Annotated in this window: 51 protein-coding genes, 1 tRNA gene and 1 pseudogene (2 of these 53 running past the window's edge); 22 read left to right on the top strand and 31 right to left on the bottom strand. The window is 72.2% G+C overall.

Going from position 1 to position 56819, the window contains the following annotated elements:
• Window positions 1–415, top strand: partial view of a DUF5937 family protein gene (locus ACFYW5_RS12780; protein ID WP_389416951.1) — the end only. It extends 692 nt beyond the left edge of the window; only the last 415 of its 1107 coding nucleotides appear in the window; the start codon falls outside the window, past its left edge; it ends in the stop codon at window positions 413–415.
• A gap of 10 nt (window positions 416–425) precedes the next feature.
• On the opposite strand, the gene ACFYW5_RS12775 is transcribed toward ACFYW5_RS12780, so the two are convergent.
• Both ACFYW5_RS12775 and ACFYW5_RS12770 read right to left on the bottom strand, forming a co-directional pair.
• The gene (locus ACFYW5_RS12775; RefSeq protein WP_389416950.1) at window positions 426–1097 is read right to left on the bottom strand and encodes a response regulator; all 672 of its coding nucleotides are present in this window, start codon (window positions 1095–1097) and stop codon (window positions 426–428) included.
• Window positions 1098–1160: 63 nt separating this feature from the next.
• Window positions 1161–2363 carry a sensor histidine kinase gene (locus ACFYW5_RS12770; RefSeq protein ID WP_389416949.1) on the bottom strand — a complete coding sequence of 401 codons (1203 nt, stop codon included), beginning with the start codon at window positions 2361–2363 and terminating at the stop codon, window positions 1161–1163.
• A gap of 118 nt (window positions 2364–2481) precedes the next feature.
• On the opposite strand from ACFYW5_RS12770, the gene ACFYW5_RS12765 reads away from it, so the two are divergent.
• Complete coding sequence (locus tag ACFYW5_RS12765; protein ID WP_389416948.1) at window positions 2482–3582, top strand: SAM-dependent methyltransferase; 1101 nt, start codon at window positions 2482–2484, stop codon at window positions 3580–3582.
• Here the strand turns inward: ACFYW5_RS12765 and ACFYW5_RS12760 are convergent.
• Complete coding sequence (locus ACFYW5_RS12760) at window positions 3547–4695, bottom strand: NADH-quinone oxidoreductase subunit D (protein ID WP_389416947.1); 1149 nt, start codon at window positions 4693–4695, stop codon at window positions 3547–3549. The two genes, ACFYW5_RS12765 and ACFYW5_RS12760, sit on opposite strands and share 36 nt — an antisense overlap.
• A gap of 31 nt (window positions 4696–4726) precedes the next feature.
• On the opposite strand from ACFYW5_RS12760, the gene ACFYW5_RS12755 reads away from it, so the two are divergent.
• Together ACFYW5_RS12755 and ACFYW5_RS12750 are read left to right on the top strand one after the other, a co-directional pair.
• Window positions 4727–5254 (top strand): PH domain-containing protein, encoded by a 528-nt coding sequence (locus ACFYW5_RS12755; RefSeq protein WP_389416946.1) that lies wholly within the window; start codon window positions 4727–4729, stop codon window positions 5252–5254.
• A complete protein-coding gene (locus ACFYW5_RS12750) occupies window positions 5251–6600 on the top strand; it encodes a PH domain-containing protein (protein ID WP_389416945.1) in 1350 nt (449 codons plus the stop codon). Before ACFYW5_RS12755 ends, ACFYW5_RS12750 begins: the two co-directional genes overlap by 4 nt.
• A 38-nt stretch (window positions 6601–6638) precedes the next feature.
• Here the strand turns inward: ACFYW5_RS12750 and ACFYW5_RS12745 are convergent, their stop codons facing one another.
• Window positions 6639–8150 carry a hypothetical protein gene (locus tag ACFYW5_RS12745; RefSeq protein ID WP_389416944.1) on the bottom strand — a complete coding sequence of 504 codons (1512 nt, stop codon included), beginning with the start codon at window positions 8148–8150 and terminating at the stop codon, window positions 6639–6641.
• A gap of 197 nt (window positions 8151–8347) precedes the next feature.
• Here ACFYW5_RS12745 and ACFYW5_RS12740 point away from each other — a divergent pair.
• The 6 genes and pseudogenes from ACFYW5_RS12740 to ACFYW5_RS12715 form a co-directional block, all read left to right on the top strand.
• A pseudogene (locus ACFYW5_RS12740) lies at window positions 8348–9547 on the top strand (phosphatidylglycerol lysyltransferase domain-containing protein); the annotation flags it as partial.
• 137 nt (window positions 9548–9684) lie between these two features.
• A complete protein-coding gene (gene folP / locus ACFYW5_RS12735) occupies window positions 9685–10611 on the top strand; it encodes a dihydropteroate synthase (protein WP_389416943.1) in 927 nt (308 codons plus the stop codon).
• A complete protein-coding gene (locus ACFYW5_RS12730) occupies window positions 10608–11111 on the top strand; it encodes a nuclear transport factor 2 family protein (protein ID WP_389416942.1) in 504 nt (167 codons plus the stop codon). The genes folP and ACFYW5_RS12730 overlap by 4 nt, the downstream gene beginning before the upstream one ends.
• Before the next feature lie 247 nt (window positions 11112–11358).
• A complete protein-coding gene (gene folB / locus ACFYW5_RS12725) occupies window positions 11359–11718 on the top strand; it encodes a dihydroneopterin aldolase (RefSeq protein WP_389416941.1) in 360 nt (119 codons plus the stop codon).
• Complete coding sequence (gene folK, locus ACFYW5_RS12720) at window positions 11715–12326, top strand: 2-amino-4-hydroxy-6-hydroxymethyldihydropteridine diphosphokinase (RefSeq protein ID WP_389416940.1); 612 nt, start codon at window positions 11715–11717, stop codon at window positions 12324–12326. Before folB ends, folK begins: the two co-directional genes overlap by 4 nt.
• 57 nt (window positions 12327–12383) lie before the next feature.
• Complete coding sequence (locus ACFYW5_RS12715; protein ID WP_389416939.1) at window positions 12384–12872, top strand: DUF3180 domain-containing protein; 489 nt, start codon at window positions 12384–12386, stop codon at window positions 12870–12872.
• Between the two features lie 12 nt (window positions 12873–12884).
• Here ACFYW5_RS12715 and folE read toward each other — a convergent pair whose 3' ends face one another.
• The 6 genes from folE to dacB all read right to left on the bottom strand — a co-directional run bounded on the left by folE (window position 12885) and on the right by dacB (window position 20488).
• A complete protein-coding gene (gene folE / locus ACFYW5_RS12710) occupies window positions 12885–13490 on the bottom strand; it encodes a GTP cyclohydrolase I FolE (RefSeq protein WP_389416938.1) in 606 nt (201 codons plus the stop codon).
• A 139-nt stretch (window positions 13491–13629) separates the two neighbouring features.
• Window positions 13630–15663 carry an ATP-dependent zinc metalloprotease FtsH gene (ftsH, locus tag ACFYW5_RS12705; protein WP_389416937.1) on the bottom strand — a complete coding sequence of 678 codons (2034 nt, stop codon included), beginning with the start codon at window positions 15661–15663 and terminating at the stop codon, window positions 13630–13632.
• A 218-nt stretch (window positions 15664–15881) separates the two neighbouring features.
• Window positions 15882–16442 carry a hypoxanthine phosphoribosyltransferase gene (gene hpt, locus ACFYW5_RS12700; RefSeq protein WP_389417015.1) on the bottom strand — a complete coding sequence of 187 codons (561 nt, stop codon included), beginning with the start codon at window positions 16440–16442 and terminating at the stop codon, window positions 15882–15884.
• Window positions 16443–16493: 51 nt separating this feature from the next.
• The gene (gene tilS, locus ACFYW5_RS12695) at window positions 16494–17519 is read right to left on the bottom strand and encodes a tRNA lysidine(34) synthetase TilS (protein ID WP_389416936.1); all 1026 of its coding nucleotides are present in this window, start codon (window positions 17517–17519) and stop codon (window positions 16494–16496) included.
• Between the two features lie 193 nt (window positions 17520–17712).
• Window positions 17713–18843, bottom strand: coding sequence for a zinc-dependent metalloprotease (locus tag ACFYW5_RS12690; RefSeq protein ID WP_389416935.1), 1131 nt, complete (start codon window positions 18841–18843; stop codon window positions 17713–17715).
• 67 nt (window positions 18844–18910) lie between these two features.
• A complete protein-coding gene (dacB, locus tag ACFYW5_RS12685) occupies window positions 18911–20488 on the bottom strand; it encodes a D-alanyl-D-alanine carboxypeptidase/D-alanyl-D-alanine-endopeptidase (RefSeq protein WP_389416934.1) in 1578 nt (525 codons plus the stop codon).
• A 79-nt stretch (window positions 20489–20567) separates the two neighbouring features.
• On the opposite strand from dacB, the gene ACFYW5_RS12680 reads away from it, so the two are divergent.
• Window positions 20568–21059, top strand: coding sequence for an inorganic diphosphatase (locus tag ACFYW5_RS12680; RefSeq protein WP_030599677.1), 492 nt, complete (start codon window positions 20568–20570; stop codon window positions 21057–21059).
• 106 nt (window positions 21060–21165) lie between these two features.
• Entirely contained in the window at window positions 21166–22833 is a 1668-nt protein-coding gene (locus tag ACFYW5_RS12675) for a threonine/serine exporter ThrE family protein (RefSeq protein ID WP_389416933.1), read from the top strand.
• Window positions 22834–22867: 34 nt separating this feature from the next.
• Here the strand turns inward: ACFYW5_RS12675 and ACFYW5_RS12670 are convergent, their stop codons facing one another.
• Entirely contained in the window at window positions 22868–23716 is an 849-nt protein-coding gene (locus ACFYW5_RS12670) for a DedA family protein (RefSeq protein WP_389416932.1), read from the bottom strand.
• A gap of 148 nt (window positions 23717–23864) precedes the next feature.
• On the opposite strand from ACFYW5_RS12670, the gene ACFYW5_RS12665 reads away from it, so the two are divergent.
• Entirely contained in the window at window positions 23865–24230 is a 366-nt protein-coding gene (locus tag ACFYW5_RS12665; RefSeq protein ID WP_389416931.1) for a YbjQ family protein, read from the top strand.
• 20 nt (window positions 24231–24250) lie between these two features.
• Here the strand turns inward: ACFYW5_RS12665 and ACFYW5_RS12660 are convergent, their stop codons facing one another.
• Window positions 24251–25021, bottom strand: a complete 771-nt coding sequence (locus ACFYW5_RS12660) for a MerR family transcriptional regulator (RefSeq protein WP_389416930.1) — start codon at window positions 25019–25021, stop codon at window positions 24251–24253.
• A 111-nt stretch (window positions 25022–25132) separates the two neighbouring features.
• Here ACFYW5_RS12660 and ACFYW5_RS12655 point away from each other — a divergent pair, with 111 nt between their 5' ends.
• Together ACFYW5_RS12655 and ACFYW5_RS12650 are read left to right on the top strand one after the other, a co-directional pair.
• A complete protein-coding gene (locus tag ACFYW5_RS12655; protein ID WP_389416929.1) occupies window positions 25133–26416 on the top strand; it encodes an ion channel protein in 1284 nt (427 codons plus the stop codon).
• 26 nt (window positions 26417–26442) lie between these two features.
• Complete coding sequence (locus tag ACFYW5_RS12650; protein WP_389416928.1) at window positions 26443–27837, top strand: glutamate decarboxylase; 1395 nt, start codon at window positions 26443–26445, stop codon at window positions 27835–27837.
• Window positions 27838–27874: 37 nt separating this feature from the next.
• On the opposite strand, the gene ACFYW5_RS12645 is transcribed toward ACFYW5_RS12650, so the two are convergent.
• The 6 genes from ACFYW5_RS12645 to ACFYW5_RS12620 all read right to left on the bottom strand — a co-directional run bounded on the left by ACFYW5_RS12645 (window position 27875) and on the right by ACFYW5_RS12620 (window position 33357).
• Entirely contained in the window at window positions 27875–28630 is a 756-nt protein-coding gene (locus tag ACFYW5_RS12645) for an ABC transporter permease (protein ID WP_389416927.1), read from the bottom strand.
• Window positions 28627–29580 carry an ATP-binding cassette domain-containing protein gene (locus ACFYW5_RS12640; RefSeq protein ID WP_389416926.1) on the bottom strand — a complete coding sequence of 318 codons (954 nt, stop codon included), beginning with the start codon at window positions 29578–29580 and terminating at the stop codon, window positions 28627–28629. The genes ACFYW5_RS12645 and ACFYW5_RS12640 overlap by 4 nt, the downstream gene beginning before the upstream one ends.
• 74 nt (window positions 29581–29654) lie before the next feature.
• Window positions 29655–30296, bottom strand: coding sequence for a PadR family transcriptional regulator (locus ACFYW5_RS12635; RefSeq protein ID WP_389416925.1), 642 nt, complete (start codon window positions 30294–30296; stop codon window positions 29655–29657).
• A gap of 18 nt (window positions 30297–30314) precedes the next feature.
• On the bottom strand, window positions 30315–30851 hold the full coding sequence (locus ACFYW5_RS12630) for a DinB family protein (protein ID WP_389416924.1): 537 nt from the start codon (window positions 30849–30851) through the stop codon (window positions 30315–30317).
• A 138-nt stretch (window positions 30852–30989) separates the two neighbouring features.
• Complete coding sequence (locus tag ACFYW5_RS12625) at window positions 30990–32450, bottom strand: aldehyde dehydrogenase family protein (RefSeq protein WP_389416923.1); 1461 nt, start codon at window positions 32448–32450, stop codon at window positions 30990–30992.
• Between the two features lie 82 nt (window positions 32451–32532).
• On the bottom strand, window positions 32533–33357 hold the full coding sequence (locus ACFYW5_RS12620; RefSeq protein ID WP_389417014.1) for a helix-turn-helix domain-containing protein: 825 nt from the start codon (window positions 33355–33357) through the stop codon (window positions 32533–32535).
• 353 nt (window positions 33358–33710) lie between these two features.
• On the opposite strand from ACFYW5_RS12620, the gene ACFYW5_RS12615 reads away from it, so the two are divergent.
• On the top strand, window positions 33711–34205 hold the full coding sequence (locus ACFYW5_RS12615) for an ATP-binding protein (RefSeq protein ID WP_389416922.1): 495 nt from the start codon (window positions 33711–33713) through the stop codon (window positions 34203–34205).
• Between the two features lie 109 nt (window positions 34206–34314).
• Here ACFYW5_RS12615 and ACFYW5_RS12610 read toward each other — a convergent pair whose 3' ends face one another.
• From ACFYW5_RS12610 to rpmG, 5 genes are all read right to left on the bottom strand, one after another.
• Window positions 34315–34584, bottom strand: a complete 270-nt coding sequence (locus ACFYW5_RS12610) for a DUF397 domain-containing protein (protein WP_389416921.1) — start codon at window positions 34582–34584, stop codon at window positions 34315–34317.
• A gap of 617 nt (window positions 34585–35201) precedes the next feature.
• Entirely contained in the window at window positions 35202–35435 is a 234-nt protein-coding gene (gene rpsR / locus ACFYW5_RS12605) for a 30S ribosomal protein S18 (RefSeq protein ID WP_389416920.1), read from the bottom strand.
• A 6-nt stretch (window positions 35436–35441) separates the two neighbouring features.
• Window positions 35442–36566 (bottom strand): CobW family GTP-binding protein, encoded by a 1125-nt coding sequence (locus ACFYW5_RS12600; protein ID WP_389416919.1) that lies wholly within the window; start codon window positions 36564–36566, stop codon window positions 35442–35444.
• Window positions 36566–36814 (bottom strand): type B 50S ribosomal protein L31, encoded by a 249-nt coding sequence (locus tag ACFYW5_RS12595; RefSeq protein WP_389416918.1) that lies wholly within the window; start codon window positions 36812–36814, stop codon window positions 36566–36568. The genes ACFYW5_RS12600 and ACFYW5_RS12595 overlap by 1 nt, the downstream gene beginning before the upstream one ends.
• A gap of 4 nt (window positions 36815–36818) precedes the next feature.
• The gene (gene rpmG, locus ACFYW5_RS12590) at window positions 36819–36983 is read right to left on the bottom strand and encodes a 50S ribosomal protein L33 (protein ID WP_030361075.1); all 165 of its coding nucleotides are present in this window, start codon (window positions 36981–36983) and stop codon (window positions 36819–36821) included.
• 62 nt (window positions 36984–37045) lie between these two features.
• On the opposite strand from rpmG, the gene rpmB reads away from it, so the two are divergent.
• The 4 genes from rpmB (at window position 37046) to ACFYW5_RS12570 (ending at window position 38902) form a co-directional block, all read left to right on the top strand.
• Entirely contained in the window at window positions 37046–37282 is a 237-nt protein-coding gene (gene rpmB / locus ACFYW5_RS12585) for a 50S ribosomal protein L28 (protein ID WP_389416917.1), read from the top strand.
• A 34-nt stretch (window positions 37283–37316) separates the two neighbouring features.
• The gene (gene rpsN / locus ACFYW5_RS12580; RefSeq protein WP_389416916.1) at window positions 37317–37622 is read left to right on the top strand and encodes a 30S ribosomal protein S14; all 306 of its coding nucleotides are present in this window, start codon (window positions 37317–37319) and stop codon (window positions 37620–37622) included.
• A gap of 121 nt (window positions 37623–37743) precedes the next feature.
• Window positions 37744–38199 carry a hypothetical protein gene (locus tag ACFYW5_RS12575; RefSeq protein WP_389417013.1) on the top strand — a complete coding sequence of 152 codons (456 nt, stop codon included), beginning with the start codon at window positions 37744–37746 and terminating at the stop codon, window positions 38197–38199.
• A 181-nt stretch (window positions 38200–38380) separates the two neighbouring features.
• Window positions 38381–38902, top strand: coding sequence for a DUF4232 domain-containing protein (locus ACFYW5_RS12570; RefSeq protein ID WP_389416915.1), 522 nt, complete (start codon window positions 38381–38383; stop codon window positions 38900–38902).
• 2 nt (window positions 38903–38904) lie between these two features.
• Here the strand turns inward: ACFYW5_RS12570 and ACFYW5_RS12565 are convergent, their stop codons facing one another.
• Window positions 38905–39987, bottom strand: coding sequence for a DUF2786 domain-containing protein (locus ACFYW5_RS12565; protein WP_389417012.1), 1083 nt, complete (start codon window positions 39985–39987; stop codon window positions 38905–38907).
• Window positions 39988–40128: 141 nt separating this feature from the next.
• Between ACFYW5_RS12565 and ACFYW5_RS12560 the strand changes: the two genes are divergently transcribed.
• Together ACFYW5_RS12560 and ACFYW5_RS12555 are read left to right on the top strand one after the other, a co-directional pair.
• The gene (locus tag ACFYW5_RS12560) at window positions 40129–40761 is read left to right on the top strand and encodes a LysE family translocator (RefSeq protein ID WP_389416914.1); all 633 of its coding nucleotides are present in this window, start codon (window positions 40129–40131) and stop codon (window positions 40759–40761) included.
• 39 nt (window positions 40762–40800) lie between these two features.
• Window positions 40801–42486, top strand: a complete 1686-nt coding sequence (locus tag ACFYW5_RS12555; RefSeq protein WP_389416913.1) for a bifunctional 3'-5' exonuclease/DNA polymerase — start codon at window positions 40801–40803, stop codon at window positions 42484–42486.
• Window positions 42487–42508: 22 nt separating this feature from the next.
• Here the strand turns inward: ACFYW5_RS12555 and ACFYW5_RS12550 are convergent, their stop codons facing one another.
• From ACFYW5_RS12550 to ACFYW5_RS12520, 7 genes are all read right to left on the bottom strand, one after another.
• Window positions 42509–45847: a BTAD domain-containing putative transcriptional regulator gene (locus ACFYW5_RS12550; protein WP_389416912.1), complete on the bottom strand. Its 3339-nt coding sequence runs from the start codon at window positions 45845–45847 to the stop codon at window positions 42509–42511.
• Window positions 45848–46319: 472 nt separating this feature from the next.
• Window positions 46320–46396, bottom strand: a tRNA-Thr gene (locus ACFYW5_RS12545).
• A 107-nt stretch (window positions 46397–46503) separates the two neighbouring features.
• Entirely contained in the window at window positions 46504–48123 is a 1620-nt protein-coding gene (locus ACFYW5_RS12540) for an alpha/beta hydrolase (RefSeq protein ID WP_389416911.1), read from the bottom strand.
• A 175-nt stretch (window positions 48124–48298) separates the two neighbouring features.
• Complete coding sequence (locus ACFYW5_RS12535) at window positions 48299–49504, bottom strand: DNA polymerase III subunit delta' (protein WP_389416910.1); 1206 nt, start codon at window positions 49502–49504, stop codon at window positions 48299–48301.
• Between the two features lie 408 nt (window positions 49505–49912).
• Window positions 49913–53428 carry a dTMP kinase gene (gene tmk, locus ACFYW5_RS12530; protein ID WP_389416909.1) on the bottom strand — a complete coding sequence of 1172 codons (3516 nt, stop codon included), beginning with the start codon at window positions 53426–53428 and terminating at the stop codon, window positions 49913–49915.
• Between the two features lie 128 nt (window positions 53429–53556).
• Window positions 53557–56397, bottom strand: a complete 2841-nt coding sequence (gene topA, locus ACFYW5_RS12525; protein ID WP_389416908.1) for a type I DNA topoisomerase — start codon at window positions 56395–56397, stop codon at window positions 53557–53559.
• A gap of 260 nt (window positions 56398–56657) precedes the next feature.
• Window positions 56658–56819, bottom strand: partial view of a hypothetical protein gene (locus tag ACFYW5_RS12520; RefSeq protein WP_389416907.1) — the 3' portion only. Its footprint extends 36 nt past the window's final position; the window shows 162 of its 198 coding nt (coding positions 37–198); its start codon lies off the right edge, out of view; it ends in the stop codon at window positions 56658–56660.

Here is a 56819-nt window from a genome sequence, read left to right as displayed (position 1 = left end):
CCAGGGCCACACCGTCATCCGTGACCGCAGCCTGCTGCTGGTGCCGACGAGCCTGGGCTGGCCGCATCTGATGGTGCTGCACCGGCACGGCTGGCAGCCGGTCCTGCACTACCCGGTCGGCTCCCCCGAGCTGACCGCCCCGCCCTCGGTCGACCAGCTGGTCCTGCGCATGACCGCGCTGTCCCACCCGGTGCGCATGCAGCTGTGCCGCAACCTCGCCCGCAGCACGTACACCACCAGCGAGCTGGTGCAGATCCACGGCATGACCGCGCCCGAGATATCCCGGCACCTGGGCGTGCTGAAGAAGGCGGGCCTGATCACCACCCGCCGGCGCGGGCGCTACGTCCTGCACCAGCTGGACGTCACGGCGGTCGCCCGGCTGGGCGGGGACCTCCTGGAGGCACTGCTGCGCTGACCGGCGCCGCTCAGCCCTGTCCGCCGGCCCGCACCACTCCCGTCTCGTAGGCCAGGACCACCACCTGCACCCGGTCCCGCAGCCCGAGCTTGGTCAGGATGCGGCCCACGTGCGTCTTGACGGTCGCCTCCGACAGGACCAGCCGGGCCGCGATCTCCCCGTTGGACAGCCCTTGGGCGACCAGCACCATGACCTCGCGCTCCCGGTCGGTGAGCCGGTCCAGCTCCTTGAACTGCGGCTCCTGGCCGGTGCTGGGCAGCATCGGCGCGAAGCGGTCCAGCAGCCGGCGCGTGGTCGAGGGGGCCACCACCGCGTCGCCGCTGTGCACCGCGCGGATGGCGGCGAGCAGTTCCCCGGGCGGCACGTCCTTCAGCATGAAGCCGGAGGCGCCCGCCTTCAGCCCGGAGAAGGCGTACTCGTCGAGGTCGAAGGTGGTCAGGATCAGCACCTTCGGCGGATTCGGGTCCGCGCAGACCCGGCGGGTGGTCTCCACACCGTCCAGCTTTGGCATGCGCACGTCCATCAGCACCACGTCGACCGCGGTCTCCCGCAGCACCTGCAGGGCCTCGACGCCGTCGCCCGCCTCCGCGACGACCTCCATGTCCGGCTGGGCGGCGAGCACCATCCGGAACCCGGTGCGCAGCAGCACCTGGTCATCGACGAGCATTACGCGGATCGTCATCGAGTCCTCTTCCGTGTCCGTGAACGGGGTCGTTACAGGTGTCAACGCAGCACATGACCGGTCTCAGTGCGCCGGTTTGAGCGGCAGCAGGGCACTGATGCGGAATCCTCCGCCGGGGCGGGGGCCCGCGTCCAGGGTGCCCCCCACCATGCCGACCCGCTCTCGCATACCGATCAAACCGTGGCCCTGGCCGTCGGCACCGCCCTCCTCGTACAGCTCGTGCGGGGCGCCCTTGCCGTCGTCCTCGACGAGCAGACCGAGCCCGTCGTCGAAGTAGACCAGCCGCACGCTCGCACCCGCGTTCGGGCCGCCGTGCTTGCGGGTGTTGGTGAGCGCCTCCTGCACGATGCGGTACGCGGTCAGCTCCACCCCGCTCGGCAGCGGGCGCGGGGTGCCCTCGACCTTGAAGTCGACGGGCAGTCCGGAGGTGCGGCACTGCTGGACGAGCTCGTCGATCTGCTCGACGTCGGGCTGCGGGACGTACTCCCCGCCCTCCTCGTGCTCGCCGGTGCGCAGCACGCCCAGCAGGCGGCGCATCTCGGCGAGGGCCTGACGGCCGGTGGAGGAGATCGTCTCCAGCGCCTTCTTCGCCTGGTCGGGGGCGGCGTCGAGGACGTAGGCGGCGCCGTCGGCCTGCACCACCATCACCGAGACGTTGTGCGCGACCACATCGTGCAGCTCGCGCGCGATCCGCGCGCGCTCGGCGGCGACCGCGACCTTGGCCTGCGCCTCGCGCTCCTTCTCGAGCCGGGTCGCGCGCTCCTCGAGCTGCGCGAAGTACGCGCGCCGGGTGCGTATCGAGTCACCGAGCACCCAGGCGAGCGCGAACGGCACCGAGGTGAAGACCATGATCGCGACGGTGCCGAGGGCGCTCGACTCGTTCTCCGGCCAGCGCAACTGCGCCAGGGGGGCCGCGCACAGGCCGACGCCGAGCGCCAGCCTGGAGGCCCAGCGGGCACCGTTCGCGGCCACCGTGTAGGTGATCACCAGCATGGCGAAGTTCGCGGGCATGGTCTCGACGTCCAGCACCAGCTGCGCCACACCGAGCGCGATGGCCAGGACCAGCATCTTCTCCGGCATGCGCCGGCGCAGCGCGATCACCAGGGACAGCAGCAGGGCGATCGGCACGGCGGCGACCGGGTAGTCGACGCGCTCCACTTCCTGCTGCACGACCCCGGACACCACGGTGATCCCGAACAAGAAGACGGCCCAGAAGCCGTCGACCCACGTCGGGTGTCTGCGGAGGAAGTCATAGAGGCGCTGCACGTAACCCAGCGTAGGGAAGCGGGATGTGTGCATGGGTCAACCGGAGGACCGATCCGCGGGAAGCGCGCGTACTCCGCAAGGTGGAGGCCCCGCTCCCCTGTGCCCTTAGCCTGGGCGCGTGACGCGAGACGGTGGCGACGAATGGCTCGGGTGGCGGGCGGCGGCTCAGCGGGCGCTGTACGGGCCGCAGGGCTTCTACCGCAGGCCGGAGGGCCCGGCCGGGCACTTCCGTACGTCCGTGCACGCCTCGCCGCTGTTCGCCGGGGCGGTGGCCCGGTTGCTGTGCCGGGTCGACGAGGCGCTGGGCCGGCCCTCCTCGCTCGACTTCGTGGACATGGCCGCGGGCCGCGGCGAACTGGTCACCGCGGTCCTCGCCGCGCTCCCCTCCGACGTGGCCGCCCGCGCGCGCGGGTACGCCGTCGAACTCGCCGGCCGCCCGCCCGGTCTCGATCACCGGATCGAGTGGCTGCCCAAGCCGCCACAGGGCGTCACGGGCCTGCTGTTCGCCAACGAGTGGCTGGACAACGTGCCCGTCGACATCGCCGAGGTCGACCCCGAGGGCGTACCGCGCACGGTCCTCGTACGGCGCGACGGGACCGAACGGCTCGGCGAGCCGGTCGCCGGTGCGGACGCCGAGTGGCTCGCGCGGTGGTGGCCGCTGCCCCCGGAGGAGGGACTGCGGGCCGAGATCGGGCTGCCCCGGGACGAGGCGTGGGCCGAAGCGGTCAGGACCGTCGAGCGAGGGCTCGCGGTGGCCGTCGACTACGCGCACACGGTCGACGCGCGGCCCCTGTTCGGCACGCTGACCGGGTTCCGGGAGGGGCGGGGGACGGCACCTGTGCCGGACGGGTCCTGCGATGTCACGGCGCATGTGGCGCTGGACGCGTGTGCGCGGGCCGGGGACCGCCCGGGTGGGAGGACGGATGCGCGCGCGGGCGTGAACGAGCACGCACCGGCGCACGAGCTGCCCGGCGCACGCCTCCTCACGCAGCGCGACGCCCTGCGCGCCCTCGGCCTCGAAGCCGCCCGCCCCCCGCTCGCGCTCGCGACGACCCAGCCGACGGCCTACGTACGCGCCCTCGCGGCGGCCGGTGAAGCCGCCGAACTCACCGCACCCGGCGGCCTCGGCGACTTCGGCTGGCTGATCCATCCCGTGGGCATCGCGGACGCGGCCTTGGGCGGCCTACTTGTCGATGTCCCCGACCACGAAGAACAGTGACCCCAGGATCGCCACCATGTCCGCCACCAGGGTGCCCGGCAGCAGCTCCACCAGCGCCTGGATGTTGTTGTACGAGGCCGAGCGGAGCTTGAGCCGGTACGGCGTCTTCTCGCCCTTGCTGACCAGGTAGTAGCCGTTGATGCCGAGCGGGTTCTCGGTCCACGCGTAGGTGTGCCCCTCGGGCGCCTTCAGGACCTTCGGCAGCCGCTGGTTGATCGGGCCGGGCGCCAGCTCCCCGAGCCGGTCGAGGCAGGCGTCGGCGAGATCGAGGGAGTTGTAGGTCTGCTCCAGCAGGCACTCGAACCGGGCGAGGCAGTCGCCCTCCTGGCGGGTGACCACCTTGAGCGTGTCCTGGAGCTCCCCGTAGGCGAGGTAGGGCTCGTCGCGGCGCAGATCGAAGTCCACGCCGGAGGCACGAGCGATCGGCCCGCTCACGCCGTAGGCGTGCACGGCCTCCGGCGCCAGGACGCCCACGCCCCGCGTGCGCCCCCGGAAGATCTCGTTGCCGAGGACCAGATCGTCGAAGCGGTCCATCCGGGAGCGCACATCGGCGACCACGGCACGCGCGCGCGTGGCCCATCCGGCGGGCAGGTCCTCCTTCAGGCCCCCGACCCGGTTGAACATGTAGTGCATGCGCCCGCCGGAGACCTCCTCCATCACGTGCTGGAGCTCCTCGCGCTCCGTGAAGGCGTAGAAGATCGGCGTGATCCCGCCCAGCTCCAGCGGGTACGAACCGAGGAACATCAGGTGGTTGAGCACCCGGTTCAGCTCCGCGAGCAGGGTCCGGGTCCACACCGCCCGCTCGGGCACCTCCATGCCCAGCATGCGCTCCACGGCCAGGACGACGCCCAGCTCGTTGGAGAAGGCCGACAGCCAGTCGTGGCGGTTGGCGAGCATGATGATCTGGCGGTAGTCGCGCGCCTCGAACAGCTTCTCCGCGCCGCGGTGCATATAGCCGATCACCGGCTCGGCGCTGGTGATGCGCTCACCGTCCAGGACGAGCCGCAGGCGCAGCACGCCGTGCGTGGACGGGTGCTGGGGCCCGATGTTGAGCACCATGTCGGTGCTCTCCGCGGCTCCGCCGATACCGACCGTGGTCTGCGTCGTAGGCATGGACACAGTCTCTCCTACGTAGGCTGACCATATGGAGACGGGGAGCCAGGAAAACGCGCCGCATACCGGGCAAACCGGGGCCGCTTCAGCGGAGCACGAGCCGGTGTGGACCGGACTGCCCCCGGGGCTGCTGCGGATGCGGCGGCTGTTGCTGGTGGTGTGGCTGGGCCTGCTGACGGTCGGCCTCGCCGTGCTGCTGGGCCTGCTCGCCGGTCCCGCCTGGGCCGCCTTCGCGCTGCTGCCCCTCGCCGTGGCGGTCTGGGGCTGGGTGATGCTCGGCCACAACTGGCGCTCCTGGCGCTACGCCGAGCGCGCCGACGACCTGCTGATCAGCCGGGGCGTGCTGTGGCGCGAGGAGACCGTCGTGCCGTACGGGCGCATGCAGCTGGTGGAGGTCACCTCCGGGCCCGTCGAGCGGCACTTCGGACTGGCCAGCGTGCAGCTGCACACCGCGGCCGCGGCCACCGACGCGACCATTCCCGGCCTCGACCCCGCCGAGGCGGAACGGCTGCGCGACCGGCTCACCGAGCTGGGCGAGGCCCGATCGGCGGGGCTGTGACGGCCCCGGGCGTCGACGGCGCCGTACGGCGGAAGCCGCCGGTGATCGAGCGGCGGCTGCATCCCGTGACGCCGCTCAGGCGGGCGTGGGCACCGGTGGCCGTGGTCATCGGCTGGGCGGTGCACGATCCCGACCAGACGCAGCGCCAGCTGACCCGGCTGACCACGACGACGCTGCTGCTCGTGATAGCCGTCGCCGTGCCGGCGGCCGCCCTCTACGGCTTCCTCACCTGGTGGTTCACCCACTTCGCGGTGACCGAGAGCGAACTGCGCATCCGCACCGGGCTGGTGTTCCGGCGCAGTGCGCACATCCGGCTCGAGCGCATCCAGGCCATCGACGTCAGCCAGCCGCTCCTCGCGCGCGTGGCGGGCGTCGCCAAGCTCAAACTCGATGTTGTCGGCGCCGACAAGAAGGACGAGCTCGCCTTCCTCGGCGCGCAGGAGGCGCGTGCGCTCCGCGCGGAACTCCTCGCGCGCGCCGCCGGGTTCGCCCCCGAGACGGCGCACGAGGTCGGCGAAGCCCCGGCGCGCGAACTGCTGCGGACGCCCCCGCGTGAGCTCGCGCTCTCCCTGGTGCTGACGGGCGCCACCTGGGGCACCCTGGCCGCCGCCCTCGTCGTACCGCCGGTGCTCTGGCTCGCCACCCACAGCGTGTGGACGGTCCTCGCCACCGCCCTGCCGCTGCTCGGCGCGGCGGGCGCGAGCAGCGTGGGCCGGTTCGTCGCCGAGTACGACTGGACGGTGGCCGACTCCCCCGACGGCCTGCGCATCGACCGGGGCCTGCTGGACCGCGTCCACGAGACGGTGCCGCCGGGGCGTGTGCAGACCGTACGGGTGGTGCGGCCGCTGCTGTGGCGGCGCCGCGGGTGGGTGCGGGTGGAGCTGGACGTGGCGGGGTCCTCGAACTCGGTCCTGGTCCCGGTCGCCCCGCGTGAGGTCGCCGAGGCCGTCATCGCGCGCGTGCTGCCCGGGGTGACCGTGCCGCCGGATTCGGCGCTGTCCCGGCCGCCGCGGCGCGCGCGGTGGTGCGTGCCGGTGTGGTGGCGGGGCTACGGCCTGGTCGTCACCGACTCCGTCTTCGCCGCGCACCAGGGGCTGCTGCGGCGCAGCCTGGCGCTGGTGCCACACGCGAAGGTGCAGAGCGTACGGCTGGCGCAGGGGCCCTGGAAGCGCGCGCTGGGCCTCGCCGACGTCCATGTGGACACCGGGGCCGACAAGACCGTCACGGCCCGCCTGCGGGGCACGGAAGAGGCGGCGGCGCTGCTCGGCGCCCAGGCGGAACGGTCGCGCACGGGGCGGCGGGACGCGCGTCCGGACCGCTGGATGACGGAAGGGGCCGACCGTTAGGCCGACCCCTCGCCCGAGCGCTCCCGCTGCCGGGACCGTCAGGACGCCGCGCTGCGCAGCCCCTGTACGTCGATCTGCTCCGTCTCGTCGTGCGCCGTCAGGTCGATGACCTGGCCGACGCCCCGGGACTCCTCGTCGGCCGGCTTGAACTGCGCCTCGGACTCGGCCTTGTGCAGGGCGAGCGCCTCCTGGCCGACGACGTCGGCGAGGTCCTCGTTCTGCACGTCCTCCAGGCCGGGGGTCGCCTCGCCCTTGTGCGTGCCGAAGAAGTCGAAGCCGCCCTCGACCCTCGGGTGCCGCACGGGCGCCGACGGGACGACGGCCACCGCGGTCGGCGCGACGAAGTGTCCGGCGGGCTGCTGGGCGGGCAGCGCCGGCTTGCCCGGGGTGACGGCGGCCGCGCGCGTGTGCTCCTGCCCGTCGGCCGCCTCGGGCTTCCCCTGCGCCTCGTCCTCCTGCGGGAGCGAACCGGTCTGCGCGGCCCGGTCGTTCGAGGGGCTGCCGCTCTGCGCGGGCACCTCGGCCTGCGCGTCACCGGACTCCTTCACCGGGGCAGCGGGATGCGGCTTCGCGGGGCCGCCGGACGGGGCCGCCGGGGCTTCGGCCTTCGCCGGGGCATCCGTGTTCGGCTTCGCGGGGCCGCCGAACGGGCCCGCCGGGGCTTCGGCCTTCCCCGGACCGCCGTACGGGGCCGGAACTTCGGCCTTCGCCGGGGCGTCCGTGTTCGGCTTCGCGGGGTCGTCGGACGGGCCCGCCAGGGCCTCGGCCTTCACCGGACCGCCGAACGCGACCGGGGCCTCGGCCTTCACCAACCCGTCGGACTCGACCGGCGCTTCGGCCTTCCCCCGACCGTCGCCCTCCGGCTCACCGTCCGCCGTCGAGGCCTTCTCGGTGTCCAGCTTCGCCAGCGCCGCCCGCGCCCGCAGGAACAGGCTCGACCCCTCCGGCGAGAAGACCGCCGGGGTGACCGTCTCGGCCGACTCTGTCCCGCTCCCGGCGACCGGGGCTGCCACGGCCCCCGCCTCCGGCTCGGCGACCGGCTCGACGACCGTCTCGGCGGCCACCGGCGCCGGCGGCAACGCGCGCGCGGGCGCCACCGCTTCTATCTCCAGCAGCCGGCGCCCCTCCAGGGCGCTCGCGCGCTCGGTCTCGGCGGTGGCGTACCGGCGCAGCAGCGCCGCGTGTTCGTTGCGCAGCCCCGCGAGTTCCGCGCGCTTGGCGCGCAGCCGCTGCTCCAGCTTGCCGCGCAGTTCGCGCGACTCCTCGAGGTCGGTCTCCAGTTCGGCGACCCGCTCCTCGAAGCGCCACTCGTCGCTCGCACGCGCGCGTGTCAGATCGGCGACCCGCTTGCCGGCCTGGGTGTCCCAGTGCCGCATGACGACCGCCCCGACGACCGCCGTCATCGCCGCGGCCGCGGCCAGGCCCCGGAGCACCCACGGCTCCGAGAAGACCCAGGGGCCGAGCGCGCAGACGGCTGAGACACCCGCGATGGCCGACGGGGGCAGCAGCCTGTGCAAGGGCGGGGAATGGCGGTGACGTCCACGTGGCATGGCCAGAAACTTACCGCGCGTAGGCGAATCATGGAGCCCCGCCCCGTAAAAACCCAGCCATCCCCAAGCGTTCCCGGAACCGGCTTCGGGGAGGTGAGTGAACCTCCTCCTCCAAGACACCGTCCTAGAGGGCGCAATGTCGCCGGATGCCCGAATCGGCACCGGATCCGAACTCACTCGCAGAACCACGGGACGCGATGCCTGTCAGGACAGTTGAGGAAGTGCCGGGCGGGGTTCTACGGCAACCCGGCCGCGTGCGGCGGCTGCTGCGCGGCCCGCGCCCCGACGCGGTGCCCGCTCTCGTCGGCCGAGCATGCGTCCTCGTCGGCCTCCTGGACATCGCCGCGGGCATCCTCCCGCGCTTACGGCACAGCCGTACGCACCCCCTCGCCGACGTACTGCCCGGCGCGTCCGGACCGTTCGCGGCCGCCCTCTCGCTCAGCGCCGGGGTGCTGTTGCTGCTGCTCGCCCACGGTCTCCGGCTCGGCAAGCGCCACGCCTGGCGGGCCGCGGTGGTCCTACTCCCGGCAGGCGCGGTGGCCCAGTTCGCCTACCGCCCCTCCCCGCTCGGCGCCGTCGTCTCGCTCGTCCTGCTGACCGCCCTGCTGCGCCATCGCGACCGGTTCACGGCCCTGCCCGACCCGCGCAGCCGCTGGCTGGCACTGGCCAACTTCGTCCTGATGGGCGCCGGTTCACTCGCCCTCGGACTCGTCGTCGTCAGCGCCCATCCGCGGAGCCTGACCGGCAACCCGAGCCTGGCCGACCGCATCACCCATGTCCTGTACGGCCTGTGCGGCCTCGACGGCCCGGTCGAGTACCAGGGCAGCACCGCGGGCACGGTCGCCGTCTCCCTGGGCGCCCTCGGCCTGCTCACCGCCGTCACCACGGTGTGTCTCGCCCTGCGCCCCGAACACCCCGGCACCCGGACCACCCAGGAGGACGAGACCCGCCTCAGGGCCCTGGTGGCCCGGCACGGCGGCCCCCTCACGCTCCACCGGGACCACGCCGTCGTCTTCTCCCCCAGCGGCAAGGCCGCGGTCACCTACCGCGTCGTCTCCGGCGTCATGCTCGCCGACGGCGACCCCATCGGCGACGCCGAGGCCTGGCCGGGCGCCATCGAACGCTTCATGGACGTCGCCCAGGCCCACTCCTGGACCCCCGCCGTCGGGGGCTGCTCCGTGACGGGCGGCGAGGTGTGGGCCCGGGAGACCGGCCTGACCGCCCTCGGACCGGGCGACGAGGCGGTGGTGAGGGCGGCGGATTTCTCGCTCACCGGCCGCGCGATGCGCACCGCGCGCCGGATGGCCCAGCGCATCGAGCGAGCCGGTCGCCCCACCCCGGTACGCCCCGTACGTGACCCCGCCGCCCCCGAACCGGCCCCTGTCCGCCGCGCCGCCGCACACCACCGCGCCCGCGCGGCGTGACCCGGACAGGTCCGGGCGGAAGCCTCCCGCCCCGTCCCCGGGGCTTCCGCCCGGACCGCACTGCCCGGTCCCCCGACCACCCGGGCCTGCACGGGGCCTACGCTGAACATATGAGCAAGCAGAGCGGACGCGGCCGCGTGGCAGGCCTTCCTGAGTGGGACCGCTGCGCGGTCATGGGAGTCGTGAACGTGACCCCCGACTCGTTCTCCGACGGTGGCCGCTGGTTCGACACCACCGCGGCCGTCAAGCACGGCCTCGCCCTGGTCGCCGAGGGCGCCGACCTGGTCGACGTCGGCGGCGAGTCCACCCGCCCCGGCGCCACCCGCGTCGACGAGGCGGAGGAACTCAAGCGCGTCATTCCGGTCGTCCGCGGCCTCGCCTCCGAGGGCGTGACGATCTCCGTGGACACCATGCGCGCGTCCGTCGCCGAACAGGCCCTCGCGGCCGGCGCCGCCCTCGTCAACGATGTCAGCGGCGGCCTCGCCGACCCCGCCATGATCCCGGTCGTCGCCGACGCCGGCGCCCCCTTCGTCGTCATGCACTGGCGCGGCTTCCTGGAGGGCGGCAACGTCAGGGGCGTCTACGACGACGTGGTCGCCGAAGTCGTGGCCGAGCTGCACGCGCGCGTGGAGGCGGTGCTGGCCGGCGGCATCGCCCCCGACCGCATCGTCGTCGATCCCGGTCTCGGCTTCTCCAAGGACGGCGAGCACGACCTCGTCCTCCTCGCCCACCTCGACCGGCTGCTCGGCCTCGGCCACCCGCTGCTCGTCGCCGCCTCCCGCAAGCGCTTCCTCGGCCGGGTCCTGGCCGGGCCGGAGGGCGCCCCGCCGCCCGCACGCGAGCGGGACGCGGCCACGGCCGCCGTCTCCGCGCTCGCGGCGCACGCGGGCGCGTGGGCGGTGCGCGTGCACGAGGTCCGCGCGACGGCGGACGCCGTACGGGTCGCACGCGCCGTGGAAGGAGCGCGCGACATCGACCGCACGCCGGGCGCACAGAATCCCGTACCGGGCGCGCACTCCATCGAAGGAGCCCGGTGAGCGCCCCGCACACCGACGTCGAGCAGGTGGAGGCCGCGAACACCGCCTACTACGAGGCGGTGGAGCGCGGCGACTTCGAGGAACTGTCCTCGCTCTGGCTCACCCCGGCCGACCTCGGCGTCGACGAGACCTACCACGACCCGGCCGACAGCGGCGTGATCTCCTGCGTGCACCCCGGCTGGCCGGTGCTCACCGGCCGCGGCGAGGTGCTCAGGTCGTACGCCCTGATCATGGCGAACACCGACTACATCCAGTTCTTCCTCACCGACGTGCATGTCTCGGTCACCGGTGACACCGCGCTCGTCACCTGCACCGAGAACATCCTCAGCGGCGGCCCCGCGCCCGAGGGCAGCGAGGAGCTCGGCCCGCTCGTCGGCCAGCTGGTGGTCGCCACCAATGTCTTCCGCCGTACCCCGCACGGCTGGAAGATCTGGTCCCACCACGCCTCTCCCGTGCTGGCCGAAACCGATGACGAAGAAGGCGACGACACCCCCTCCTGAGTGGGTAGGCGCCCCACAGGGACCAACACGTGGTTGGAATCACCCGGCTCCGGGTAGGGGCGGCTACCAACCCATGAGCCGCCGGGTTCCCCGGGGGAAACACCCGATGAACCCTCCGGGACCGGCGCGGGCGCATGCCCCCGTGGAACGGCCCTGTCAGTGCCCGCAGGTAGATTCGTCCGAGGCCGGTGTGCCGTCCGCACACGGTTCGGACCGGCCGTCAACGACGATTGCAGGAGTGATTCGCGTGGATCGTGTCGCGCTGAGCGGCCTCAAGGCCCGCGGGCACCACGGTGTGTTCCCCAAGGAGCGCGAGGAGGGCCAGACCTTCATCGTGGACCTCGTGCTGGGCCTGGACACCCGGCCGGCCGCAGCCGACGACGACCTGGCGAAGACCGTGCACTACGGCATCGTGGCGGAGGAGGTCGTGGCCGTCGTCGAGGGCGAGCCCGTCAACCTCATCGAAACCCTCGCCGAGCGCATCGCCCAGGCCTGTCTGAAGCACGAAGGGGTCCAGGAGGTCGAGGTCCGCGTCCACAAACCGGACGCGCCGATCACGGTCCCCTTCGACGACGTGACCGTCACCATCATCCGGAGCCGAGTATGACCGCGTTCTTCACCGAGGGTTCCAGCGATCCGACCGTACAGCCGGTACCCGCCTCCGTCGTCGAGAAAGTGGACGCCGCCGACACCACCCTGCACAACCCGCAGCGAGCCGTGATCTCCCTGGGCTCGAACCTCGGCAACCGCCTGGAGACCCTCCAGGGCGCCATCGACGCGCTGGAGGACACCCCCGGCCTGCGCGTCAAGGCCGTCTCCCCCGTCTACGAGACCGAGCCGTGGGGCGTGCAGCCCGGCAGCCAGCCCTCGTACTTCAACGCGGTCGTGGTCCTGAAGACCACCCTTCCCCCGTCGTCGCTGCTGGAGCGCGCGCAGGCGGTCGAGGAGGCCTTCCACCGGGTGCGGGACGAGCGCTGGGGGCCGCGCACCCTCGACGTCGACATCGTCGCCTACGCCGACGTCGTCTCCGACGACCCGGCGCTCACCCTGCCCCACCCGCGGGCCCATGAGCGGGCCTTCGTCCTCGCCCCGTGGCACGACGTGGAACCCGAGGCCCAGCTGCCCGGACGCGGCGCGGTGGCCGATCTGCTCGGCACCGTCGCCCAGGAAGGCGTCTTTGCTCGCGGGGATCTGGAACTCCGACTGCCCGAGTAGTCGTTAAGGTCGAGACGACCACAGTCCGTGGGAGCCCGGGGGAGCTGAAGGGACACCGTGAGAGAGCTGCGTATCAGGGAGCTGGCCGGCGTGTTCGTCGTGGCCGGCGTCCTGTCCTGGGCGGGCGCCCGCCTCTGGAACTCGATCGGGACCCTGCCGAGCGTCCCCCTGGCCGCCCCCGTCGTCCTCGCCCTGATCGCCGCGGTGCTGCTGGCCACGGCGCTCTCGATCCGCTCCCGCCTCAGGGCGCAGCGCGAGCGCCGCCCGGGCGCCAAGGGCGTCGACCCCCTGATGGCCGCCCGAGCGGTCGTCTTCGGCCAGGCCAGCGCCCTGGTCGCCGCCCTGGTCGCGGGCATGTACGGCGGCACGGGCGTCTTCCTGCTGGAGGTCCTCGACATCCCCGCCCGCCGCGACCAGGCCATCTACGCCGGCTTCTCGGTCGTCGCGGGCATCGCCGTCATAGCGGCGGCCATTTTCCTGGAGCGCGTCTGCAAGCTCCCGGAGGACGACGAGCACAACGGCACGGGAGCCGCACCGGCCGCGTGACGAGCAGGCGCGTCAGCGCGCCATGATGAGGCTCATCGCCTCGTTGCGGGTGGCCGCGTCCCGCAGCTGTCCGCGCACCGCCGAGGTGAGCGTCTTCGCGCCGGGCTTGCGTATGCCGCGCATCGACATGCACATGTGCTCGCACTCCACGACGACGATCACGCCACGCGGCTCCAGGATCTCCATCAGGGAATCCGCGATCTGCGTGGTGAGTCGTTCCTGCACCTGCGGACGACGGGCGTAGACATCGACGAGCCGGGCCAGCTTGGACAGTCCGGTGATCTTCCCGGAGGTTGCCGGGATGTACCCGACGTGCGCCACTCCCCGGAACGGCACCAGATGGTGCTCGCACGTGCTGTAGACCTCGATGTCCTTCACCAGCACCATCTCGTCGTGCCCGATGTCGAACGTCGTGGTCAGCACATCCTCGGGCTGCTGCCACAGGCCCGCGAATATCTCCTTGTAGGCCCTGGCCACCCGCCCCGGCGTCTCCTTCAGACCCTCGCGGTCCGGATCCTCGCCGACCGCGATCAGCAGTTCCCGCACGGCGTTCTCGGCGCGCTTCTCGTCGAACTCGCCGATGCGGCCCTCGCCGTCGAGCGTCACGGGGTCGGTCATGTGGTGCCTCGTTCCTGTGCGGGTGGCGCGTGTGGGTCACGCGTCTGAACTGCGGACATACGACGATGCCGCGCCCCCCAGGCTAAAACCAGGGGGACGCGGCATCCATTCCGGGGCCGGTGGGATCACCGGGCCCGGGTCAGCTCTCCGGGCGCTCCTCGGGAGCGGGCTCCGGGGTCGGCTCGGCGACCGTCGACTTGGCGGTGGTGATCGCCGGAGTCGAGCCGTTGGCGCCGTTCGTCAGGGCGAGCTCCTTGGGGGAGAGCACCGGCGGACGGGTGGACGGCGTACGGCGCGAGGAACCGGTCCACGCGGGCCGCGGCGGGCGCTTGACGATACCGGCGAAGATCTCGGCGATCTCCTCCTTGCCCAGCGTCTCCCGCTCCAGCAGCGCGAGAACGAGGTTGTCGAGGACGTCGCGGTTCTCGACCAGGATCTCCCAGGCCTCGTTGTGCGCGGTCTCGATGAGCTTCTTGACCTCTTCGTCGACCAGCGCGGCGACCTCTTCCGAGTAGTCGCGCTGGTGAGCCATCTCACGGCCGAGGAACGGCTCGGTGTTGTCCCCACCGAACTTGATCGCGCCGAGGCGCTCGGTCATGCCGTACTGCGTGACCATCGCGCGGGCCGTGGCGGTGGCCTTCTCGATGTCGTTCGCGGCACCCGTGGTCGGGTCGTGGAAGACGAGCTCCTCGGCCGCGCGGCCGCCCAGCATGTACGCCAGCTGGTCCAGCATTTCGTTGCGCGTCGTGGAGTACTTGTCCTCGTCCGGCAGGACCATCGTGTAGCCGAGGGCCCGGCCTCGCGACAGGATCGTGATCTTGTGGACCGGGTCGGAGTTCGGGGAGGCCGCCGCGACCAGGGCGTGGCCGCCCTCGTGGTACGCGGTGATCTTCTTTTCCTTGTCCGACATGATCCGGGTCCGCTTCTGCGGGCCCGCCACGACACGGTCGATGGCCTCGTCGAGCATGTGGTTGTCGATCAGCTTCTTGTCCGAGCGGGCCGTCAGCAGGGCGGCCTCGTTCAGGACGTTGGACAGATCGGCACCGGTGAAGCCCGGAGTACGGCGGGCGACGGCGGACAGGTCGACATCGGGGGCGACCGGCTTGCCCTTCTGGTGGACCTTGAGGATCTCCAGACGGCCCAGCATGTCGGGGCGGTCGACCGCGATCTGGCGGTCGAAGCGGCCGGGGCGCAGGAGGGCCGGGTCGAGGATGTCGGGACGGTTCGTGGCGGCGATCAGGATGACGCCGCCCTTCACGTCGAAGCCGTCCATCTCGACGAGCAGCTGGTTCAGGGTCTGCTCGCGCTCGTCGTGACCACCGCCGAGGCCGGCGCCGCGGTGGCGGCCGACCGCGTCGATCTCGTCGACGAAGACGATCGCCGGGGCGTTCGCCTTGGCCTGCTCGAACAGGTCACGGACTCGGGAGGCACCGACACCGACGAACATCTCGACGAAGTCGGAACCGGAGATCGAGTAGAACGGCACGCCGGCCTCGCCCGCGACGGCACGCGCGAGCAGGGTCTTGCCGGTGCCGGGCGGGCCGTACAGCAGTACGCCCTTGGGAATCTTGGCGCCGACGGCCTGGAACTTGGCGGGCTCCTGGAGGAATTCCTTGATCTCGTGGAGTTCCTCGACCGCCTCGTCGGAACCGGCGACGTCGGCGAACGTCGTCTTCGGGGTGTCCTTGGTGATGAGCTTGGCCTTGGACTTCCCGAAGTTCATGACCCGGGAGCCGCCGCCCTGCATCTGATTCATCAGGAACAGGAACACGACCACGATGAGAACGAAGGGCAGCAGCGAGAGCAGGATGCTCACAAAGGCGTTCTGCTTCGTCGGCGAGACCGTGTAGCCGTCCGGGATCTGCTTGTCCTGGAACTTGGTCTGCAGGGTGGTGGCCAGGGCCGCGCCCTGGTCGCCGATGTAGCTCGCCTGGATCTTCGAGCTGTCCTCGATCTTTTCGCCGTCCTTGAGCTGGACCTTGATGGTCTGCTCGTCGCCGGTGGTCAGCTTGGCTGATTCGACCTTGTTGTCATTGATCGCCTGGACGACCTGGCCGGTGTCCACCGTCTTGTAGCCACCGGACGAGCCGACGACCTGCATCAACACGACCACGGCAAGGACGGCCAGCACGATCCACATGACCGGCCCACGGAAGTATCGCTTCACGTCCATCCATACGGAGCGGAGCCGCCCCGTCCCTCCTGCCATAGTGAGTTTGATAAGACAGTTCTTCTGACGGTACCCCAGCATTGTGGACCGAAGCCGCACGGAGCCGCTCGGCCGGCCGGCAATCCCGTCTCTGCATGCTCCAACGGTGCGGACCGCGCTGGGGTTCCCGATCGTCCTACCGGCGTCGCCCTTGTGGCTCAGCGCACGGCCGAGCCCGGGGGTCAGCCGCCGTAGACGTGGGGCGCGAGCGTACCGACGAACGGGAGGTTGCGGTACTTCTCGGCGTAGTCGAGGCCGTAGCCGACGACGAACTCGTTGGGAATGTCGAAGCCCACCCATTCGACGTCGATGGCGACCTTGGCGGCGTCCGGCTTGCGCAGCAGGGTGCACACCTTGAGCGAGTCGGGCTCGCGCGAGCCGAGGTTGGACAGCAGCCAGGACAGGGTCAGCCCGGAGTCGATGATGTCCTCGACGATCAGGACGTGCTTGCCCTTGATGTCGGTGTCGAGGTCCTTGAGGATCCGCACCACCCCGGAGGACTGGGTGCCCGCCCCGTAGGAGGACACGGCCATCCAGTCCATGGTGACGGGGGTGGACAGCGCCCGCGCGAGGTCCGCCATCACCATCACCGCGCCCTTGAGGACGCCGACGATGAGCAGGTCCTTGCCCGCGTACTCCGCGTCGATCTTCGCGGCGAGCTCGATGAGCTTCGCGTCGATCTCTTCCTTGGTGATGAGTACCTGCTGAAGGTCGGCACCCATGTCGTTCGCGTCCACCCGCATCACTTTCGGTCGTCCCACCGGCCGTCCGCCCCCCTGGCGGGGGGCAAGGATTCAGCCTTGCCGAATCACCAGTCTGCCACCCTGGCGCTGGGCCACGACTTTGCCGGGGAGATTGATGACCCCCTGGCCGCGCCATCCGGTGATCAGGCGGTCGACTTCCTCGATGTGCCGGGCGAACAGCGAGCCGGCCGGAGCGCCCGCCTCGATGGCGGCGCGGCGCAGGATCCGGCGGCGTACGGCGGGCGGGAGGGCGTAGAGCTTGGCGCACTCCAGCAGCCCCGCGGCGTCCCGGACGCCGGTCTCGGCCTGGCCCGCCCAGGCGTCGAGGGCGTCGGCGTCGTCGCGGGACAGTTGCGCCGTACGGGCGAGCGCCTCCACGACGCCTTTGCCGAGGGCCTTCTCCAGGGCGGGCAGGCCCTCGTGGCGCAGGCGGGAGCGGGTGTAGGCGGGGTCGGCGTTGTGGGGGTCGTCCCAGACGGGCAGGGACTGGACCATGCAGGCCCGGCGGGCGGTCTGCCGGTCGATCTCCAGGAAGGGGCGCCGGTAACGGCCGCCGGCCCCCGAGACCGCGGCCATGCCGGACAGGGAGCGGATGCCGGAGCCGCGGGCGAGGCCGAGCAGGACGGTTTCGGCCTGGTCGTCGCGGGTGTGGCCGAGGAGGATCGCGGCGGCGCCGTGGCGCTGGGCGGCGGCGTCCAGGGCGGCGTAGCGGGCGTCGCGGGCGGCGGCCTCGGGTCCGCCTTCGCGGCCGACGGTGACGGCGGCGGACTCGACCGGGTCGAGGCCTAGTTGCCGCAGGCGGAGGACGACTTCCTCGGCGCGCAGGTCGGAGCCGGGCTGGAGGCCGTGGTCGACGGTGACGCCGCCGGCCCGGATGCCGAGCTTGGGTGCCTCGAAGGCGAGGGCGGAGGCGAGGGCCATGGAGTCGGCGCCGCCGGAGCACGCCACGAGCACGAGCGGCGACGGCGGGCGCTCGTGCGGGGTGTGCTCGGGGGAGGTCTGTTGGTCGTTGAGGATGTCGTGGAGGACGCGGCGGACCGCCAGGCGTATCGCCGCGACCGCAGGATGGGGACCCATGTCCGGTTCCCTTCATGAAGTTTTCGGGGGGTGAGCCCGAGGTTCGGTCACTCAGAGTGTGTAGATGGTGACAGAACCGGGCGGTTCCCCGAGCATTGCACGCCTACCCATGGCTCACGGTCCCTCGGACGGGTGATTGAAGGGGCGTTCGCCTGCCGTCGGCCGGATTCGTTTCACGACCCCGCACGGGGGTTCACGACTCGGCCTTGCGGTGCACCCGCGTGACCCAGTCCGCCGGTTTGGCGATCTCCGCCTTGGTCGGGAGGGTGTTCGGGGAGGTCCACACGCGGTTGAAGCCGTCCATGCCGACCTCGTCGACGACGGCCCGCACGAAGCGTTCCCCGTCCCGGTACTGGCGGAGCTTGGCGTCCAGGCCGAGCAGTTTGCGCAGGGCGATGTCCAGCCGGGAGGCGCCCTTGGCCCGGCGCTGCTGGAACTTCTCGCGGATCTCCGCGACGGACGGCACGACGGCCGGGCCGACGCCGTCCATGACGAAGTCGGCGTGCCCCTCCAGCAGGGACATCACGGCGGTGATACGGCCGAGAATCTCACGCTGGGCCGGGGTCTGCACGATCTCGACGAAGGAGCGGCCGCCGTCGTCCTCCTCCGCCTCGGGGCGGCCCCCGGCGAGGGACTGGGCGGCCTCGCGGACGCGCTCCAGGACGGTCATGGGGTCCACGTCGGTCTCCCCCAAGAACGACTGGATTTCGCCCTGGAGGTGGTCCCGCAGCCAGGGCACGGCGGTGAACTGGGTGCGGTGGGTCTCCTCGTGCAGGCACACCCACAGCCGGAAGTCGTGCGGCTGGACGTCGAGTTCGCGCTCGACGTGGACGATGTTCGGCGCGACGAGCAGCAGCCGCCCGCCGCCGTTCGCGCCCGCGGGGAGTTCGCGGGTGGCGGGGGCGAAGGTCTCGTACTGGCCGAGGACACGGGAGGCGAGGAACGACAGCAGCATGCCGAGCTCCACGCCGGTGACCTTGCCGCCGACGGCGCCGAGGACCGCGTTGCCGGGGCCGGAGCCGCGGCGCTCCTGCATCTTGTCGAACAGCGGCTTGAGCAGTTCCCGGAAGCCGGCGACATTGGCCCGGACCCAGCCGGGGCGGTCGACGACCAGGACGGGGGTGTCGTGGGTCTCCTCGGTGCCCAGCCGGGTGAAGCCCCGGACGTGTTCCTCCGAGGCCTTGGCGTGCCGGCGCAGCTCCGCGACGACGGCCCGGGCCTCGTCGCGGCTGATCTCGGGGCCCGGCCGCATGAGCCGGGTCGCGGTCGCCACCGCGAGATTCCAGTCGACCATCCCAGTTGCGGCACCACCGATGCTCGTCATGCGTCAACCGTACGTGAGCGCCGCCGTTGCGGGCAGGGCGTCGGCGGTCGGCACGTTCGGGTGCGGTTCAGCCGCAGCCGCACGCCGCCAGGGCCGTGGCCGCCGCGTCCAGGGCCGACTGGGCCGCTGACGGGTCGGTGGTGTCGGTGGCCAGGAAGGCGAAGGCCAGCAGGTGCCCGTCCTGGTCGACGACCGTGCCGGCGAGGGCGTTCACGCCGGTCAGGGTGCCGGTCTTCGCTCGTACGACGCCGGCCGCGCCGTCCGTGTAGCGGCTGGTCAGGGTGCCGGTGAAGCCCGCCACGGGCAGGCCGGTGAGGATCGGGCGAAGTTCGGGGTGGGCCGGGTCGCCCGACTTCGCCAGCAGGGCGGTCAGGGTGTCGGCCGTGAGGCGGTCGTCGCGGTTCAGGCCGCTGCCGTCCTTGAAGTCGGCGCCTTTCACCGGCACTCCGAGCTTTTTGAGCTCGGCGCGCAGGGCGCGGCCCGCGCCGTCGAAGTCGGCGCGTTCGCCGGTGGCGAGGGCGGTCTGGCGGGCGAGGGCCTCGGCGATGTCGTTGTCGCTGTGGGTGAGCATGCGTTCGACCAGGGCCGCGAGCGGTGGCGAGGACACCTCGGCGAGGGTCCGGGCGCGGCCGGTCGCCTTGGAGGGGCCCGGGGAGGTGGTCTTGATGCCGTGGCCCTTGAGGAGGCCGGCGAAGGTGCGGGACGCCTCGGCCGCCGGGTCCGCCGCGCGGGGCGCCGGGCCGCTGACGGAGTCGTCGGTGCGGGCCTCGTCGGCCATCAGGGCGCTGACCTGGGCGAGGTTGTCGTTGACGCCGATCGGGTGGTCCGCGTCACCGGCGTAGAGCGTGGTGTCGTACGACAGGGTCACCTCGCGCATGCCGTCCTTCTTCAGGGCGGTGGCGGTGTCCTCGGCGAGGGCGCGCAGGCTGGCCCAGCCCTCGGCGTCCTTGCGGGCGGTGAGCGTGGGGTCTCCGCCGCCGACCAGGACGAGTTCGCCGGTGTCGGGTTCCAGGGCGGCGCGGGTGGTGAGGCGGTGGTCGGGGCCGAGGGCGGACAGGGCCGCGGCGGCGGTGGCGATCTTCGTGGTGGAGGCCGGGGTGAGCGCGGTGCCCGAGCCGGTGCCGTACAGGCGCTTGCCGGTGGTCACGTCGACGACAGCGGCGGAGCGGCGCCCGCCGAGCGCGGAGGTGTCCAGGAGCGGGTCCAGGACGCCGGCCAGGGCCTTGGCGCCGGGGGCGGATCTCACCTCGTCGGCCGAGCCGCCGAGGCCGCTGAGGACGGATGCGGCGCTGGGGGCGGCGTGGGGCGCCGTGGCCGTCGTAGCGGAATCACGACCGTGATCTGCGCCACCCGTGTGCTCCTGGGCGGCTGCCCGGTCCCGCTCGGCCGTACGCTGACCCGAGGAGTCCCAGGGACCGGCGGTGGACACCGCACCCACGGCGAGCGCGAGGCCGACGGTGGCGGCGCCGGCGGTGTACTGCCAGGTCTTTACCCTGATGACCTGCGCCGAGGCGGCTCGGCCGAGCCGTGCCAGGCGCGGTCGGCCGGCTGTGACGGCCTGTGCGAGACGCGGTCGTACGGCGTTCGCGAGCCGCGCCACCCGCGGTCCCGCGGCCCGCCAAGGCCTCAGCTCTGGCACGACCACCAGCCCCTTTCGCGATCACACACCTGCGTGAGGGACACTTAACCACCAGAACTATGTGTTGATCATGGAGGAGCCACCGGTGGAGTTCGACGTCACGATCGAGATTCCGAAGGGTTCGCGGAACAAGTACGAGGTGGACCACGAGACCGGTCGGATCCGCCTGGACCGTCGCCTCTTCACCTCGACCAGCTACCCGGCCGACTACGGCTTCGTCGAGAACACCCTCGGCGAGGACGGCGACCCGCTGGACGCGCTGGTCATCCTGGACGAGCCGACCTTCCCGGGCTGCCTCATCCAGTGCCGCGCGATCGGCATGTTCCGGATGACGGACGAGGCCGGCGGCGACGACAAGCTGCTGTGCGTCCCGGCGCACGACCCGCGCGTGGAGCACCTGCGCGACATCCACCACGTGTCGGAGTTCGACCGCCTGGAGATCCAGCACTTCTTCGAGGTCTACAAGGACCTGGAGCCCGGCAAGTCCGTCGAGGGCGCCGACTGGGTCGGCCGTACCGAGGCCGAGGCCGAGATCGAGCGGTCCTACAAGCGCTTCAAGGACCAGGGCGGCCACTGAGCCCCCAGGTCACCGACGGGCCGCACGCGACGCGTGCGGCCCTTTGGCATGGGTGTGCGCATACTGAAGCCTGGCCTGAATGCGTCGTACAGGGAGCGCTGCGCAAGTGACGGACGCGGAGGACCGCAAGCCGCAGTCGGACGAGGCGACCGGCACGTTCGACCCCGAGATCACATCCGAGTTCGCCATTCCCCAGGGGCTCGCCGTACCCAAGGCCGGCGGTGAGCCGGAGACCACGTCCGAGTTCGCCCTGCCGCGCGGGCTGGACACCCGCCCGGGTCCGGTGGCCGAGCCCGAGAAGTCGGCGTTCAGTACGCCGCGGACCTACCACGCCAAGGACGCGCCCTCCGTGTTCACCCCGGCGTCCGGGGTGCCCGCGGTCAGTCTGACCAAGGACGTGCCCTGGCAGGACCGGATGCGCACGATGCTGCGCATGCCGGTGACCGAGCGGCCCGCGCCGGAGCGGATCCCGAAGACCGAGGACGAGGGTCCGGCCGTCCCCCGCGTGCTCGACCTGACCCTGCGGATCGGCGAGCTGCTGCTGGCGGGCGGGGAGGGCGCGGAGGACGTCGAGGCGGCGATGTTCGCGGTCTGCCGGTCCTACGGCCTGGACCGCTGCGAGCCGAACGTCACCTTCACGCTGCTGTCGATCTCCTACCAACCGTCGCTGGTGGACGACCCGGTGACGGCCTCGCGGACCGTACGGCGGCGCGGGACCGACTACACGCGGCTCGCGGCCGTGTTCCGGCTGGTGGACGACCTCAGCGATCCGGAGAGCCATGTCTCCCTGGAGGAGTCCTACCGGCGGCTCGCGGAGATCCGCCGCAACCGGCACCCGTATCCGACCTGGGTGCTGACCTCGGCGAGCGGACTGCTGGCCGGCGCCGCCTCGGTGCTGGTCGGTGGTGATCTGATCGTGTTCGTGGCCGCGGCGGTGGGCGCGATGCTCGGCGACCGGCTGGCGTGGCTGTGCGCGGGGCGCGGGCTGCCGGAGTTCTACCAGTTCATGGTGGCCGCGATGCCGCCGGCCGCGATAGGCATCGCCCTCAACCTCGCGCACGTGGACGCCAAGGCGTCCGCGGTGATCACCGGTGGGCTGTTCGCGCTCCTGCCCGGGCGGGCGCTGGTGGCGGGGGTGCAGGACGGTCTGACCGGGTTCTACATCACCGCGGCCGCGCGGCTGCTGGAGGTCATGTACTTCTTCGTCGGGATCGTCGCCGGGGTGCTGGTGATCCTGTACTTCGGCGTGAACCTCGGCGCCAAGCTGAACCCGGACGCGGCCCTGAACATCTCCGAGCGGCCGCTGTGGCAGATCGGCGCCTCGATGCTGCTGTCGCTGACCTTCGCGGTGCTGCTGCAGCAGGAGCGGTCCACCGTGCTGGCGGTCACCCTGAACGGCGGGGTCGCCTGGTCGGTGTACGGGGCGCTGCACTACACCGGCGGCCTGTCGCCGGTCGCCTCCACGGCCGTGGCGGCGGGCCTGGTGGGGCTGTTCGGGCAGCTGCTGTCGCGGTTCCGGTTCGCTTCGGCGCTGCCGTACACGACCGCGGCGATCGGGCCGCTGCTGCCGGGCTCGTCGACCTACTTCGGTCTGCTGTCCATCGCTCAGAACGAGGTGGACAAGGGGCTGGTGTCGCTGGCGACGGCGGCATCCCTGGCGATGGCCATCGCGATCGGCGTCAACCTGGGGTCGGAGATCTCGCGGTTGTTCCTGCGGCTTCCGGCCGGGGCCGGGGAGGGACGCAAGGCGGCGAAGCGGACCCGGGGGTTCTGAACTCCTCGCGGGTCCGCGTCCGTCACCGGTGTTGCTAGTAGCCCTGGTTGGGCGGGTACTGGTCGTTCGGCCGGCCGCCGTACTGCTGCTGGTTGCCGTAACCCTGCGGGTACTGCTGGGCGTAGGGCTGCTGCTGGCCGTAGTACTGCTGCTGCGGGGGCTGGTCGGTCGGATCGATGCGGCGGAGCTGGGTCGTCGCGTCGTCCATCATCTGCGGGTGCTGCTGGTGGGGGGGCCGGGCCGCCGGGGCCTGGGCCGCCGCCCGCTTCTTCTTGGCGCGCTCGCGCAGGTACTCGACGATGATCGGGACGACCGAGAGGAAGACGATCAGGATGAGGATCGCCTCGACGTTTTTCGCGATGAAGTCGATCTGGCCGAGCCAGTACCCGGCCACGGTGACTCCGGTGCCCCAGGCGATGCCGCCGATGATGTTGTACGTCAGGAAGGTGCGGTACTTCATGCGGCCGGCGCCGGCCACGATGGGCGCGAAGGTCCGCACGATCGGCACGAATCGGGCCAGCACGATCGCCTTCGGGCCGTACTTCTCCATGAACTCATGGGCCTTCTCCAGGTTCTCCTGTTTGAAGAGCTTGGAGTTGGGGCGGTTGAAGAGCCTCGGGCCGAAGAACTTGCCGATCATGTAGCCGACCTGGTCGCCGATGACGGCGGCCAGCACGATCAGGGTGCAGACCAGCCACAGGGGCTGGGTGATGTACGTCCCCTCGGCCACGAAGAGACCCGCCGTGAACAGCAGCGAGTCACCGGGCAGGAACGCGAAGAGGCCGGATTCGGCGAAGACGATCAGAAGGATGCCGGGCAGCGCGAAGGCCTCGATGAGGTATTCCGGGCTGAGCCACTCGGGGCCGAGCGCAAGCGTGGTCACGGGTTGTGGCTCCTGCGGGGGTGGGGCGGGCGGGGGCTGGTGCTCAAAAGTACCAACGCGGTACCCCTATCAACGCACCGCCGGAGGCCCAGGTTCCATGGGTGCGCACAGGATGCCTTTTACGGCGGCCCGGGGAAGGCTGTCCACCATGGGAATCGATGAATACGGCGGCGGACAGGGCCCTCAGCCCGATGTCCTGGTGGTGACCACGAACGACGTACCCGGTCACCGGGTCCAGGAGGTCATCGGGGAAGTGTTCGGGTTGACGGTGCGCTCCCGGCATCTGGGCAGCCAGATCGGCGCGGGGCTGAAGTCGATGGTCGGCGGTGAGCTCAAGGGGCTCACCAAGACGCTCGTGCAGACCCGCAACCAGGCCATGGAACGGTTGGTGGAGCAGGCACGCGCGCGTGGCGCCAATGCCGTGCTCGCCTTCCGCTTCGATGTGACCGATGCCTCGGACGTCGGCACCGAGGTGTGCGCGTACGGCACGGCCGTGGTCCTGGTCCGGGAGTAGCGGCACTCCCGGACCGGGGATCACGCGGTGCGGCGGGCGGCGTTGGCGCGGATGGCGTCGCGCAGGTGGGCCGCCAGGCCTGGGTGCATGGCGTCGTAGAACGCCGTGAAGCGTTCGTCGGCGACGTACATGTCACCCAGGCACTGGTGCATCTCGTACGGGCATTCGTAGAACCACCTGCCGAGGTACCGGCGGTGCTCCTCCGCCAGCTCCATGGCCGCCTCGCCGGTCGGCGGCTCACCGGAGGTCATCAGGGCCTTGTAGCGCTCGCCCCACTCGGCCCCCTCGTCCTGCATCCGCTTCCAGTCGTCCTTGGTGTATGCCGCCGCGCGGCGCTGCGACTCGGCGTACGCCTCCGTGCTGCCCCAGCGTGCCTGCGTCTCCTCGGCGTACTGCTCGGGGTCGTGGTCGCCGAAGACCTCGAAGCGCTCTTCGGGGGTGAGGTTGATGCCCATCGTGCGTGCCTCCATGGCCTGTTCCACGGCCGTCGCCATCTTCTGCAGCTTCTCGATCCGGGCGGTCAGCAGGTCGTGCTGGCGGCGCAGGTGCGCGCGCGGGTCTGCTTTTCCGGCGGCCTGATCGTCGAGCAGGGCGGCGACCTCGTCGAGCGGAAAGCCGAGCTCCCGGTAGAACAGGATCTGCTGCAACCGGTCGAGGTCGCCGTCGCTGTAGCGCCGGTGGCCCGCGTGGTTGCGCTCGCTGGGGACGAGCAGGCCGATGTCGTCGTAGTGGTGCAGCGTGCGCACCGTCACTCCGGCGAAGCCCGCGACCTGTCCCACGGAGTAGCTCACGTCGTCCGCTCCCTTCTCGGTACGCGCTCCACGATGAATCCTCACGCCACGTGAGGCGCAAGCCCATGAAATACGACCGTATTGCCCGGTTTGCCGGTTTAACGTGTCCCCGTGCCCCAGGAGACCGCGCCGCAGGCGCCCGCCGCGCCGGCGACCCCGGCCCGCGCTCTGCTGCCGCTGATCCTCCCCGCCCTGGTGGTGGGCGTGGCTGCCGCCCTGCTGTTCCTCGGGGTGAGCGAGGCGGCCGAGGCCCTCCAGCACGTGCTCTGGCAGGACCTGCCCGACGCGCTGGGGGTGGGCCGCTTCTCCGTGCCGTGGATGCTGACCGTGCTGACCGCGACCGGGGTGGCCGTCGGGCTGGTGGTCTGGAAGGCGCCCGGGCACGCCGGGCCCGATCCGGCCACCACCGGGCTGGACGCGCCCGCGCTGCCGCCCGTCGTCCTGCCGGGACTGCTGCTGGCGACCGCCCTGATGCTCGCGGGCGGGCCGAGCCTCGGCCCGGAGAACCCGATCATCGCCGTCAATGTCGGGCTGGCCCTCTGGCTCGGGCACCGGCTCCTGCCCCGGGTGCCGGGCGGCCTGTGGGCGGCGCTGGCGGAGGCCGCGACGATCGGCGCGCTGTTCGGCACGCCGGTGGCCGCGGCGCTGGTGATCTCGGAGGCGCTGGCCGGGCGGCCGGCCAAGGGGGCGCTGTGGGACAACGTCTTCGCGCCCCTCGTCGCGGCCGCCGCCGGGGCGATCACCACCGAACTGGTCGCCCGTCCCACCTTCGACCTGGGTCTTCCCGCCTTCGACCACCCCGGCTGGGGCGATCTGCTCGCGGCGCCGGTGGTCGCGTCCGCCGCCGCGCTGCTCGGCATGGCGGCCGTGTACGCCTTCCCGTACGTCCACGCCGCCTTCGGAAAGCTGCGGCACCCGATGCTGATGCTTCCGGTGGGCGGGCTCGTGCTGGGGCTGCTGGGGGCCCTGGGCGGCCATCTGACGCTCTTCAAGGGGCTGGAGGAGGTCGGGGAGCTCGCGGCCGACCCCGGCGGCTGGACGGCGGGTGAGTTCGCGGGGATGGCGGTGGTGAAGCTGGCCGCGCTGCTCGTCGCCGCCTGCTGCGGCTTCCGGGGCGGGCGGATCTTCCCGGCCGTGTTCGTCGGGGCGGCCCTCGGTCTGTGCGCCCACGCCCTGGTGCCGGGGGTGCATCCGGCGGTCGGCGTCTCGGCGGGCGTGCTCGGGGTGCTGCTGGCGGTGACCCGGCAGGGCTGGGTGAGCCTGTTCGTCGCCGCCGTCCTGGTGGCTTCCCCCGCGGTCCTGGCCCTGCTGTGCATCGCGTCGCTGCCCGCCTGGCTGCTGGTGACGGGGCGCCCGCAGATGCAGCTGCGCGAGGACGGCACCCCGCTCCGCTGAACTCCCCACCCCCTTTGGAGAAGTCGATGGCACTGCACCAAGGACCCGGCCGTTCCGACGACCTGCCCCCGTCCGTCAACCCCTTCTACGGTCAGGCCAATCCGGTCGGCGGCATGACCGAGGCACCGCCCCGGCACCGGCTCCCGGACAGCCCGCTGCCGCCGATGACGGCGTACCAGCTGGTCCACGACGAGTTGATGCTGGACGGCAACGCCCGGCTGAATCTGGCCACCTTCGTCACCACCTGGATGGAGCCGCAGGCCGGGGTGCTGATGGCGGAGTGCCGGGACAAGAACATGATCGACAAGGACGAGTACCCGCGCACCGCCGAGCTGGAGCGGCGCTGTGTGGCGATGCTCGCCGACCTGTGGAACGCGCCCGATCCGGCGGCCGCCGTGGGCTGTTCGACGACCGGTTCCAGCGAGGCGTGCATGCTGGCGGGGATGGCGTTCAAGCGGCGGTGGAGCAGACGGAACACCGGAGGTCGCCCGAATCTCGTCATGGGCGTCAACGTCCAGGTGTGCTGGGAGAAGTTCTGCAACTTCTGGGAGGTGGAGGCCCGTCCGGTCCCCATGGAGGGCGGGCGGTTCCACCTCGATCCCCAGGCGGCGGCCGAGCTGTGCGACGAGAACACCATCGGGGTCGTGGGCATCCTCGGCTCCACCTTCGACGGCTCCTACGAGCCGATCGCCGAGCTGTGCGCCGCCCTGGACGCCCTCCAGGAGCGCACCGGGCTCGACATCCCGGTGCACGTGGACGGCGCCTCGGGCGCGATGGTCGCGCCCTTCCTCGACGAGGACCTGGTGTGGGACTTCCGCCTCCCGCGCGTGGCCTCGATCAACACCTCCGGGCACAAGTACGGGCTGGTCTACCCGGGCGTCGGCTGGGCGCTGTGGCGGGACAAGGACGCCCTGCCCGACGAACTCGTCTTCCACGTGAACTACCTGGGCGGCGACATGCCGACCTTCGCGCTGAACTTCTCCCGCCCCGGCGCCCAGGTCGTCGCGCAGTACTACACCTTCCTGCGGCTGGGCCGCGAGGGCTACCGGGCCGTGCAGCAGGCCTCGCGGGACGTCGCGACCCGGCTGGCCGGACAGATCGAAGCCCTCGGCGACTTCGACCTGCTCACCCGGGGCGACCAGTTGCCCGTCTTCGCCTTCACCACGGCGCCGGAGGTGAAGGCGTACGACGTCTTCGACGTGTCCCGCAGGCTGCGCGAGCGCGGCTGGCTGGTGCCCGCGTACACCTTCCCGCCGAACCGGGAGGACCTGTCGGTGCTGCGGGTGGTGTGCCGCAACGGCTTCTCGACCGACCTCGCGGCGCTCCTCCTGGACGACCTCCAGCGCCTGCTGCCGGAACTCAGAAGGCAACCAGGTCCCTTGGGGCGGGACGCGGGCCAGGCGACGGCCTTTCATCACTAGCCCGCACGGCCCCGCCCCACCCCGCGCGGGCGGCGGCTCACTTGCTGAGCCGCCCGAACCGCCGCACCGCCAGCGGGAAGAACACCGCCAGGAGCACCAAGGGCCAGACGACCGCCGCCGCCACCTGATCCGTGCCGGTGCCGCCGAACAGGTCGCGGACCGCCGTCGCCGTGGCGGACATCGGGTTCCACTCGACGACCGTGCCCAGCCAGTCGGGCATGGACTCCGGATGGGCGAGGGCGTTGGACAGGAAGCCGACCGGCCAGACCAGGATCTGCACCGCCTGCACCATCTCCGGCTTCCCGGCCACCAGCGCCAGGTGGATGCCGATCCAGAGCATGGCGAAGCGGAAGAGCAGCAGCAGCCCCACCGCGCCCAGGAAGGCCCCGGGCCCGCCGTCCACCCGCCAGCCCAGGGCGTAGCCGACGCCCATGAGGACGAACAGGGACAGTGCCGACTGGAGCATGTCGGCCGCCGAACGGCCCACCAGCACCGCTCCGTTGGCCATCGGCAGGGAGCGGAAGCGGTCGATCACCCCCTTGTTGAGGTCCTGGGTGACCGCGATCATCGTGCCCTCCAGGCCGAAGGCCATGGTGAGCGCCAGCATGCCGGGGACCAGATAGTCGATGTAGGAGCCCTGGACGCCCCGGCCGCCGCCGATGAGGTAGCCGAACATCAGCAGCAGCATCACCGGGAAGACCAGGTTCACCACGACCTGCACCGGCTGGCGTGCCCAGTGGGCCAGCTCGCGGCGGGTCATGGTCCAGGAGTCGGTCAGTGCGTAGGCGGTCATACGGCCTCCTTCACTCGGTGATCGCCGGTGAGGTGCAGGAACACCTCGTCCAGCGTCGGGCGGCGCAGGGCGATGTCCTCCGCCTCGATGCCGGCCTCCTCAAGGGCGCGTACGACTCCGGAGAGCGCCGCCATCCGGTCGGTGACCGGGGCGCTCAGCAGCCGGCGGTCGGCGTCGGCCCGGACCGTCGCCGGGTCGAGCGGCAGCAGGGCGAGGGCGGCGCCGAGCTGGCCCGCGTCCCGCAGGACGACGTCGATGCGGTCGCCGCCGAGGGCGGACTTCAGTTCGTCGGCGGTGCCGTCGGCGATGACCCGGCCCGCGTCGACGACCGAGATCCGGTCGGCGAGCTGGTCGGCCTCCTCCAGGTACTGGGTGGTGAGCAGGACCGTCGTACCGCCGCCGACCAGGGAGCGGACCGCGGCCCACACCTCGGCGCGGCCGCGGGGGTCGAGGCCGGTCGTGGGTTCGTCCAGGAACAGCACCTCCGGGTCGGTGATCAGGGACGCGGCGAGGTCCAGCCGGCGCCGCATGCCGCCGCTGTACTGCCGTACCGCCTTGCGTCCGGTGTCGGCGAGTCCGAAGCGCTCCAGGAGCTCGTCGGCCCGCACGCGCGCGGGGCGGGCGCCCAGGTGGTAGAGGCGGCCGAACAGCTCCAGGTTCTGCCTGCCGCTGAGTTCCTCGTCGAGGGCCGCGTGCTGGCCGAGCAGGCCGATGCGGAAGCGGACCGCGCGGGCCTCGGTCAGCACGTCGTGGCCGGCCACCTCGATCCGGCCCGCGTCGGGCCGCAGGAGGGTCGACAGCACCCGGACCAAGGTGGTCTTGCCCGCGCCGTTCGGCCCCAGCACCCCGTGCACGGTGCCGCGCCCGACCCGGAGGTCCAGCCCGTCCAGTGCCTTCTTCTCGCCGTACTTCTTGTGCGCGCCTTCGACGGTGATCGCCGGATCGGCCACGGACTCTCCTTTACTAGTCAAAGTTGACTACGGGCCCCGAGGGTAATACCCGGCCCCTCGGTCGTCAAACTTGATTAGCCCGCATCTCCCGGATGCGGCTCCCCCGTCGCGTACGGGTTCTCCTCGCCCTCGGCGAGGACGCCGACGAACGGCTCGCCCTCCCCCGCGAAGGTGTACGCGCCGCCCTCGATCCGCTCGATCAGCCCCTGGGTCCACTCGGCCTCGGCGTCGGCCGTGTGCACCCAGAGGTTCATGATCTCGCCGATGTGGCCCAGCTGGCCGGGGCCGTCCTCGGGCACGTAGTGCTCGGTAACGGCCGACCGCCACTCCTCGCTGCGCCGGATGCGCTCCCTGAGCAGGGCCACCGTCTCCGCGCGCGGGAGGTCCACCATGAAGCCGATGGCCGCCGACTTCACGTCCATCTTCTGGTCGTAGGAGACCAGCGCCTCACGGACCAGCCGCAGGTACTCCTCGGTACCTTGGTCCGTGATCTCGTACTCGGTGCGGGGCGGCCCCCCCGCGGTGGAGGGCGCGATCTCGTGCGCGTGCAGCAGTCCCTGTTTCGCCATCTGCTTCAGGGCGTGATAGATCGAGCCGGGTTTGGCGTTGGACCACTCGTGCGCGCCCCAGTACTCCAGGTCGTTGCGCACCTGGTAGCCGTGGGCCCGCCCGTGCTGACGCACCGCGCCGAGCACCAGGAGACGGATCGCTGACATGCGCCCCAGGTTATGACCTCAGCTTTCGGCGAGGGCAACCAGCTCGAAGGCCGTCTTCCCGTCCAGGGACTCCCGGATGATGTCGGCGTGGCCCGCGTGCCGGGCGGTCTCGCGGATCAGGTGCAGCACCAGCCAGCGCAGGGAGACCCGGCCCTCCGGGGGGAACCAGGGCATCTCGGGCAGCGCGAAGGTGTCGTCGAGGCTCGGTGCCGAGCGGATCAGGGCCTCCGTCTCGGCGGCGACCTTCTCCCAGTAGTCCAGCTGCGAGGCGAGCGTCTCCCCCTCGACCAGCACGAAGCACTCGTGCCAGTTCGACCGGTCCCGCTGCACGGCCGGCGGCTCGCCCTTGGCCAGCGAGACCCAGTACTGCTCGACCTCGGCCACATGCTTGACCAGGCCGGCCAGGGACAGCTCGCTGGCGCTGGGCCGCGAGGACGCCTGCTCGTCGGTAAGCGCGAGCACCGAGCGGCGGATGCCGCCGCGCTGCTCGTCCAGGAAGCCGAGCAGCGCTCCGCGCTCGTCGCCGGGTGCTTCCGCGGGAACGTGGGTGACCATGGCGGCCGCCTTCCGTCGATGGGGCTCCTTGCCTGACACCCACGAAACTACGGGCCATTGAGGTCAGTTGCTGTCCTCAATGGCCCGCCCCGGAGAAAAAATCTGCGGCCAGGGAAAAGACCCAGCCGAAGAAGAGACCTAGAAGGGGAACCCGCTGCGTCCGTGCTGCACGGAGATCCACTTCAGCGTGGTGAACGCGTCCAGCATGGTGTCGCCGTTGAGGCGGCCGACGCCGGAGTGCTTCTCGCCGCCGAAGGGCACGATCGGCTCGTCGTGCACGGTGCCGTCGTTCACATGGAACATGCCGGTGTCGATCCGCTTGGCGAAGGACACGCCCCGCTCGATGTCACCGGTGTGGACGGCGCCGCTCAGGCCGTACGGGGTGTCGTTGACGAGGCGCACGGCCTCCTCCTCGCCGTCGAACGGGACGAGGAAGACGACCGGTCCGAAGACCTCCTGCTGGAGCAGGGCGGAGTCGGCCGGCAGCCCGGTCAGCACGGACGGCTCGACCAGGTTGTCGGTGGTCGTCCCCCGCACCAGGGCGGTGGCTCCCTCGGCGACGGCCTGCTCGACGACACCGGACAGGGCGTCCGCCTGCGAGGAGTTGATGACCGGGCCGATGACGGTCTCGGGGTCGCGCGGGTCGCCCGCCTTGAGCGTGCGCACCTTGGCGACGAACTTCTCGGTGAACTCGTCGGCGACCGTACGGTCGACCAGGACCCGGTTGGCGGCCATGCAGACCTGGCCCTGGTGGACGTAGCGGCTGAAGACCGCGGCGTCGACGGCGTAGTCGAGGTCGGCGTCGTCGAGGACCACCAGGGCGCTGTTGCCGCCGAGTTCGAGGACCGAGCGCTTGAAGTGCGAGGCGCAGACGGTGGCCACATGGCGGCCGACCTTGTCGGAGCCGGTGAAGGAGATGACCTTCGGGACCGGGTGCTCGATGAAGGCGTCGCCGATCTCCGCTATGTCGGTGACGACGACATTGAGCAGTCCGGCGGGCAGGCCCGCGTCCTCGAAGAGCCTCGCGACCAGGGTGCCGCCGACGATCGGGGTGTTCTGGTGCGGCTTGAGCACGACCGCGTTGCCGAGCGCGAGGGCGGGGGCGACGGACTTCAGCGACAGCAGGAAGGGGAAGTTGAAGGGGCTGATCACACCGACGACGCCGACCGGGACGCGGTAGACGCGGTTCTCCTTGCCGTCCACCGGCGAGGGGATGATCCGGCCCTCGGGGCGCAGCGCCAGGTGGACCGCCTCGCGCAGGAACTCCTTGGCGAGGTGGAGCTCGAAGGCCGCCTTCAGCCGGGTGCCGCCCAGCTCGGCGATGATCATCTCGCTGATCCCCGCCTCCCGGTCCTCGATCAGCCGCAGGGCCTTCTCGAAGACGGCGCGACGCGCGTACGCGTTGGTCGCGGCCCATTCCTTCTGGGCGCGGGCGGCGGCCCGGTAGGCCTGATCCACCTCGTCGACCGTGGCTATGGTGATCGAGGCGAGCTTCTCACCGTCGTACGGGTTGAAGTCGATGATGTCCCAGGAACCTGTGCCCGGGCGCCACTCACCGTCGATGTACTGCTGGGCCAGGTCGGTGAAGCAGGACGACATGTGATCCCTCGAATCCCTAGCGGACACCTGATCAGTTTCTGATCATCTCCACGGTCTGATCACACGTCATCGTACTTGTGTTTCAAGACAGTTGAAGGAGTCCTCGGAGAAGATCGCGGCTCTCGGCCGGCCCCGGGCTGTCCTGCTGGAGCTCCTTGAGCGCCTTCTCGTACTGGGCGACGTCCTCCTGCTTGTCCAGATACAGCGCACTGGTGAGCTGCTCCAGATAGACGACGTCCGACAGGTCGGACTCCGGGAAGCTGAGGATGGTGAAGGCGCCGGACTCGCCGGAGTGCCCGCCGAAGCTGAACGGCATGATCTGCAGCCGGACGTTGGGGCGCTCGGAGACCTCGATCAGATGCTGGAGCTGGCCGCGCATCACCTCGCGGTCGCCGTAGGGGCGGCGCAGGGCGGCCTCGTCGAGGACGATGTGGAGCTCGGGGGAGCTCTCGTCGACGAGGTGCTTCTGCCGCTCCAGCCGCAGCGCCACCCGCCGCTCGACGTCGGCCTCGCTCGCGCCCTTCATCCCGCGCCGGACGACCGCGCGGGCGTAGGCCTCGGTCTGGAGCAGGCCGTGCACGAACTGCACCTCGTACACCCGGATCAGCGCGGCGGCGCCCTCCAGGCCGACATAGGTGGGGAACCAGCTGGGCAGCACGTCGGAGTAACTGTGCCACCAGCCCGCGACGTTGGCCTCCTTGGCGAGGGCGAGCAGCGACGTGCGCTCGACTTCGTCGGTGATGCCGTACAGCGTCAACAGGTCTTCCACGTCCCTGGTCTTGAAGCTCACCCGGCCCAACTCCATCCGGCTGATCTTCGACTCGGACGCGCGGATCGAGTACCCCGCGGCCTCACGCGTGATCCCGCGCGCCTCACGCAGCCGCCTGAGTTGCGAGCCGAGCAGCATGCGCCGCACCACCGATCCGGGCTCTCCCGCGCTCACGTTCGCCAGCCTCCCCAACCTCTCCAGGGCCCGAAGTCTGCCACTAAAACACTCCGAGCTGTACTCGTCCGATTACAGAGAAGGAAAGAAGCCAAAGATTTCTCTCAGGAAGGAGGAAGCAGAAGGCAAGCCGGGAGTACCAAGATGGCGGAAAAAATGGCCAACAAGCGGTACGGGAGGGTCCAATTCGGTCACGTGCACGTGCATCTGCCCTTGCATCTGCTGTACGCATCCGAAACCATGGTCCCGCGCAACCGCTGCATCGCAACGACCGCGAATTCCCGGGAGTGCCTCGCATGGGGACGAATGGATCGACCATGCTCGAGCCGTTACGGCAGGGCCTTCCGCCGCTCGATCCCGCGGCCGTGTCCAACGCCGCCTCCTGCGCACTGCCCGCCCGTTACGAAGCCGTGCGCGAGGCCCGGCACTTCACCCGCAGAACCCTCGACCAGTGGGACACGGGCGAGCGCTTCGACGACGTCTGTCTGGTGGTGTCCGAACTCGTCACCAACGCGCTCCGGCACGCGCTGCCCGCGCACCACACGCGCGTGCCCGACCAGACGCCTCCGGTACGGCTGCATCTGATGCGGTGGACCGAGCGGCTGGTGTGCGCGGTGCGCGACCCCAGCCACGACAGCCCCGTCGCCCGCGACTCGGACGACTTCTCGGCGGAGTCCGGACGCGGCCTGTTCCTGGTGGACTCCTTCGCCGACAGCTGGGGCTGGCACCCGCTGGCCGGCACACTCAACGGCAAGGTGGTCTGGGCACTGTTCCGGCTGCCGCACAAGCCGCAGCCGAGCCCCGCCGACTGAGGGGCCGCGGCGCTGTACGGCGCCGCGGCCCTACGCGCGTCACACGCGCATGACGTCCCGGCCACCGTCCCGATAGCCGGAAAAGTCCCCCGAATTGCCCGGCCGGATCTCAGCCCGCTATCAGGTGATCGAACTCGCCGTCCTTGATGCCCAGCAGCATCGCCTCGATCTCGGCGCGTGTGTAGACGAGCGCCGGACCGTCCGGGAACCGCGAGTTGCGCACGGCGACATCGCCGCCGGGCAATCGGGCGAACTCCACGCATGATCCCTGCGAGTTGCTGTGCCTGCTCTTCTGCCAGGCCACACCGCCGATCTGGGCGGCGGCCATGCCGTTGTACACGCCGGACGCGTCTTCAACGTCGTACACGTCGTGGTCCACAGGTCGCTCCCCGGTGGTGCACTGGCTGGTGAGGCCATTGATGCAATGGTCAACTGACCCGGATCATAACCTTGTTCAAGTGCTGATGCATGGGAGGATGCACGGCCAGATGCACGTGCACGCGGGGTGTTCCTGCGGTTACAGCTGTGACGTGCGCGTCGGCGAAGCCGTTCCGGCGTCTGCCCCGGAGCTCGCAGAACATGCGACCGCCATCCCCCGTCCGAGCCGGATCGTCCGGATCGAATCCCTCGTGTACTAGGAACAGACGCGCACGGAGCCGTTCATGTTCCACCATCCGACCGACGGTCCGGCGACCGGACCGACCGGACCGTCGTCCTCCCAGTGGACGCCCGCCGTCCGCCTCGCCGGCACCGGGCGACCACCTGGTGCCGGAGGCCTGTGCACCCGGCACCAGCCCGCGCAAGCGCCCGCACCCGATGACGGGGAGGTCGTCATCGGGTGCGGTGTCCGGATCGGGTCTTCGTCGGGTATACGACCGGGCAGTGGGCCGAGGTCGGCCGGACAGGCGTGCGGAAACACTCGTACGAATGGGGGCGGCCCCGTACGTCGGTGAGCGCAGTGTCCGCCTGGTGACGGGTGCGGTGTCGGCCGTTGCCTCAGCGGCTCGCGTACGGCAGCAGCGCCATCTCGCGGGCGTTCTTGACGGCCTTGGCCAGCTGCCGCTGCTGTTGCGCGGAGACCCGGGTCACGCGGCGGCTGCGGATCTTGCCGCGGTCGGAGACGAACTTCCGCAGCAGGTCGGTGTCCTTGTAGTCGACGTACTCGATCCCGGCCCGGTCGAGCGGGTTGGGGCGGTTCTTGGCGGGCATGCGGTCGCTCTTGCGGGGCATGGCGGGTCAGACCTCCAGGAGGGTGTCGAAGGCGGGCGGCAGCCGCTTCCAGGCGTCGCGCCCGGCGGCGTACTCGGCGTCGGTCAGCAGGCAGGACTCCAGCAGTTGGGCGAGGCCGTCCCGGTCCAGGCCGGGCGAGGTGAACACCAGGTGCTGGCCGCGGTCGCCGTGCTCGGGGTGCCAGTCCAGCGCGGCGGCGGCCCGGCGTACCGGCGGGACCATCTCCCAGGCCGCGTCGGGCAGCGAGGCGAGCCAGGGGCCGGCGCTCTCCACGCACAGGGCGCCCCCGGCCGCGTCCCAGTGCAGTAGCGTGTCCGGCTTGTCGGCGAGCCAGAACCTGCCCCTGCTGCGGGCGGCGGCACAGGTCAGGTCCTCCAGCGCCGCGTACAGCCGCTCCGGGTGGAAGGGCCGGCGCCGGTGCCACACCAGCGTGGCCACGCCGTGCGCGTCGGCCTCGGCGGGCAGCAGCGCGCAGGCCGGGTGCTGGGCGGCCGCGGCGGCCTCGACGTCGAACCCGGCGCGGGCGGCGCCCGCCAGGTCGCCGTGGCCGATCAGGACCCGGCGGGCGGTCGGGTGCAGCTGGGCGAGCAGTTCACGGTCCTCGTCGTCGGCCTCCGGGGAGTCGAGGAGGGCCAGCACGGGGGCGTACTCCAGCTGGCGCGCGAAGGTGTCGGCGACCGTGCGCTGGTCGGTGGCGGCGGCTGCCAGGCCCCGCTCGGCCAGGTCGTCGCCGTTGCCGAGGTACGGCAGCAGCAGCGCCGGGTCGACGGCGGTCACCACTCCGGTGACGGTGAGGCCGCCGGAGGTGACGACCTCCGCCATCGCCTTGGGTTCGACGGAGTCCCACAGCTCGACGACCGCGAGCGAGGTGCCGCCCGCGGCTTCGAGGCGCTTCAGCTCCAGCACCAGGTCCTCGCGCAGGGCGCAGCAGGCGCAGTCGTTGACGAGGGGGGCCTCTCCGGTGTCCAGGACGCCCTTGGCGTCGCGGACCGTCCGTACGACCGTGCCCGCCGGGGCCGTGGCCAGGTCGTGGTGGAGCACGACGCTGCCGGGGACCTCGGCGAGCAGCCGGTCCACGGCGGCCCTGCGGGCGTCGGCGTGCAGTCCGCCGACGAGCACGACGGGGAGCATCAGTCCTGCTTTCCGTACCGGCGCTCGAAGCGCTCCACCCGTCCCGCGGTGTCCAGCACGCGCGCGGTGCCGGTGTAGAAGGGGTGGCTGACGTCGGAGATCTCGACGTCCACGACGGGGTAGGTGTGGCCGTCCTCCCACTCGATGGTCTTCTCGCTCGTCATCGTCGAGCGGGTGAGGAAGGCGTAGTCGGCGGCGCGGTCGCGGAAGACGACGGGGCCGTAGGGCGGGTGGATTCCCTCGCGCATGTCCTCAGCGCTCCTCTCGGAAGTCGACGTGGCGGCCGGCGACCGGGTCGTACTTGCGCAGGGTCAGGCGGTCCGGGTCGTTGCGGCGGTTCTTGCGGGTCACGTAGGTGTAGCCGGTGCCGGCGGTGGACCGGAGCTTGATGACCGGCCGGAGTTCGTTGCGAGCCATGCTGGTACCTTACTGAAAATGAATTCCATTTACACACCGCGTTCGAGAGAGGTGCGTCACCTGTGTCCGCCCACTGCATGCTGACCGGCGCCCGGCCCGGCTTCGGCAACCACATCTCCCACTCCCACCGGCGGACCTCCCGCCGCTTCGACCCCAACATCCAGTCCAAGCGGTACTGGCTGCCGAGCGAGGGCCGCCATGTGCGGCTGAGGCTGAGCGCGAAGGGGATCAAGACCGTCGACTCGATCGGGGTCGAGGCGGCGGTGGCACGCATCCGCGCGCGGGGGGTGCGGGTCTGATGGCGAAGCAGAACACGCGGGAGGTACGGGGCTGATGGCGAAGCAGAGCAAGATCGCGAAGAACGAGAAGCGGCAGGAGATCGTCGCGCGATACGCCCGGCGGCGGGCCGAGCTGAAGGAGATCATCCGGCGGCCGTCGTCGACGGAGGCCGAACGGCTCGCGGCACAGCGGGAGCTGCGGCGCCAGCCGCGCGACGCGAGCCCCACGCGCGTGCGCAACCGGGACCAGGTCGACGGGCGCCCGCGCGGCTACTTCCGGACGTTCGGGCTGTCCCGGGTGTCGCTGCGGCAGCAGGCACACGCGGGCTATCTCCCAGGGGTGCGCAAGTCGTCCTGGTGACGGTCGTCGCCCTGGTCCTGGTTACGTCCTGGTAGCTTGCTGCGGTCGTGGCGTCCTAACCGGCTCATCCTGGGGGCTTGCAGTGACTTCGGCGAGGTACGCGCGCGTGGCGCGCAGGCGGATGCGGATCATGGCCGCGGCCACGGGGCTGACCGGCGTGCTCGTGCTGAGCGGGTGCGGCGACGGCGACTCCTCGGACGACGCCTCGCCCAGCGCGAGCGCCACGCCGTCCGCCACGGGGGCCGACACCGGCGGGGGCGGCGGGAGTACGGCGTCCCCCGCCGGTGACCTGGAGGGCAGCTGGCTCGCCACGACCAAGGGCAAGGCGGTGGCGCTGGTCGTCACCGGCAGCAAGGCGGGGCTGTTCGCGACCGGCGGGACCGTGTGCAGCGGCACCGCGCGCGGGACGATCGAACTCACCTGCACGGACGGCAGCAAGGACCGGTCGAGCGGGACGGTCGAATCCGTCGGCGCGAACACGCTCAAGGTGACCTGGGACAGCGGCCTGGGCACCGAGACCTACCGGAAGGCCGACGGCGCCACTCTGCCCACGGGGCTGCCGACGGCGGGCCAGTAGGCCCGGAGCCGCCGGGCCCCGGAGGTTCGGCAACCTGCGCACAGCTGTATGCGGGATGAGCGGCGCACAGCCGGATACGGGATGAGCGGCACACAGCCGTATGCGGGATGATCGGTGCACGCGATCGTATGCGTGATGATCGGTGCACGCGATCCGTCACGCACGCCTCAGAGGACACCACATGCGCGCCACCGCCCTCCCCCTCGCCGCCCTCGCCGCGGCGCTTCTGCTGACCTCCTGCGGCGACAGTGAGGGCGGTGACGGCGGCGGGGACGCGAAGCAGGGCGACAAGGCCACGGCCGCCTGCCGGCTCGCCGCCCTGGAGGTGCAGGTCGGTCCGGCCAACGCCGCTCCGGCCGCCGGGGACACCGGCAACGTGCCCGTCACCCTCACCAACGACGGCGCCGACTGCACCCTGGCCGGCCTGCCCTCGGTCACCCTCAAGGCGGGCGGCACCTCGGCGGAGGTGGCCCCCGACGCGGCGGCGACGCAGGAGGAGCGGACGCTCGCGCAGGGCGGCTCGGTGTCCGTCACCGTCACCTATGTGCGCGCGGAGGCGGGCAGCGGCCTCGCCGTGAAGACGGCCGACTTCGCGCTGCCCGGCGCCGACACCTCGCACAGCTTCCCCTGGACGTACGGCGATGTCGCGCTCAAGGGCGACCAGCCCGACGCCACGGTGAGCGGATTCCAGCAGGGCGACTGAGCTCACTCCAGCCGGCGCCTGGCCCGCACCTGGGCCTGATCGGCGGCCTCCGCGCCCTCGGTCCAGCCCGCCGCGTCGGTCACGCCGCGCAGCCGGGTCGTGGTGGTCTCGGGGAACATGTGGTCGACCCGGGCGGTGACCGCGACCTCCCGGGAGGCCAGGACCGGCAGCAGGTCGTCGCCCACCTGGGTCTCGGCGGCCCGCGCCAGCCGGGTGCCGACGCGGTGGGCGTAGGCGGCGAGGAAGGACTGCCGGAACGTCTTGGTCCGCTTGCGCCCGCCGGCGCGTTGGGCCGCCTCCGCCTTCGTCATCGCGGTCTGCGCCTGCACGAGGAGCGAGGTGTGGAGCAGCTCGACCACCTCCAGATCGGCCTCGAACCCGACGACGGTGGAGAAGCCGACGGCCTCGTTCCACACCGCGCGGCAGTGGTTCGCGGCGGCCACCGCGTCCAGCAGCATCGCCTTGGCCTGCTCGTACGGCGGCTCGACGCCGATCCGGCAGGCGCCGGGGGCGTCGGGCGCGGGCGACCGGGCCGCCAGCAGCGCCTCGTCGACGCTGTGCCGGGCCATCAGCTCCTGCGCCTTGGCGGTCAGCGCCTCCGCCTCCTCCGGGAACCCCGTCCCCTCCGCCTTGGCGAGCAGCGCGCGGATCCGGGTCAGCATGCGGGACTCGGGCCTGCGGGAGTGCCGTGGATCGTCGAGGGGTTCCAGGGGCGGCAGGCGCAGCAGCAGGCGGTACAGCTCCAGGACGGCGGTGGCGTGCGTGAAACGGTCGCCCGCGCGCGTGGGCGGCGCGTCCAGCTCGTCGAGCTGCGCCCGCCACCGCGGGCCGCGCGGCACGTCGTCCGGCGCCTGCGCGTGGATGAGGGCGGCGAGCAGGCGCAGATGTACGTCGTCCAGGTCGCGCCGGACGACGCGTACGACGTCGGCGGGCTGCCAGCCGCGCCGCCAGGCCGCCGCGACGAACTCCCGGCCCCGGCGTTCCAGTTCCGCGTCCGCCCCGGCGTCGGCGGCGAGGAGGGAGGCGCCGGTGTCCAGGGCGCTGTCGGAGTCGGTGTGGAGGGCGGCCTCGAAGGCGCGGTCCACGGTGCCGCGCGTGCCACTCTTGCTGTTCTTGCCGTTCTTGCCGTTCTTGCCGCTCGAACTGTTCGTGCTGCTCACCCGCCGATCGTCTCACTCCCCGAAAATCGGTCGCCCGCGCGCGTGGGTGCTCCGAGCATGGCTCGCATGGTGGACACGTCTTTGTACGCGGCGTTCCTGGTCGCCGCCTTCGCGCTCTGCATCACCCCGGGCCCCGACATGATGTTCATCGTGGCGATGGGCGGGCGGGGCGGACCCACGGCGGGAGTGATGGCGGCGTTCGGGGTGGCCTGCGCGATGCTCGTCCACACGGTCGCCGCGGCGCTCGGTCTGTCGGCGCTGTTCACGACGCTGCCGACGCTGTACCACGTGCTGCGCTGGGTGGGCGCGGCCTATCTGCTCTACCTCGCGGTGAAGGCGTTCCGGGACCGCTCGGTGCCGGGCGAGGACGGGACCGCCGACACCGGCTCGGGCATGCGGCGGGCCTTCTGGCAGGGTGCCGTCACCAATCTGCTGAACCCCAAGGTGATCCTGTTCAACGTGGCGTTCCTGCCGCAGTTCGTGGACCCGTCGCTCGGGCATGTGCCGGGACAGCTGCTGCTGCTCGGCGGGACGCTGGTGCTGATGGGGTTCCTCTGGGACGGCTGCGTGGGCCTGCTGGCCGGCCGGCTGGCGGACCTGCTCCGCCGCAGCAGGCGGGTGAACCGCTGGCTCAACATCGTCTCCGGCACGGTGTTCACGGGCCTCGCGGTGCGGCTGGCGGTGACCTCGCCGAAGTAGCCGAGGGCCGTTGTCAGACCCTCCTGCCACACTCCTGACATGACCGACCGGTGGGCTCTCGCACCGGCCGAGGACGGTGGCACGGAGCTCGCCCCCCTCGGCCCGGACGGGCTGCCCGCGGGGCCGGTCGTGCGGGAGCCGGATCTCGCCGCGGCGGTGCGCGGCAGGCCGGAGGTCGCGCGCTGGGTCTGGCGTTCCACCGCCGAGGTCTACCCGCGCCTGCTCGCCACGGGGGTGCGAGTGGAGCGGTGCTACGACATCGAGGACGCCGAGACCCTCCTGCTCGGCCACGAGGGGCGGTACGGCGAGCCCCGTTCCGCGGCCGCGGCCCTGGCCCGGCTGCGCGGCGGCCCCGTACCGCCCGACCCGCCCCAGCGGCCCGCCGAGCCGGGCGCCCAGTCCTCGCTCTTCGAGCCGCAGGCCGTCCATGTGCCGCTGGCCGACCTGCTGGAGGTCTACGCCGAGCAGCAGCGGCGGCACGACAAGGCCGCGCACCCGGAGCGGATGCGGCTGCTGACGGCCGCCGAGTCGGCGGGGATGCTGGTCGCCGCCGAGATGAACCGCGCCGGGCTGCCGTGGAGCGCCGACGTCCACCGCCGGGTGCTGCACGACCTGCTCGGCGAGCGGTACGCGGGCGGTGGCGAGCCCCGTCGCCTCGCCGAGCTGGCCGACGAGGTGTCCGCCGCCTTCGGCCGCCGGGTCCGGCCCGATCTGCCCGCCGATGTCGTCAAGGCCTTCGCGCAGGCCGGCATCAAGGTCCGGTCGACCCGGCGCTGGGAGATCGCGTCCGTCGACCATCCGGCCGTGGCGCCGCTGCTCGAATACAAGAAGCTGTACCGGATCTGGGTGGCCCACGGCTGGTCCTGGCTCCAGGACTGGGTGCGCGAGGGGCGGTTCCGCCCGGAGTTCCTCGCGGGCGGCACCGTCACCGGACGGTGGGTGACCAATGGCGGGGGCGGGCTCCAGATCCCCAAGGTGATCCGGCGGGCGGTCGTCGCCGACCCCGGGTGGCGGCTCGTCGTCGCCGACGCCGACCAGATGGAGCCGCGTGTGCTGGCCGCCATCTCCCGCGACCCCGGTCTGATGGAGGTGGCGGGCCGGGAGAGCGATCTGTACCAGTCGGTCTCCGACCGGGCCTTCTCCGGCGACCGCGCCCAGGCGAAGCTCGCGGTGCTCGGCGCGGTCTACGGCCAGACCTCCGGCGACGGCCTGAAGAACCTCGCCGCACTCCGCCGCCGCTTCCCCCTCGCCGTGGCCTACGTCGACGACGCGGCGCGGGCCGGTGAGGAAGGGCGGCTGGTGCGCACCTGGCTGGGCCGCACCTGCCCGCCCGCGGCCGGAGCGGGCGAGGAGTCGGCGGAGGAGGCGGGCATCCCGGTCGGCGACGACTCCGACGACGCCCCCCAGTGGGTGCCCGGGTACGCCTCCACCGACGCCCGCGCGCGGGGCCGCTTCGCCCGTAACTTCGTCGTCCAGGGCAGCGCCGCCGACTGGGCGCTGCTGCTGCTCGCCGCGTTGCGGCAAGCCTGCGCGGGCAAGGCGGCCGAGCTGGTGTTCTTCCAGCACGACGAGGTGATCGTGCACTGTCCCGAGGAGGAGGCGGAGGCGGTCGCGGCGGCGATCCGGGAGGCGGCCGAGCTGGCGGGGCGGCTGACGTTCGGGGAGACGCCGGTGCGGTTTCCGTTCACCACGGCGGTGGTGGAGTGCTATGCGGACGCGAAGTGATCAGGCGGGGGGAGCGGGGTGATCAGGTGGGGGTGGCGAGGAGTGTCGCGAGTTCGGTGAGCACCGTCTTCTCGTCGGTCCCGTCCAGGGCCTCCCGCGCTGCCGTCCATGCCGAGCGGGCCTCCTCGGTACAGCCCGACTCGCGCAGCAGGAGTCCGTGCTGGTGGCGGGCGAGGCCGCCCATGTAGCGGTCGGCGCGGGCGTCGGCGCGGCGCAGCAGTTCGGCGCACTCCTGGGCGGCCCGCTCGGTGCGGCCCAGCAGCCGCAGGGAGCGGACCAGGCCGAGGCGGGCCTGCGACTCACCGTGCCAGTCGCCCTGGTCGGCGAGGTCCCGCGGGGTCTCCTCGAAGTGCCGGGCGGCCGCGTCCGGTTCGCCGAGGGTGAGATGGGCGTAGCCGATGTTGCACCGCGCGTAGAGCTGGAGGAGGGCGTTGCCGATGGTCTCGCCGATGGCCAGCGAGAGGCGGTGCTGCTCGATGGCGGCCCGGGGGTCGGTGTGCTCGTACAGGTTCCCGAGGTGCTGGTGGGTCACCGCCTCGCCGTACGGGTCGTTCAGCCGCCGCGAGTAGGCGAGGCTCTGGCGCAGCGCCCGCCCCGACTCCTCGTAGCGGCCGAGTCCTTCGAGCAGCAGGCCGCGGTTGTTGAGGGAGCGGCGGATCCAGGAGAGGACGCCGAGCCGCCGCCAGATGGCCAGGGCCTGGTCGTTGAGGGCGAGGGCGTCGTTCTGCCGGCCGGTGAGGAAGTGCAGTCCGGCCAGGTCACCGAGGGCGTACGCCTCGGCCGCCTCGTCCCCGAGCCGCCGCGCCACCCGCAGCGCGGCCCGGCCGAGGGTCTCCATCTCGGCGACCCGGCCGCCGCGTTGGAGGTACGGGAAGATCAGGCGCAGCAGCGTGCACAGGCGGGCGGCGATACAGGGCTCGGGCGCGTCGGCGTACCGCTCGGCAAGCGCCACCACGTTCTCCAGCTCGGTGTCGCCCCAGGCGAACGCCTCCTCGGGACCGGTGAAGGGATGGGTGCCGGTGACGTGGGACGCGTGCTCGGGCGGCTGGCTGGCGGTGGGACGACGGCGGTCGTCCTGGTCGAGGCCGGGGTCGACGATCGCGGTGAGGGTGCGTTCGGCGAGGGCGGCGTACCAGTTCAGGGCGGTTTCGACGACGGCGGTGCCGCCTTCGGCGCCGGCCAGTTCGCGGGCGAAGTCGCGGACCAGGTCGTGGGGGACGTAGCGGCCGAGCGCCGTCTCCTCCAGGAGGGCCACGTCGACGAGCCGGTCGAGGGCGTCCTCGGCGCGCCGGGTGCCGATGCCGCTCAGGCGGGCCAGCAGGGGGGCACCGTACTCGGGCAGGTCGAGGGCGCCGATGCGGCACAGCACGAGGGCGGCGTCCCGGTCGGCCTCGCGGTCGGAGGCGGCGAGCGCGTCGTGCGCGACGGCCAGGGAGCGGCGGACGCTGAGGTCGTCGTACTCCAGGTGGTGCAACCGCCCCTCGGTGGCGGCCAGTTGACCGGCCAGCACGTCCGGGGTGAGGGCGCGGCGGGCGGCGAGGCGGGCGGCGACCACCCGCAGGGCGAGCGGAAGGCGGCCGGTGAGTTCGACGAGGGGGTGGCCGGCGTCGATCCCGTCGTCGCGTCCGGACACCGCTCGCAGCAGCGCGGCGCTGTCCTCGGCGGACAGGGGCGTGAGCGGGATGCGCCGGGCGCCGTCGAGCGCGGCGAGGGAGGAACGGCTGGTGATGATCACGGCGCAGCCGGGGCCCGCGGGGAGCAAGGGGCGTACCTGTGCGGCGTTCGCGGCATCGTCCAGGACCAGCAGGGTGCGGGTGGGGGCGAGCATCGAGCGCAGCAACGCGGCGGCGGCGTCGGGGTGTTCGGGGATGGCGCGGGGGTCGGCTCCGACGTCCCGCAGGAGCGCGGCCAGGGCCTGGGCGGAGGTGAGAGGGAGCATGCCCGGGGTGGCGCCGTGCAGGTTGACGTAGAGCTGGCCGTCGGGGAAGCGGTCCGTCAGGGCGTGGGCGATGTGGAGGGCCAGGGCGCTCTTGCCGAGGCCGGCCATGCCGGTCAGGACGGTGATGGCGGGGCGGAGGGCCCGGCCGGCGAGGGTGCGGCGGAGGTCGTCGGCGAGGTGGGCGCGGCCGGTGAAGTGGGCGGGGGGTGGGGGGAGTTGGGCTGGGCGGATGGGGGGTGCCGGGATCTTGGCGTCGTCGGCAACGGCTCCGGGGGATGTCGGGGTGTGGGGATCGCCAGGGGTTTTGGAGGGCGCGGGGGCGTTGGCCTGGCGTGCTGCTCCGGAGGGCACCGGGCTATTCGCCTCGCCTGCAGCTCCGGAGGGCGGGAGGGCGTTGGCCTCACCCGCGGCTCCGGAGGACGCCGGGCTATTCGCCTCGCCTGCGGCTCCGGAGGGCGGGAGGGTGCTGGCCTCGCCTGCGGCTCCGGAGGACGCCGGGCTCTTGGCCTCACCCGCGGCTCCGGAAGACGCCGAGGACTTAGCCTCACCCGCAGCTCCGGAGGACGCCGGGGCCATGGCCCCGGTAACGACGCCGGAAGACACCGGAACCTTGGCCTCACCCACAGCTCCAGAGCGCTCAACGCCGCCCGCTTCCTCCACCGGCTCCCGCAGCACCTCCAGGTGCGCCCCGCGGACGGCGACCCCCGGCTCCACGCCGAGTTCCTCCACGAGCCGGTGCCGCAGGTCTCGGTGGACGGCGAGGGCCTCCGCCTGGCGTCCGCTGCGATGCAGCGCGAGCATCAGCTGGCGGTGGTAGGCCTCGCGCAACGGGTGTTCGGCGGCGAGGGCGGACAACTCCGGGAGCAGGACGTCCGGTCGGCCGTCGGCGAGGGCCAACTCGGCGTCGTAGCGCCACTCCAGGAGCAGCAGCCGGGCCTCCCTGAGGCGTTCCACGAACGGGTAACCGCCCAGGTCGGCGGGGAGTCCGCTCAAGGGTGCGCCGCGCCACAGGGCGAGCGCTGCGGTGCACTCGCACAGGGTGCGGCGCCAGTCCCGGGAGGCGTGGGCGGCGCGCGCGGTGGTGAGGTGCGCCTCGAAGACATGGACGTCCAGCTCGCCGTTGTCGACGCGCAGCAGATACCCGGGGGACACGGCGCGCAGTCGCGCCGGGTCGTCGAGGAGGCGGCGCAGCCGGGTGACGTGGTTGTGCAGGGAGGCGTGCGCGGAAGCGGGCGGCGCGCCGCCCCAGAGCGCGTCCTTGAGCGCGTCGACGGAGACGGTACGGCCCGCTTCGAGCAGGAGGGCGGCCAGGAGGGCCCGGAGCTTGGGGCTGCCGACGGGGCGGGCCACGGCGCCGTCGCCGCCGGGGTCGTAGAGCACCGGCGGCCCCAGCAGTCCGAACCGCAGCTCGTACCGCTCCACGCCGCCCACTGCCTTTCCGCGCCCCGCGCACCACGGCGTAGCCCGGCCGTCGTGGCGGATTTCCGCCGGTCGACGGCGGTATTCCGCCACCCTGTTCCCGACGGGCCACCCGCCGGGATCCGCTGCCGTTCCGCCCGTCCGGCGCAATGGCCCCGGCGTCTTCACGCCAGTCGGCCGACGGCGGCACGGAGAAGCTTTGGCCATATGTTAGCGATCCGTTGGTGGAACCTGATGTGATCACTACATCGGATCCGGCTCGACGGTGCGCGCGTAAGACGCGTTGCTCGGGGGAGTGTTACCGCCGCGGCCGGTCCGGGGACGCACAGGGTCCCGGTCGTCGGAGGTGAGCGACCGGGACCCGCGTCCACCCCCTCGCTTCGCAGGTGCTCCCGCCCCCGGTCCGCGCGCCTCCACTACCGCTTCCGCGCAACAAAAAAGACCCCGGCTCGGAACTGTCCGACCGGGGTCCTGGTGGAGCCGCCTTCGGGATTCGAACCCGAGACCTACGCATTACGAGTGCGTTGCTCTGGCCATCTGAGCTAAGGCGGCGCGCTGTCCGCACTATGGTGCGATCAGCAACGTCGGTAAGTCTACACAGTTTCGGAAGGTGCTCCGTACCGGCCCCGGCGGGGGTGGGACCAGGGCCGGTACGGGGGCTATGAGCAGCGCTTCCGGTCCGTCGGCGGGGTCCCTCGCAGGAGGTACGCGTTGACCGTGCGGTCGATGCAGTCACTGCCCCGGCCGTACGCGGTGTGGCCGTCGCCCTCGTAGGTGAGGAGGCGGGCCGAGGAGAGCTGGGCGGCCAGCGCGCGGGCCCAGCGGTACGGCGTCGCCGGGTCGCGGGTGGTGCCGACCACGACGATCGGGGCCGCGCCCTTCGCCTCGATGCGGTGCGGCTCGCCCGTGGGGGCCACCGGCCAGTACGCGCAGTTCAGCGAAGCCCAGGCCAGGCCCTCACCGAAGACGGGGGACGCCTTCTCGAAGGCCGGCAGGGCGTCCCGCACCTGCTCGGGGGTGTCGAAGGCGGGCGGGAGGTCCAGGCAGTTCACGGCGGCGTTGGCGAACATCAGGTTCGAGTAGCGGCCCTCCGCGTCCCGTTCGTAATAGCTGTCCGCGAGGGCCAGCAGACCCGCGCCGTCGTTCTCCTTCATCGCCGCGGTCAGCGCCTCGCGCAGCTGTGCCCAGGCCGCCTCGTCGTACATCGCCGCGATCACGCCGATGGTGGCCAGGGACTCGCCCAGCTCACGGCCGTCCGCGTCGCCCGTGGGGATCGGCCGGGCGTCGAGCTTCCCGAAGAACGCCTTGAGGTTCTTGCCGACCTCGCCGGCCTTCGCACCCAGCGGGCAGTCGGGCTGCTGGACACAGTCCCGCGCGAACGCCTGGAACGCCGTCTCGAACCCCGCGGTCTGGTCGAGGTTCAGCCGGCGGGCAGGCAGCGACGGGTCCATCGCGCCGTCCAGGACCAGCCGGCCGGCGCGCTTGGGGAACAGTCCCGCGTACGTCGCCCCGAGGAAGGTGCCGTAGGACGCCCCGACGTAGTTCAGCCGCTCGTCCCCCAGCACCGCGCGCAGGATGTCCATGTCCCGGGCCGCCTCGACGGTGGACACATGGCGCAGCAGCTCCGGGGAGTCCGCCCCGCAGCCCTCCGCGAACGTCTTGTACGCGTCGACCAGTGCCGTCTGCTCCCGGTCGTCGTCGGGTGTCAGATCGGTCCGGGTGTACGTGTCCATCTCGGGCCCGTCGAGGCATTCGACCGGTTCGCTGCGGGCGACGCCCCGCGGGTCGAGGGCGACCATGTCGTAGCGGGCGCGGACCTCGGCCGGGTAGCCGATCCCGGCGTACGCCTGGAGGTAGGCGACCGCCGAGCCTCCCGGCCCGCCCGGGTTGACCAGCAGCGACCCGATCCGCTTGCCCGGGCCCGTGGCCTTTTTGCGGGCGACGGCCAGCCGGACGTCGTCCTCCCCCGGCTCGGCGTAGTCGAGCGGCGCCTTCAGCGTGGCGCACTCGAAGCCGGGAGTCCCGCACTCGCGCCAGTTCAGCTTCTGGCCGTAGTACGGCGACAGCGCGTCCGGGGTCGCCTGCGGCAGCGCGGCCAGCGCGGCCTCCGCCGCCGGGCTCGCGGACGTGGTCGAGCCGCCCGTGGAGCAGGCGGAGACCACCAGGGCGGCGACGCCGATGAGGGCTGCGGCCGCGCGGACTCCGTGGGGCCGGGGGCGGGCGTGCCGGTGGGACCGGGTACTTGGGGTGGGGGTCGGGTGGGGGCGCCTGAGGTGCATCAAGCGAGCGTAACTCTGTGCATCGGTGCTGAAGCCCTCCGTGAGGATCACAGCTCGTACGGGTTACGTGGTCAACCTGCCGTTGATGCGACGGGGGACGGGGTGGGGGTGAGCTGCCCGCCTGGCGCGTGGGCCGCGCCGCAGGGTGACCGGTTGCCGCCCGGCGCCGACGGGCTCAGCCCGCTCTCAGCGCCATCGTCATCGCCTCCACCGCCAGCAGCGGAGCCACATTGCGGTCCAGCGCGTCCCGGCACGCGGCGATGGCCTCGATCCGGCGCAGCGTGGACTCCGGGGTGCTGCCGCAGGCGAGCCGCTGCAGGGTGTCCTCGGCGTCGGCGTTGGCGATGGCCACGCGGGAGCCGAGCTGGAGGGCGAGGACGTCGCGGTAGAAGGCGGTGAGGTCGGTCAGGGCGAGGTCGAGGCTGTCGCGCTGGGTGCGGGTGCGGCGGCGCTTCTGCTTGTCCTCCAGGTCCTTCATCACGCCCGCCGTGCCGCGCGGGAGCCGGCCGCCCTGGGCCGCGCCGAGGGCCGTCTTCAGCTCCTCGGTCTCCTTGCCGTCCATCTCCTCGGCGAGCTGCTTGGCGTCCTCGGCCGCCGCGTCGACGAGTTCCTGCGCGGCCTTGAGGCAGCCGCCGATGTCCTCGACCCGCAACGGCAGCTTGAGAACGGCGGCCCGGCGCTCGCGCGCGGCCGGGTCCGTGGCCAGCCGGCGCGCCCGGTCGACGTGGCCCTGCGTGGCGCGGGCCGCGGCGGCGGCGACCGCGGGCTCGATGCCCTCCCGGCGTACCAGCATGTCCGCGATCGCGTCGACGGAGGGCGTACGCAGGTTCAGGTGGCGGCAGCGGGAGCGGATCGTGGGCAGGACGTCCTCGATGGACGGGGCACACAGCATCCAGACCGTACGGGGGGCAGGCTCCTCCACCGCCTTCAGGACGGCGTTGGCCGACTTCTCGTTCAGCCGCTCGGCGTCCTCGACCAGGATGATCTGCCAGCGGCCGGTGGCCGGTGAGGTGAACGACTTGCGGACGGTGTCCCTCATGTCGTCGACGAGGATCTGCGAACCCACGGCGGCGACGGTGCTGACGTCGGCATGGGTGCCCACCAGCGCCGTATGACAGCCGTCGCAGAAGCCGCAGCCGGGGGTCCCGCCGAGGGCGCGGTCGGGGCTGACGCATTGGAGCGCGGCGGCGAAGGCCCGGGCCGTCTGGGCGCGGCCGGCGCCGGGGGGGCCCGTGAAGAGCCAGGCGTGCGTCATCTTCGACGCCTCGGGGGGCGGGACGTGGGTGGCGGCCGCGGTGACCAGGGCGTCGGCGTCCCGGGCAGCGGCGATCAGCTGCTCGCTCACCTTCTCCTGCCCGACGAGGTCATCCCACACGGTCATGCCACACGCCGCCTTTCCGTCCACCTGCAGCGGTACGGCATCCATTGTGCGGGTCGCCACTGACAACGAGGTCCGCCCACCGCCACGCGGACGCCGACCGACAGCTCAACACGGCCCCCGGCCCCCGCAACTCGACACCGCAACCGCACGGACACGGGCCGACGGCGCAGCACCGCCCCGGCCCCGCATCTCGACACCACAGCCGCACCAACACGAGCCGAAGGCTCTGCACCCCGCCCCGACCCCGCTCATCGGCACCGCAGCCCCCGACGCCCAGCCGAGGACTGAGCACCGCCCCCATCCCCGGCCGACAGCTCACCGACACCCCCGCCCCGCTCATCGGCACCGCAGCCCCCGGCACCCGGCCGAGGACTGAGCACCGCCCCATCCTCGACACCGGCCGACGGCTCAGCGCCGCCCCCGCCCCCGGCCGCGCTCATCGTCCGGCTCGTCATCCCGCGGGCCGAGCAGTTCGTCCGCCAGTGACGGCAGATCGTCCAGCGGTGTCTCCTCCGCCCAGTCCGACCGCGGCCGCCGACGCCGCCGACCCGACTGCGCTCCGCCACCCCTGGAACCGCTCTGCCCATCGCCCCGCGCATCGCCCCGCGCCTGACCCTCGGCATCGACCTGCGGCAGCTCCCGCGTTCGGTCGTTCGCCCCGTCGCGCCGGGCGTCGTCCCGGGCATCCTCCCGGAAGAACCCCGGCGGAACCCGGTCCGCCGGATCCCCGCCCCGCACGGGCGGCAGCACCGCGGTCTCGTCCGCGGCGCCCGGAGCGACCTTCGGCAGCACGGCCGTCTCATCAGCAGCCCGCGCCGGAGCCGCCGCCTCATCCACGTCCCTCACCGGACGCAGCACCGCCGTCTCCTCAGCGCCCCGCACCGGAGGCAGCACCGCCGTCTCGTCAGAGGCCCCCGAGGGCTCCCCCGGCCGCGGCAGCACGCTCGTCTCCTCCGAGGCCCCCGACGGCTCCCCCGGCCGCGGCACCTCCGCAGTGTCCTCGGAATCAGTGACCCCGGCATCAGCCTCCCGGGCATCCGCCGCCCCGGAACCCGACACCTCGGCATCCGTCACCCGGGCATCAGCCACCCGGGACTCCGCCACCCCGTAACCCGCACCCGGCACACCCGGCACACCCGCCGCACCCGCCGCACCCGCCGCCCCAGCGTCAGCCCGCGGCAACACCGCAGTATCCTCCGCAGGCCCCCCGGAGGCATTCGTCGGCGTCACCACCGGCGTAGGAACCGTAGCCGCGTCCTGCGCGGCCGCAGGTGCCGCCGGAGTCGCCCGCTTCGGCCCCGCCCCGGCCGTCTCCGCCGCCGCGGCCGCCGCCTCGGCCAGTCGCCGCGCCTCCTCGGCCCGCAGCAGCGCCTCTTCCGCCTTGCGCTGCTTCTCCAGGCGCCGCGCCTCGGCCTCGGCGCGCAGCCGTGCCTCCTCCTCGGCCTGCCTGCGGCGGCGTTCCTCCTCCGCCCTGCGGCGGGCCTCTTCCTCGGCGCGGGCCTTCTCCTCGGCGAGCAGCCGCTGCCGTTCCTCCTCGGCACGGCGAGCCGCCTCCTCAGCGCGCTGCCGGGCCTCCTCCGCCTGGCGTTCGGCCTCGCGGCGCTGCGCCTCCTCCAGCTCGCGGCGCTTGCGCTCCTCTTCCTCTGCGCGCAGCCGGGCGAGCTGCTCCTGGCGCTCGCGCTCCTGCCGCTCCTCCTCGGCCTTGCGGGCGGCCTCTTCCTCGGCCTTGCGGCGGGCCTCCTCCTCGGCCCTGCGCCGCGCCTCCTTCTGCTCCCGGATCTCCTGCTCGGACAGCGGCAGCGCCTGGTCGAGCCGGTGCCGGATGACGGTCGTGACGGCCTCCGGCTCCTGGCCCGCGTCGACCACGAGGTAGCGGCCGGGGTCGGAGGCGGCCAGCGTGAGGAAACCGGACCGCACGCGCGCGTGGAACTCCGCGGGCTCCGACTCCAGCCGGTCCGGCGCCTCGGTGAAGCGCTCGCGCGCGGTCGCCGGGTCGACGTCCAGCAGCACGGTCAGATGCGGCACCAGACCGTTGGTGGCCCAGCGGTTGATACGGGCGATCTCGGTGGGCGAGAGGTCACGGCCCGCCCCCTGGTAGGCCACCGACGAGTCGATGTACCGGTCGGAGATGACCACGGCGCCCCGCTCCAGCGCGGGCCGGACCACCGTGTCGACGTGCTCCGCGCGGTCCGCGGCGTACAGCAGCGCCTCCGCGCGGTGCGAGAGCCCGGCGCTGGAGACGTCCAGCAGGATCGAGCGCAGCCGCTTGCCCACCGGCGTGGCGCCCGGCTCGCGCGTGACGACGACCTCGTGGCCCTTGCCCCGGATCCACTCGGCGAGCGCCTCGGCCTGGGTGGACTTGCCGGCGCCGTCGCCGCCCTCCAGGGCGAGGAAGAAGCCGGACGCGGTGGGCGTCTGCTCGGGGTCGTCACCGCCGCGCAGCGCGTCGCGCAGATCGTGCCGCAGCGGCACACCGGACCGGTCGTCCACCTTGGCCAGCACCAGCGCGGCCACCGGCAGCAGCAGCGCGCCGACCAGCATCAGCGTGAACGCGGCACCTCCGTGCGCGAACACGAACCGGCCGCTCTCCAGCCGGTGCGGGCCGATCGCCGCGGCCACCAAGGGCGCGACGACCGCACCGAGCGCCACGAACACCCGTACGACCGCGTGCAGATGCTCGGTCGTACGGGGGCGGCGGAACTCCTCGGTCTCCTGGTCCAGCAGCGTGTGACCGGTGTTGGCGGCCACGCCCGCGGCGGCGCCCGCGAGGGCGACGACCAGCAGGACGGTGGTGACGTCCGGGACGAGACCCGCGGTGAGCAGCGCGACGCCGGTGAGCGCGATGGCCAGTGCCAGCAGGCGGCGCCGCGACAGCGAGACCAGCGCCTTGGGCGCCGTACGGATGCCGACGACGACTCCGCCGGTCAGCGCGAGCACCAGCAGGCCGTACAGCACCGGGCCGCCGCCCAGGTCCTTGGCGTGCAGCACCGACACGGCGACGGCGGCGGCCACCGCGCCCGCGACGGACGCGCAGGCCGGCACCAGCAGCGGGATCGCGCCGGTGCGGCCCTTGTCGACACCGGTGCCCGTCTTGGGGCGGCGCAGTCCCTCCAGCGGGGAACGCGCGCGTGGGGTGCGGGTGTCCGGCAGTTCCAGGAAGGTCAGCACGGACAGGGACGCGGCGAACAGACCGGCCGCGACATACGAGGGCAGCGCGGCCTGGTGCTCGCCGAACCAGTCGATCCCGGTGGCCAGCAGGTTGTTGAACAGGGCTGCGGTGACCAGCGCGGCGGCCGCGAGCGGCACCGCGAGGAAGCCGGTACGCAGGGACAGCCGGCGCAGCGCGTCCATGTGGTCGGGCAGCGGGCGTACCGTCGCGCCCTCCGGCGGCGGGGCGGGCAGCAGCGCGGGCGCCGCGCTCTCCCGGCACACGGCCCAGAACCGCTCGGCGACTCCGGTCACGAAGACGGTCACCAGCAGCAGGGCCAGGGCGTTGTCCGGCGTCCAGTCGATCCACAGCGGCGCGACGATCAGCATCGCGGCCCGCACGCCGTCCGCGCCGACCATCGTCCAGCGGCGGTCGAGCGGCCCTTCCTGGGAGGTCAGCGAGGTGAGCGGGCCGAGCAGGACGGCGCCGAAGAGGAGGGTCGCGAGGATCCGCGCCCCGAAGACGGTCGCCACTGCGAACGCCACGCCCCGGTATCCCCCGCCGAAGGACCCCTCGGCGATGGCCGCTTGGAGCGCGAGGAGGACCAGCACCAGCAGGGCGAGGACATCGCCGACGCTGCCCACCAGTTGTGCGCTCCACAACCGCTTGAGCTGCGGTCGGCGCAGCAGGGCGCGGACGGCGCGTTCGCGCGAGTCCGCCGCGAGGGCGTCGTCGGGGGCCGGCGGATGGGCCGTTGGCTGCTCGGCACGCGTCATGCATTCAGCCTATCGGCAGCCACCGACAGTCCGCGGGGGCCGTCCGAACGTACGCCCGCCCCGACACCAAAGAGTGATGCCGGGGCGTTCGTTTCGCGAAGAAGTACGGGGATTGAGCCGGGTGCGGCTCAGTCCTCCGCGGCCGGCTTGGCGGCCGTCGCCTTCTTCGCCGCGGTCTTCTTGGCGGTCGTGGTCTTCTTCGCCACGGTCTTCGTCGCCGCGGTCTTCTTCGCGGCCGTCGCCTTCTTGGCCGGGGCCTTCTTGGCGGCGGTCTTCTTCGTCGTCGCCTTCTTCGCCGTCTTCTTGGCGGGCGTCTTGGCACGCTTCTCGGCGAGCAGCTCGAAGCCGCGCTCCGGGGTGATCTCCTCGACGCTGTCGCCGGAGCGCAGGGTCGCGTTGGTCTCCCCGTCGGTGACGTACGGACCGAAGCGGCCGTCCTTCACCACGACCGGCTTCTCGCTGACCGGGTCGACGCCCAGCTCCTTCAGCGGCGGCTTGGCGGCGGCCCGGCCACGCTGCTTGGGCTGGGAGTAGATCTCCAGCGCCTCTTCGATGGTGATCGTGAAGAGCTGGTCCTCGGACTGGAGCGAACGCGAGTCCGTGCCCTTCTTCAGATACGGGCCGTAGCGGCCGTTCTGCGCGGTGATCTCCTGGCCCTCGGCGTCGGTGCCGACGACCCGCGGCAGCGACATCAGCTTCAGGGCGTCGTCGAGCGTGACCGTGTCCAGCGCCATCGACTTGAACAGCGAGGCCGTCCGCGGCTTCACGGCGTTCTTGCCGGTCTTCGGGGTGCCCTCGGGGAGGATCTCGGTGACGTACGGGCCGTAGCGGCCGTCCTTGGCGACGATCTGGTGACCGGTCGCCGGGTCGGTGCCCAGCTCGAAGTCGCCGCTCGGCTTGGCGAGCAGTTCCTCGGCCAGCTCCACGGACAGCTCGTCGGGCGCCAGGTCCTCGGGGATGTCCGCGCGCTGGTGGTTCTCGGAGTCCTTCTCGCCGCGCTCGATGTACGGGCCGTAGCGGCCGACCCGCAGCACGATGCCGTCGCCCACCGGGAACGAGGACACCTCGCGCGCGTCGATCGCGCCCAGGTCGGTCACCAGCTCCTTGAGGCCGCCGAGGTGGTCCCCGTCGCCGTTGCCCGCCTCGGCGGCACCGCCGACGGCCGCGGCCTCGCCCTCACCGAAGTAGAACCGCTTCAGCCACGGCACGGACTGAGCCTCACCGCGGGCGATGCGGTCGAGGTCGTCCTCCATCCTGGCGGTGAAGTCGTAGTCGACGAGCCGCCCGAAGTGCTTCTCCAGGAGGTTGACCACGGCGAAGGACAGGAAGGACGGCACGAGGGCCGTGCCCTTCTTGAAGACATAGCCGCGGTCGAGGATCGTGCCGATGATCGAGGCGTACGTCGACGGGCGGCCGATCTCGCGCTCTTCGAGCTCCTTGACCAGGCTGGCCTCGGTGTAGCGGGCCGGGGGCTTGGTGGCGTGCCCGTCGACCGTGATCTCCTCGGCGCTGAGCGCGTCGCCCTCGCTGACCTGGGGCAGCCGGCGCTCGCGGTCGTCCAGCTCGGCGTTCGGGTCGTCGGCGCCCTCGACGTAGGCCTTGAGGAAGCCGTGGAAGGTGATCGTCTTGCCGGAGGCGCTGAACTCGACGTCGCGGCCGTCGGCGGCGGTGCCGGCGATCTTCACGGTCACGCTGTTGCCGGTCGCGTCCTTCATCTGGGAAGCGACGGTCCGCTTCCAGATCAGCTCGTAGAGCCTGAACTGGTCGCCGGTCAGTCCGGTCTCGGCGGGCGTGCGGAAACGATCACCCGAGGGGCGGATCGCCTCGTGCGCCTCCTGCGCGTTCTTCACCTTCCCGGCGTAGGTGCGCGGGGCGGCGGGCAGGTAGTCGGCGCCGTACAGCTGCGTGACCTGCGCACGGGCGGCGGCGACGGCGGTGTCGCTGAGCGTCGTGGAGTCCGTACGCATGTACGTGATGTAGCCGTTCTCGTACAGCTTCTGGGCGACCTGCATGGTCGCCTTCGCGCCGAAACCGAGCTTGCGCGACGCCTCCTGCTGGAGCGTCGTCGTACGGAAGGGGGCGTACGGCGAGCGGCGGTACGGCTTGGACTCGACCGAGCGGACCGCGAACCGCGTCTGCTCCAGGGCGGCGGCCAGGGCGCGGGCGTTCGCCTCGTCGAGGTGCAGGGTGTTCGCGCTCTTGAGCTGTCCCAGGGAGTCGAAGTCGCGGCCCTGCGCGACCCGCCTGCCGTCGACGGCCTGCAGGCGGGCGACCAGCGACGACGGGTCCGACGAGTCCCCGGCGCGGCCGGTCGCGAAGGTGCCCGTCAGGTCCCAGTACTCAGCGGAACGAAACGCGATGCGCTCGCGTTCCCGCTCCACCACGAGCCGGGTGGCGACCGACTGGACGCGGCCCGCCGACAGCCGCGGCATGACCTTCTTCCACAGGACCGGCGAGACCTCGTAGCCGTAGAGGCGGTCGAGGATGCGGCGGGTCTCCTGGGCGTCCACCAGCTTCTGGTTCAGCTGCCGGGGGTTGGCCACGGCGGCCTGGATCGCGGCCTTGGTGATCTCGTGGAAGACCATCCGCTTGACCGGGACCTTGGGCTTGAGCACCTCCTGGAGGTGCCAGGCGATGGCCTCGCCCTCGCGGTCCTCATCGGTGGCGAGGTAGAGCTCGTCCGAATCCTTCAGCAGGTCCTTGAGCTTCTTGACCTGAGCCTTCTTGTCGGCGTTGACCACATAGATCGGGGCGAAGTCATGTTCTACGTCCACACCGAGGCGGCGGACCTCACCGGTGTACTTCTCGGGCACCTCCGCGGCGCCGTTGGGGAGGTCGCGGATGTGCCCGACGCTCGCCTCGACAACGTATCCGGGGCCGAGATAGCCCTTGATCGTCTTCGCCTTGGCAGGCGACTCGACGATGACGAGTCGGCGGCCGCCCTTCGCGGTCTCGCTGGTCGGGGACAACTTCGCTCTTCTCTCCGGTCGACGCTGGGTGATCTCCCCAGGCCTGCTCTCCCGGGGTCGGGTACTGGTGACGCTGCGGAGTGTGACGGTACATCCCGCCCCCGTGTCAAACGGGAAAAGCCCGCAACGGCCACTCGAACGGTAACCCGACTACCGCCATTCCTGCCGCCCGGAGTGGCCACCGGCCTTTTCGAGCGTTTCCGGAGGAGTGCCTCCCAGTTATCGGAGTCCCAGCCCGGGCCCGGTACCAACAGCGGTTCTCACAGGCGGGTGAAGCACCACACGGCGAGGGCGAGCGCGATCACCGCGGCACAGCTAGCGAGGGTCGTGGATGCGACGGGGTTCACACCGTGGGCGACCGGTTCCCGGTGCCGCGCCCGGGCCGCCGTCCACACCAGGAGCCCGGCTCCGAACAGGCCGAA

Source organism: Streptomyces sp. NPDC002779, from assembly GCF_042888685.1.
Classification (GTDB): Bacteria; Actinomycetota; Actinomycetes; order Streptomycetales; family Streptomycetaceae; genus Streptomyces.
This window is presented reverse-complemented; position numbering and strand designations above follow the sequence as displayed.

Bases quoted from the DNA above. Each gene is read 5' to 3' on its own strand.
- tmk (WP_389416909.1), bottom strand. From the start codon at position 53,428: ATGACGCGTGCCGAGCAGCCAACGGCCCATCCGCCGGCCCCCGACGAC.
- ACFYW5_RS12630 (WP_389416924.1), bottom strand. From the start codon at position 30,851: ATGGTCACCCACGTTCCCGCGGAAGCACCCGGCGACGAGCGCGGAGCG.
- ACFYW5_RS12540 (WP_389416911.1), bottom strand. From the start codon at position 48,123: ATGCACCTCAGGCGCCCCCACCCGACCCCCACCCCAAGTACCCGGTCC.
- rpmG (WP_030361075.1), bottom strand. From the start codon at position 36,983: ATGGCTCGCAACGAACTCCGGCCGGTCATCAAGCTCCGGTCCACCGCC.
- ACFYW5_RS12665 (WP_389416931.1), top strand. From the start codon at position 23,865: ATGGGAATCGATGAATACGGCGGCGGACAGGGCCCTCAGCCCGATGTC.
- folK (WP_389416940.1), top strand. From the start codon at position 11,715: ATGACCGCGTTCTTCACCGAGGGTTCCAGCGATCCGACCGTACAGCCG.
- folP (WP_389416943.1), top strand. From the start codon at position 9,685: ATGAGCAAGCAGAGCGGACGCGGCCGCGTGGCAGGCCTTCCTGAGTGG.
- ACFYW5_RS12595 (WP_389416918.1), bottom strand. From the start codon at position 36,814: ATGCGCGAGGGAATCCACCCGCCCTACGGCCCCGTCGTCTTCCGCGAC.
- ACFYW5_RS12645 (WP_389416927.1), bottom strand. From the start codon at position 28,630: ATGACCGCCTACGCACTGACCGACTCCTGGACCATGACCCGCCGCGAG.
- ACFYW5_RS12615 (WP_389416922.1), top strand. From the start codon at position 33,711: ATGCTCGAGCCGTTACGGCAGGGCCTTCCGCCGCTCGATCCCGCGGCC.
- ACFYW5_RS12575 (WP_389417013.1), top strand. From the start codon at position 37,744: ATGCGGATCATGGCCGCGGCCACGGGGCTGACCGGCGTGCTCGTGCTG.
- rpsN (WP_389416916.1), top strand. From the start codon at position 37,317: ATGGCGAAGCAGAGCAAGATCGCGAAGAACGAGAAGCGGCAGGAGATC.
- ACFYW5_RS12600 (WP_389416919.1), bottom strand. From the start codon at position 36,566: ATGCTCCCCGTCGTGCTCGTCGGCGGACTGCACGCCGACGCCCGCAGG.
- ACFYW5_RS12560 (WP_389416914.1), top strand. From the start codon at position 40,129: ATGGTGGACACGTCTTTGTACGCGGCGTTCCTGGTCGCCGCCTTCGCG.
- ACFYW5_RS12760 (WP_389416947.1), bottom strand. From the start codon at position 4,695: ATGCCTACGACGCAGACCACGGTCGGTATCGGCGGAGCCGCGGAGAGC.
- ACFYW5_RS12745 (WP_389416944.1), bottom strand. From the start codon at position 8,150: ATGCCACGTGGACGTCACCGCCATTCCCCGCCCTTGCACAGGCTGCTG.
- folE (WP_389416938.1), bottom strand. From the start codon at position 13,490: ATGACCGACCCCGTGACGCTCGACGGCGAGGGCCGCATCGGCGAGTTC.
- ACFYW5_RS12620 (WP_389417014.1), bottom strand. From the start codon at position 33,357: ATGCTGCTCGGCTCGCAACTCAGGCGGCTGCGTGAGGCGCGCGGGATC.
- ACFYW5_RS12650 (WP_389416928.1), top strand. From the start codon at position 26,443: ATGGCACTGCACCAAGGACCCGGCCGTTCCGACGACCTGCCCCCGTCC.
- rpsR (WP_389416920.1), bottom strand. From the start codon at position 35,435: ATGCCCCGCAAGAGCGACCGCATGCCCGCCAAGAACCGCCCCAACCCG.
- tilS (WP_389416936.1), bottom strand. From the start codon at position 17,519: ATGGGTCCCCATCCTGCGGTCGCGGCGATACGCCTGGCGGTCCGCCGC.
- ACFYW5_RS12535 (WP_389416910.1), bottom strand. From the start codon at position 49,504: ATGACCGTGTGGGATGACCTCGTCGGGCAGGAGAAGGTGAGCGAGCAG.
- ACFYW5_RS12775 (WP_389416950.1), bottom strand. From the start codon at position 1,097: ATGACGATCCGCGTAATGCTCGTCGATGACCAGGTGCTGCTGCGCACC.
- ACFYW5_RS12755 (WP_389416946.1), top strand. From the start codon at position 4,727: ATGGAGACGGGGAGCCAGGAAAACGCGCCGCATACCGGGCAAACCGGG.
- ACFYW5_RS12570 (WP_389416915.1), top strand. From the start codon at position 38,381: ATGCGCGCCACCGCCCTCCCCCTCGCCGCCCTCGCCGCGGCGCTTCTG.
- ACFYW5_RS12690 (WP_389416935.1), bottom strand. From the start codon at position 18,843: ATGACGAGCATCGGTGGTGCCGCAACTGGGATGGTCGACTGGAATCTC.
- ACFYW5_RS12635 (WP_389416925.1), bottom strand. From the start codon at position 30,296: ATGTCAGCGATCCGTCTCCTGGTGCTCGGCGCGGTGCGTCAGCACGGG.
- ACFYW5_RS12625 (WP_389416923.1), bottom strand. From the start codon at position 32,450: ATGTCGTCCTGCTTCACCGACCTGGCCCAGCAGTACATCGACGGTGAG.
- ftsH (WP_389416937.1), bottom strand. From the start codon at position 15,663: ATGGACGTGAAGCGATACTTCCGTGGGCCGGTCATGTGGATCGTGCTG.
- ACFYW5_RS12555 (WP_389416913.1), top strand. From the start codon at position 40,801: ATGACCGACCGGTGGGCTCTCGCACCGGCCGAGGACGGTGGCACGGAG.
- hpt (WP_389417015.1), bottom strand. From the start codon at position 16,442: ATGCGGGTGGACGCGAACGACATGGGTGCCGACCTTCAGCAGGTACTC.